Raw genomic sequence first — 56,233 nt, 5'->3', positions numbered from 1 at the left:
CCGCGATCGGCGACGCAGCCGTGGCTGGCCTCGAGCACGACCAGCACGCCGGCGGGATCGAGCCCGTCCTGGAGCACCTGGGCGATCTGTTCGCCGAGCCGCTCCTGCACCTGGGGCCGCGACGCGAGGGTCTCGACGACGCGCGGGAGCGCGCTGAGCCCGACCACTCGTTCGGCGGGCCGGTAGGCGATGTGGGCGCGCCCGCGGAACGGCAGCAGGTGGTGCTCGCAGACCGAGCGCAGTGCGATGTCGCGCAGCAGCACGAGCTCTCCGGGACGGTCTCCCACCGGCACGGCGTCGGCGAGGTGCACCGACGGGTCGACGCCCACGCCGGAGAAGAACTCGGCGTAGGCGTCGGCCACGCGAGAGGGAGTGCTCGCGAGCTCGTGGCGATCGGGATCCTCGCCGATCGCCGTCAGCAGCTCCCGCACGGCGGCGGCGATGCGCGGGCGATCGACGCTCGGGGTCATGATGCGGCGCCCGGCCCTTCGGGAGCCGGCGGCACGGGCGGGGCCGGGGGCGCGGTCGGCTCCTGCGGAGCGGCCGGGGCCTGCGGAGTCGCCTGCGGCGCGTCGGTGGCGACCGAGGCGGGGACCGCGATGGGCGGGCGATCGGAGACCGGGCGCTCCTGGTGCGAGAGCCAGGTCGGCCGTTCGGGGAGCTTCTTCACGTCCCGGAAGATCTCGGCGATCTGGATGTGGTCGAGCGTCTCTTTGACGAGCAGCTCGCGCGCCAGGTCGTCGAGGATGTCGCGGTTGAGCACGAGCACCTCGTAGGCCTCGTTGTGCGCCTGCTCCATGAGCGCGCGCACCTCGGCGTCGATCTCGATCGCGATGCCCTCGGAGTAGTCGCGGCTCTGGCCGTACTCGCCGAGGAAGGCGCCGGCCTGAGCCTGACCGAGCTTGACGGGGCCGACCGAGGCCGACATGCCGTACTCGGTGACCATCTTGCGCGCCGTGCTCGTGGCCTTCTCGATGTCGTTGCCCGCACCGGTGGTGGGGTCATGGAACACGAGCTCCTCCGCGACACGACCGCCCAGGGCGTAGGCGAGCTGGTCCTGCAGCTCGTTGCGCGTGACCGAGTACTTGTCTTCCAGAGGGATGACCATCGTGTAGCCGAGCGCGCGACCGCGGGGCAGGATCGTGATCTTGGTGACCGGATCCGTGTGGTTGAGCGCCGCGGCGACGAGCGCGTGACCGCCCTCGTGGTAGGCCGTGATCAGCTTCTCCTGATCCTTCATCACCCGGGTGCGGCGCTGAGGACCCGCGACCACCCGGTCGATGGCCTCATCGAGCGCCCGGTTGTCGATGAGCTGCGCGTTCGAGCGCGCCGTGAGCAGCGCGGCCTCGTTGAGCACGTTCGCGAGATCGGCGCCCGAGAAACCGGGGGTCTTGCGTGCGACGACGTCGAGGTCGACGTTCTTCGACAGCGGCTTGCCCGCCGAGTGCACCTCGAGGATCTTGCGACGACCGGCCATGTCGGGAGCGTCGACGCCGATCTGGCGATCGAAGCGGCCCGGGCGCAGCAGCGCAGGGTCGAGCATGTCGGGACGGTTGGTCGCCGCGATCATGATCACGTTGGTCTTGGGGTCGAAGCCGTCCATCTCGACGAGCAGCTGGTTGAGCGTCTGCTCGCGCTCGTCGTGGCCGCCGCCCATGCCCTGGCCGCGGCGCTGGCCGACCGCGTCGATCTCGTCGACGAAGATGATGGCCGGGGCGTTGGCCTTGGCCTCCTTGAAGAGGTCGCGCACGCGGCTCGCGCCGACGCCGACGAACATCTCGACGAAGTCGGATCCCGAGATCGAGTAGAACGGCACGCCGGCCTCGCCGGCCACCGCGCGTGCCAGCAGGGTCTTGCCCGTGCCGGGAGGACCGTAGAGCAGCACGCCCTTGGGGATCCGGGCTCCGACCGCCTGGAAGCGCGAGGCGTCCTGCAGGAAGTCCTTGATCTCGTGCAGCTCCTCCACCGCTTCGTCGGCGCCGGCGACGTCGGCGAAGGTGACGGTGGGCGCCTCCTTCGAGACGAGCTTCGCCCGCGACTTGCCGAACTGCATGACCTTGTTGCCGCCGCCCTGCATGGACGACAGCATCCACCAGAAAAACAGGCCGATGAGCAGCACCGGCAGCAGGAACCCGAGCAGCGACCACAGCGGGTTCGGCTGGGGCACCTGATCGGTGTAGCCGTCCTTCGGCGCGGCCTTCGTGACCGCTTCCACCACGGACTCGCCGCGCGGGCCGACGTAGTAGAAGAAGACCTCGTCGGTGCCGGTCTTCTTGTCGACGGAGGTCAGCGTGAGGTTGACCCGCTGGTCGCCGTCGATGATCTCGGCCTGCTTGACCTTGCCCTCGGAGAGCAGTTCGAGGCCGCGCTCGGTCTTCACCTCGCGCGACCCGCCGCCCATGATCAGCATCCACCCGACCAGCACGATGATGGGCGCGAGGATCAAGTAGATCAGGGGGCCGCGGAACAGCTTCTTCCCCTTGGACAGTGTCTCAGCCACGTTGGGCCCTTTCTGGGTCCGGCGGGTGCGCTGAGCTCAGCCCGTCCGCCGCATGTCGATTCGACCGCGATGCCGATGCGGCGCGTGCCGCACCGGACTTCACGAGTGCAAGCGTAGCCGCCCGGTCTGACAACGCCCCCGGCTTCCGCCGAGGGCGAACCGAGGAGCGGCTCCGAATCGCCGGGTTACTCGCTGTAGACGTGCGGTGCGAGGATCGCGACGTCGCGCAGGTTGCGGTAGCGCTCGGCGTAGTCGAGCCCGTAGCCGACGACGAAGTCGACGGGGATGTCGTAGCCGACGTAGTCGACCTCGAGGTCGACCTTCATCGCCTCGGGCTTGCGCAGCATGGTGCAGATGCGCACCGACTTCGCGCCGCGGCTCTCGAGGTTCTCCTTCAGCCACGACAGGGTGAGCCCGGAGTCGATGATGTCCTCGACGATGAGCACGTCGCGGCCGGTGAGGTCTGCGTCGAGGTCCTTCATGATCTTGACGACGCCGCTCGACTTGGTGCCGGCGCCGTACGAGCTGACTGCCATCCAGTCCATCTCGGCGTGGAAGCGGAGTTCGCGCGAGAGATCCGCCATGACCATGACGGCGCCTTTGAGGACGCCGACGAGCAGCGGCGGCTCGTCCCGGTAGTCGGCTTCGATCTCGCGCGCCAGCTCCGCGAGCCGTGCGTGCAGCTCGGCTTCGGTGTGCAGCACGACCGTGAGGTCATCGCCGAGGTGGGACGCGTCCATGTGACTCCTGCTCTCGCTCGAAAGGGGTGGCGGCGGTGAACACGAGGCGCTCACCGGCACGAACTACTGTAGCGCCGGGGACGGTGAGCGGTCCCTGACCGCGCCACTCGGTGATCAGCCGATCGATCTCGATCGTGTGGGTCCGCGAGAGCAGCGCGCCGAACTCGTCGCGCGCCACCCGTCGGATCACCCGGTGCCGGATCGCCGCCGGGTTCGCTGCGAGCGCGGGGATCAGCACCGCGATCCCCGCCTCGGCGAACTCGACCAGCTCCTCGATGCACTCGTCGACCATCTCGTCGAGCGCGTCCGCGTCCTCGCGCGCCTGCTCGGCGCTGCGGGCGAGCGCAGCGGTCACGCCGGGGCCCAGCTCCCGCTCGAGGACGGGGAGCACCGACGTTCGGGCCCGGACACGGGCGAAGACCGGGTCCGCGTTCTGCGGATCGCTCCAGGGATCCAGTCCCTGCGCCGCGCAGGCGGCCTCGGTGCTGGATCGGGGAACGCCGAGCAGCGGGCGCAGGATCCGGCCGCGGCGCGGGGGGATCCCCGCGATGGATCGCGTGCCCGAGCCGCGCGAGAGGCCGAGCAGCACTTGCTCGGCCTGGTCGTCGCGCGTGTGCGCGGTGAGGATCGCCGCTGCTCCCGTCTCGTCGGCCGCGGCCTCGAGCGCGGCGTACCGGGCGCGCCGGGCGGCGGCCTCCGGGCCGTCGAGATCCGCGGCGTCGACGGCGACCGGGCGCACGAGCACCGGATCGAGGCCGAGCGTCCGAGCCTGCTCGGCGGCGCGCTCGGCGACGTCGGCGGAGCCCTCCTGCAGTCCGTGGTCCACGACCACGGCGCCGAAGCGGTGCCCGCCCGCCCGCGCCTCGTGGGCCGCCGCCGCCGCGAGCGCGAGCGAGTCGGCACCGCCGGACAGCGCGACGAGCACGAGCGGAGCGTCGGACCGTCGCGCGACGGCGGAGTCGCCGGATCCCAGCGCGCGCCGCAGCGCGAGCCGGATCTCGGCGACCGCCGGATCGAGCGGTGGGAGTCTGGGAGTCACGATCCCGAGCTCAGAACGTGATCGTCTCGCCCGGTTCGGGGACCACCCGCACCGCGCCCTTGTCGGCCGACTGGGCGAACGCCGCATAGGCGCGCAGCGCCGGCGAGACCTCCCGCACGCGGCTCTTCGGGCGGTATCCGCCGTTCGCCTCGAGCTCGGCGCGTCGGCGATCGAGCTCCTCCTGCGGCACGTCGAGGGCGAGCTTGCGGGTGGGGATGTCGATCGACACGATGTCGCCGTCCTCGACGAGGGCGATGACACCGCCGGCGGCCGCCTCGGGCGAGACGTGCCCGATCGAGAGCCCCGAGGTGCCGCCCGAGAAGCGGCCGTCGGTCACGAGCGCGCAGGCCTTGCCCAGGCCGCGACCCTTGAGGAACGAGGTCGGGTAGAGCATCTCCTGCATGCCGGGGCCGCCCTTCGGCCCCTCGTAGCGGATCACGACGACGTCACCCTCGGTCACCTGCTTGTTCAGGATCTTCTCGACCGCCTCGTCCTGCGATTCGCAGACGACGGCGGGGCCCGAGAAGGTCCAGATCGACTCGTCGACGCCGGCGGTCTTGACGACTGCGCCGTCGACGGCGAGGTTGCCGCGCAGCACGCCGAGGCCGCCGTCCTTCGAGTAGGCGTGCTCGACACTGTGGATGCAGCCGTTCTCGGCGTCGAGGTCGAGGTCGCGCCAGCGCTCCGACTGCGAGAACGCGGTCGAGGATCGCTTGCCGCCGGGGGCCGCGTGCCAGAGCTCGAACGCCTCGTCGCTGGCCTTGCCGCCGCGCACGTCCCACTCGTCGAGCCACTCGCCGAGCGTCGCCGAGTGCACCGTGTGCACCTGGTCGTCGAGCATGCCGCCGCGGCGCAGCTCGCCGAGCAGGGCGGGGATGCCGCCCGCGCGGTGCACGTCCTCCATGTAGTACGTCTTGCCGTTCGCGACGTTCGGTGCCACCTTGGCGAGGCAGGGCACGCGGCGCGAGACCGCATCGATCTCGTCGAGGCCGAAGTCGACGCCGGCCTCGTGCGCCGCGGCGAGCAGGTGCAGGATCGTGTTGGTCGATCCGCCCATGGCGATGTCGAGCGCCATGGCGTTCTCGAAGGCGGCGGGGGTCGCGATGTTGCGCGGCAGCACAGAAGTGTCGTCGCCCTCGTAATAACGCTTCGTGATGTCGACGACCAGCGCGCCCGCCTTCTCGTAGAGCGCGCGGCGCGCGGTGTGCGTGGCCAGGGTCGAGCCGTTGCCGGGCAGCGACAGGCCGATCGCCTCGGTGAGGCAGTTCATCGAGTTCGCGGTGAACATGCCCGAGCACGAGCCGCAGGTCGGGCAGGCCGATTCCTCGATCCTCTGGATGTCCTCGTCCGAGACGTTCTCGTTCACGGCCTCGGAGATCGCGTCGACGAGGTCGAGCGTGCGCACCATGCCGTTCGCGAGCACGGCGCGGCCCGACTCCATCGGTCCGCCCGAGACGAACACGGTCGGGATGTTGAGCCGGAGCGCCGCGAGCAGCATGCCCGGGGTGATCTTGTCGCAGTTCGAGATGCAGATGAGCGCGTCGGCGCAGTGCGCATTGGTCATGTACTCGACCGAGTCGGCGATCAGGTCGCGCGAGGGCAGCGAATAGAGCATGCCGCCGTGGCCCATCGCGATCCCGTCGTCGACCGCGATGGTGTTGAACTCGCGGGGGATGCCGCCCGCGGCGGTGATCGCGTCCGACACGATGCGCCCGACGGGTGCGAGGTGGGTGTGCCCCGGGACGAACTCGGTGAACGAGTTCGCGACCGCGATGATCGGCTTGCGACCGAGATCGGCACCGTTGACGCCGGCGGCGCGGAACAGCGCCCGGGCGCCCGCCATGTTGCGTCCGTGGGTGACCGTGTGGGAACGATAGATGACCATGCTCCGCATTTTGTCGGAGTTCGCGGGGATCGCAAAGTTACGGCGGGTACTGGTACTCGGAGTACTGTTGGTTCGTGATCCGACCGCGCACGCCCCGCCGCGAGCAACTGGGCGAGTTCCTCGCCACCCGCAGGCGCGCACTGCGTCGCGCCGACCTCGGGCTCCCGCAGGGCACCCGCAGGCGCGACACCGGCCTGAGCCGGGAGGAGATCTCAGCGCTCGCCGGCGTCAGCGTGAGCTGGTACACCTGGCTCGAGCAGGGACGCGACATCAACGTCTCGCACCAGGTGCTCGCGGCGGTGGCCCGCGTGCTGCACCTCTCGCCCGACGAGGCGGACTACATCGTCGCCCTCGCGGCCCCCGCGGAGGGGTCCGAGGGACCATCGCCCGAGACGGCCCCGGAGCACCTGCAGCACCTGGTCGACGCGCTCCCCTTCCCCGCGTTCATCGTGGCCGCAGACTGGGCGATCGTCGGGTGGAACGCCGGGTACGCGGAGCTCTACCCGCCGATCGCCGCGCTGCCGCCCGAGGACCGCAACCTGATCTGGCTCGTCTACACGGATCCCCGGCTGCGGAGCATGCTGCCCGACTGGGAGCGCGACAGCCGCAGCTTCCTGGCCGAATTCCGAACCGAATCGGGCGTCCGGCTGAGCTCCGACCGGCACCGATCGCTCGTGGCCCGACTGCGCGACGCCAGCCCCGACTTCCGGACCCAGTGGGCGGAGCACGCGATCGAACGCTTCACCTCGCGCACCCGCGTCTTCGTGCTGCCCGACGGAGTGCGTCGCTTCGAGCACCACCGGCTCGTGCCGTCGGACACCACCGGCCTGCACGTGGTCGCCTACGTCCCGATCGACTGAGCGGCTTCGCCGCCGACGGAGCCTCGCGTTCCGCGCAGACCTCTTCTAGACTGTGCTCTCCCGTGTGCCAGCGCCCCTCCGCGCGTCCGGCGCCTCCCGTCCCGAGCTCAGGAGCCCTCCTTGCTTCGCAGTGCACGCACCGCCATCGCGGCCGTCCTCGTCGGCGCGGCGCTGCTCAGCCCGATCGCCACCGCCGCCGATCCCGCCCTCGCCAACGAACCCTGGCTGCCGCAGATCCCGACCGATTCCGCGCCCGCCGGCACCGAGCCCGGGCCGGGAGCTCCGCAGCCGCAGCGGATCGCTGCCGCTGGCGTCCCGTCCCGCGTCGAGAACGCGCGACTCGCTCGGAAGGCCCTCACGTACGTGGGGAAGCCGGGGAACGTCGCCTGCCGAGAAGCCGGCCTGACGCTGAGCGACTGGGCGGGCGGGCAGTGCAAGCAGTTCGTGAACTGCGTCTCGATCCTGGTGTTCGGCAAGAACCCCGCGCCGGGTTACCAGGCCGGCTTCGCCAAGGAGGGCATCGAGGTCGCCGGCGGCCCGGGCGTCGTCATGGGCGACATCATCCAGGTCGGCGACAGCGACGGGGCGTGGCCGCTGCACACCGCCATCGTGGTGCGGAACCTGGGCGGCGGCCGCTACGACGTGGTCGATTCGAACGCCGCGGGCAGCGACCTGACCGTCAGCCGGCACGAGTGGGTGCCGCCGGCCGGCTCCCGCTTCTGGCGGCTCGGCACCCCGGCGCCGGACCCGCAGGGTCCGCAGGCGTCGCGCCTGGCCGGGCTGGACCGGTACGAGACCTCGGCCGCGGTCTCGCGCGGGACCTTCCCGGCAGGCGCCCCGGTCGCCTACGTCGCGAACGGGCTCGATTTCCCCGACGCGCTCTCGGGCTCGGCGGCCGCCGGAACGGGACAGGGTCCGGTGCTGCTCGTCCGGCCGGGGTCGATCCCGACCGCGATCGCCGGCGAGCTCCAGCGGCTGAAGCCGCAGCGCATCGTCGTCCTCGGCGGCACGGGCGTCGTCTCCTCCACGGTCGAAACGCAACTGAAGTCCTACACCGCGGGCGCGGTGAGCCGCCTGTCGGGCGCCGATCGGTTCGGAACCTCCGCAGCGGTGTCCCGCGCGACCTTCGCCCAGGGCGCCTCGGTCGCCTACATCGCGAACGGCCTGGATTTCCCGGATTCGCTTCCCGCCGGCGGCGTGGCCGGAACGAACGGCGGGCCGCTGCTGATGGTGCGACCCGACTCGGTCCCGGGCGAGATCGCCGCGGAACTCGAGCGGCTCAAGCCGAGCCGGATCGTCGTCGTCGGCGGCACCGCGGTCGTCACCCCTGCGGTCCAGGCCCAGGTCCAGGCCTACACCGCAGGGCCCGTGACCCGCGCGGCCGGATCGGATCGCTTCGCCACGTCCACCGCGCTCTCGCAGACCGAGTACGCTCCGGGCGTTCCCGTCGTCTACCTCGCGAGCGGCCTCGACTTCCCCGACGCGCTCTCGGGGGCAGCGGCCGCAGGGGCCCGGCGCGGCCCCGTGCTCTACGTGCGCCCCGACTCGATCCCCCTCGCGGTGCAGTCGGAGCTGGGCCGGCTCGCCCCGCGCCAGGTCGTCGTGCTCGGCGGCACCGGGGTCTTCAGCCAGGACGTGCAGTCCCAGCTCGGCGCCTACGTCGTCCCATAGGCGCGACGACCACCCGGTTCGCGTCTCCCGCTTCACCTTCACCTCCTGAACGTCACCGCCTGAGCCGCGGATCAGCGGACGGGGTCCGGGTACGCTTGACCCGTGATCCGGTGCGCCCGGATCCCGGCACGCACGCCGTGCCGAGCCACGATCCACCGCAACACATCGCAAGGAGCCGCACATGACCGCAGCATTCGACGCCGTCATCGAGATCCCCAAGGGGAGCCGCAACAAGTACGAGGTCGACCACGAGACCGGCCGGGTGTACCTCGATCGCGTGCTCTACACGGGCTTCGTCTACCCCACCGACTACGGCTTCTTCGAGGAGACCCTCGGCGAGGACGGCGATCCGCTCGACGTGCTCGTGCTGCTCGACTACCCGGTGTTCCCCGGCGTGGGCATCAAGGTGCGCCCGGTCGGCGTGCTCAAGATGAGCGACGAGGCCGGCGGCGACGACAAGGTCATCGCGGTGCAGCACAAGGATCCGCGCTGGGCGCACATCCAGGACGTCGCCGATATCCCGGAGTACACCCGCAAGGAGATCGAGCACTTCTTCGAGCACTACAAGGACCTCGAGCCCGGCAAGTGGGTCAAGGTCGACGCCTGGGGTTCGGCCGCCGACGCCGAGCAGCTCATTGTCGAAGCTCAGGAGCGCCTGCGGGCCGAGGGCCACTGAGCCTGCGGAGCCGCACGGCTCCGGTACGTCGAAGGGGGCGGGGATCGCATGATCCCCGCCCCCTTCGCCTTTCACCGCTGTGCAGCGGCTCCGGTTCAGAAGTTGATGACGAACGCCGGGTTCACGAAGTCGGACCAGTTGTTGTCCTGGACGGGGCGCATCTCGAAGTGGAGGTGCGGGCCGGTGCTGCAGCCGGTGCTGCCGACGTAGCCGACGACCTGGCCGCGCTGGACGTACTGGCCGTTGCCGACGAGCGACCAGCTCGCCATGTGGGCGTAGCGCGTCTGCCAGCCGTTGGGGTGGTTGATGCTGACCATGTTGCCGCCGCAGCCGTCCCAGTATGCGGACGCGACGGTGCCCGACATCGCGGCGCGGATCGGGGTGCCGTACGCGGTCGCGAGGTCGATGCCCGTGTGGTCGGGGCGGCCCGGCGGGCGGAAGCCCTCGGAGACGTAGTATCCGGTAACGGGGATCAGCCAGCCGTTGCTGCTGCCGTTATTGCCGCCGCCGCCGGGGTTCGGATTGACGGGCGGGTTACCGCCGTTGCCGCCGTTGTTGTTCTCCTGTTCGCGGCGCTTGCGCTCTTCCTCCTGGATGCGACGGTTCTCCGCCTCGATCCGCTGCCGCTCGAGCTCTTCCTGGCGCAGGCGCTCCCGGTATCCGGCGACCGTCTTGGTGGTCTTGTCCTGCAGCGCGGCGAGCTGCGTCTCGAGGACCTTGACCTGGTCCTCCTGTTTGCGCACCACTTCGCCCTGGTTCGCCACGGCATCCGCCGCGGCCTTCTCGGCGACCTCGGCCTCCTTGCTGAGGCGGTCGCGCTCGGCCTTGGCAGACTCCGCCTGCTTGCTCAGCGAGTCGGCGTTGTTAGTGCTCTGCTCGGCCTGCTCGGAGATCACGGTGTTGCGCTCGGTGGCCTTCGACATCGAGGCGAGCCGGCCGAGCAGTGCGTCGGCGGTGTCCTTGTTGGAGTCGAGGAACAGCTCGAGGTTGCGGTCGACGCCGCCCGAGCGGTACATCTGCGACACGAGCGCGGCCGCCTGCTCCTTCGCCTGCTCCGCTTCCTTCTTGCTGGCCGCAGCAGCGGCCTCGAGCGTGCTCGCGCGCTTGGCGGCCTCGACGAGCTTCTGCTGAGCGAGGTTCTTGGCCTCGATCTTGTCGCTGTGCAGATTGCGCAGCCGATCGAGCTCCTTCTTCTGGCCCACGATGAGCTGCTCGATCTCCTTGACCTTGGCGTCGGTCGCGGCCTGGTTCGCCTTGGCGCGCTGCACGTCGTCCCAGGTCGGCAGATCGACGGCGTGCGCCGCGGGCGGGGTGGCCGGTGGTACCGTCAGCAGGGTCGCGGCGATGACGAGCGCGCCGAGGATCCCCCAGCGGGTGCGGTTGGCCTTGCGGCGCTCGGTCATGCGGAACCCACCTCTAACTGCTCGTCGTACACGGATCCGCGGACGCCGAAAGCGAACGCAGACACCCGATCACGGTATCAAACGGCCCCGCCGACCACCGAGACCCCTCGCCGCAGTCCTCTCGGCTCACGTTCAGCTTCAAGGTGAGACTTTGAGCCCGACAGCGGGATCGCCACATCTCGGTCACGGTTCGGTCACGGAACGGAAATCTCCGCGACCGATATTGCTCAATATTAGTTTGTACGCTTTACTAACTCGCATGGACCCCGCAACGCAGCGCTCTTCCGCACCCGCTCGGCGTGCCCCCGGCGCGCTCCGCGTCGGAGCGAAGGCGCTCCCCGGCGACGCGCGACGGCACAACCGCACCCTCGTGCTCCAGACGGTCTACCGCAGCGGCCCCGCCAGCCGGGCCGACATCGCCCGGGCGACGCAGCTCACCAAGGTCACCGTCTCCGACCTCGTCTCCGAGCTCACCGCCGAGGGCCTCATGCTCGAGCTCGGCACCCGCGAGGTCACCGGCCCCGGCAAGCCCGCCATGCTCGTGGACCTCGCGCGCACCACGCGCGCGATCGTCAGCCTCGACCTCAGCGACCACCGCCGGTTCCGCGGCGCCGTGCTCGACCTCGACGGCAGGATCCTGCACCGCGCCGACGCACCGCTCGAGGGCGCGGTCGGCGACGCCGCGGTCGAGCGCGCGGTCGCCCTCGCGGGAGAGCTCATCGCACGCACCGAGCTCTCGCTGCTCGGCCTCGGCGTCGGGACCCCGGGCGTCGTCGACGACGCGGGTACCGTGCGCACCGCCCCGAACCTCGGCTGGGCCGACGTGCCGCTCCAGCGGATCCTGCAGGAGCGCACGGGCCTTCCCACCGTCGTCGCCAACGACGGCAACGCCGGTGTGCTGGCCGAGCACAACTTCGGCGGCGCGGGCGACGACCTCATGCTCATCGCCATCGGTCACGGCCTCGGCTCCGGGCTGATCGTCGGCGGCGTGCCGGTCGTGGGCAGCAGCTTCGCCGGCGGCGAGATCGGGCAGGTGATGGTCGGTTCCGACCTCCGGCTCGACGCCCCCTACTCCCGCGAGCAGGTGCTCGAGCACTGGCTGTCGGTCCCCGGACTCACGACCGCGCTCGCGGAAGCCGGCGACGACGGGCGCGAGCGCGTGCTCCGCGAGGCGGGGCAGCGCCTCGGCACGGTGCTCGCGCCCGTCGTCGGCGCTCTGAACCTCTCCGAGATCGTCCTCTCCGGCCCTCAGGAGCTCGTCGGCGACGTGCTCGCCGACGCCACGCTCGAGATCCTCCAGCGGCGCACGCTCCCCGAGTCGCACCGCGGACTCGTCATCCGCACCAGTTCCCAGGGCGCCGATCTGATCCTGCGCGGCGCCACGGCCCTCGTGCTGCAGGCGCAGCTCGGCATCACCTGATCCACCGCCCGGGCCCAGGCCTCGGGCGCAGACCTCACCGACGCAACACCTCGCGGACCGGCACCGCCGGAACCGCACCCCAGAAAGGAATCACCATGAAGAAGAGAACGCTCGTCGGCCTCGCCGCCGCGGCCGTCGCTTCCGCTCTCGTGCTCTCGGGCTGCTCGCAGGGCAGCGCGAACACCGCGGGCAGCGACAACAAGGGCAAGTCGATCACCATGTGGGTGATCGGCGCCGACACCCCCCAGGAACTCCGCGACTACCTCAAGAAGGAGTTCACGAAGAAGACCGGGGCCGAGCTCAAGATCGAGGAGCAGACCTGGGGCGACATCGTCACCAAGCTGACCACCTCGCTGCCCGACAAGAACAACACCCCCGACGTCACCGAGATCGGCAACACCCAGTCGCCGACCTTCACCAACGTCGGCGCGTTCCTCGACGTGAGCGACATGTACGACGAGCTCGGCGGCAAGAACCTGCTGCAGTCGTTCGTCGACGCCGGCAAGGTCGACGGCAAGAACTACACGCTCCCCTACTACTTCGGGTCGCGCCACATGTTCATGCGCAAGGACATCTGGAGCGCCGCGGGCCAGCAGGTGCCCAAGACCCTCGACGAGTTCAACGCGGCGGTCAAGACGATCGCCGAGAAGAACCCGAAGGGGATCAAGAACTTCTCGGGCTTCTACCTGGGCGGCCAGGACTGGCGCGACGGCATCTCGTGGATCTTCGCCAACGGCGGCGACATCGCGCAGCTGAAGGACGGCAAGTGGAAGGCCACCCTCGACTCCCCCGAGTCGCTGAAGGGCCTCCAGCAGCTGCAGGAGCTCTACCGCACCGCTTCGAAGGCCCCGAACGACGCCAAGGATGCGAACCAGTACCAGTTCCTCAACGACTCGGACGAGGTCAAGGACGAGGCCGGCCAGGTCACGCAGAACCTGTCGCTGAGCGCCGCCACGATCATGGCGCCGGGCTGGGCGCACTGGTCGATCGGCGATCTGAAGAAGGACGACAAGGGCGAGCCGACCCGCGTCTGGAACGACGCCGTCTTCGGCACCTTCGTGCTCCCGGGCAACGACGGCAAGCCCGCCCCGGTCTTCGCCGGCGGCTCGAACATCGGCATCTCGGCCGCGACCAAGGAGCCCGCGCTCTCCAAGGACCTGATGCGGATCATCTTCTCCAAGGAGTACCAGGAGATGCTCGGCAAGAACGGTCTCGGCCCGGCGAACCAGGAGTACACCTCCTCGCTCGGCGACGACCAGTTCGCGAAGGCCCTCGTCGAGTCTGCCTCGAACTCGAAGCTGACCCCGGCCGCGCCGGGGTGGGCGTCGATCGAGGCGAAGAACATCATGGAGGAGTTCTTCTCGCAGATCCGCGATTCGAACGATCTCGAGAAGCTGGCGAAGGACACCAACGCCAAGCTCGACGCGCTGCTCAACCAGAAGTGATGCCGAGGGCGTAGACCTCAGCGTCATCCTGCGCGAGGAACGAGTCGCAGGATCTCGAGGGCGTAGCCCTCAGCGTCATCCTGCGCGAGCGCAGCGAGTCGCAGGATCCCGGCCCGGTCCCGGGATCCTGCGACTCCTCCGTCGCGCAGGATGACGACCACGCTCCGTCGCGCAGGATGACGACCTCCTTCCGCACCCCACCAAGAAAGGCCGCTCGATGAGTTCCGAACCCACCGTTCGCAAGCCGCGCCGTCCGTCGACGTTCGTGCCGTACGCGCTGCTGCTCCCGGCGACCCTCATCGTGCTGCTCGCGCTCGGCTACCCCATCGTGTGGCAGCTGATCACCTCGATGCAGCACTTCGGCCTCGCGCAGCAGTTCGGCAAGCCGCCGGAGTTCGTCTGGTTCGCGAACTACGCCGAGCTGTTCACCTCCGCCGAGACGTGGATCGTCGTGATCCGCTCGGTCCTGTTCTGCCTGATCACGGCCGCCGTCACCATGGCCGTCGGCCTCGGTCTCGCGCTGCTCATGCAGGCCGCGGCGACCTGGGTGCGGATCACCCTGCAGATCTCGCTGCTGCTCGCCTGGGCCACCCCCGTCGTCGCCGCCATGACCATCTGGAACTGGATCTTCGACTGGCGCCGCGGCCTCGTGAACTGGGTGCTCACCGGTCTCGGACTCCCCTTCGACGGCCACAACTGGCTGCAGAACCCGCTCTCGTTCTTCCTGGTCGCGCTCATCGTCGTGACCTGGATGAGCGTCCCCTTCGTCGCGTTCTCGATCTACGCCGGCCTCACCCAGGTGCCCGGCGAGGTGCTCGAGGCCGCTCAGATGGACGGAGCCTCCGCCTGGCAGCGTCTGCGCCTCATCATCCTCCCGGTCATCAAGCCGGTGCTCGGTATCGTCATGCTGCTCCAGATCATCTGGGACCTGCGCGTCTTCACGCAGATCAAGATGCTGCAGGATCGCGGCTCGATCGCTAGCCAGACCGACGTGCTCGGCACGTACATCTACCAGCTCGGGATCGGATCCAGCGACTTCGCGATGGCGAGCGCAATGTCGATCTTCGTCCTGCTGCTCACCATCGCCCTCAGCTGGGCTTATGTCCGCAATCTGATCAAGGAGGACGAGGGACGATGAGCATCGCAGCGCCCCGCACCGCCACCGCCATCGGCCGTCGCGGCGCCAGCCGTCGCGGCACCAGCCGCCGCACCGCCCGGACGCTCTTCGCCGTGCTCGGCGTCGTGCTCTCGGCGATCTGGGTGTTCCCCGTCTACTGGATGTTGAACTCGTCGCTGCTGCCGGCGGTGACGCTCGATCAGACCACTCCGACCCTGCTGCCGTTCGGCGGTTCCTTCGCCAACTTCGCGAAGATCCTCGACGGCGGAACGTTCTTCCCCGCGCTCGGCATGAGCGTCCTCATCGCACTGGTCACCGTGATCGTCTGCCTCGCCTTCGCGTTCCTCGCGGCCCTCGCGATCAGCCGTTTCCGGTTCAAGGGCCGCCGCAGCTTCGTGCTCGCCGTGCTCTTCATCCAGATGCTCCCCGCCGAGGGCATGTTCATCGCGCAGTACAAGCTGATGGACTCGCTGAACCTCCTCAACTCGGTGATCGGCGTCAGCATCATCTACATCGCGGCCGTGGTGCCGTTCACGATCTGGATGCTGCGCGGCTTCGTCGCCGGCGTCCCCGCCGACCTCGAGGAGGCGGCGATGGTGGACGGCCTGAGCCGCACGCAGGCCTTCCTGCGCATCACCTTCCCCCTGCTCGCCCCGGGCCTCGTGGCGAGCGGCGTCTACGCGTTCCTGCAGGCCTGGAACGAGTTCACGGTGGCGCTGGTGATCCTGCAGAACTCCGAGTCGCACACGCTGCCGCTCTGGCTGCGCGGTTTCGTGCAGCAGTCGGCCTCGCGCACCATCGACTGGGGTCAGGTGATGGCCGCGTCGACCCTCGTCGCGATCCCCGTCATCATCTTCTTCCTGTTCGTGCAGGGTCGCATGACCAGCGGTCTCGTCAGCGGGGCGGTCAAGGGATGAGCGCGCGGAGCACGGCCCTCCAGCCCGCCGAGGGGCTCCGCGCCGAAGTGCGCGCGACCCTGATGCCGGGATTCCCGGGCCTCGAGGCGCCCGAGTGGATCCGAGATGCGCTGCGCGACGGCCTGCACTCGGTCTGCATCTACGGTGAGAACGTGCGCGATGCCGATCAGCTGCGGGCGCTCGGCCGCTCGCTGCGCGAGGCCCGTCCGGACGCGCTCGTCGCCATCGACGAGGAGGGCGGCGAGGTCACCCGCCTGCACTACGTGGACGGCGCCCCCTATCCGGGCGCCGCGGTCCTCGGCCGCATCGACGACCTCGACTACACGGCCGAGATCGGCGCCCGGGTCGCCCGCGCGGTGCGCAGCGCCGGCGCCTCGCTCGTGCTCGCTCCCGACTCCGATGTGAACGCGAACCCCCGCAACCCCGTGATCGGCACCCGCAGCTTCTCGTCCGACCCCGAGCGCGCGGCCGCGCACGTCGCGGCGTGGGTGCGCGGCGCGCAGGCCGCGGGCGTCGCGACCTGCCCCAAGCACTTCCCCGGGCACGGCGACACCGCGCAGGACAGCCACCTGGCGCTGCCCGTGGTGGACGTCGCGCCCGAGGTGCTCGAGCAGCGCGAGCTCGTCCCCTTCCGCTCGGCCATCGCGGCCGGCGCGCGGACGATCATGTCGTCCCACATCCTGCTCCCCCGCGTCGACCCCGACGCCCCGGCGACGTTCAGCCGCACGATCCTGCAGGGGATCCTGCGCAAGCGCCTCGGCTTCGACGGCGTCGTGGTGTCCGACGCGCTCGACATGCGCGGAGCCAGCGGCGAGATCGGGATCCCGGCTGCGGCCGCACGGGCGCTCGCGGCCGGCTGCGACCTGCTCTGCATCGGACCCGGCACGACCCCCGCCCAGCTCACCGAGATCGAGGATCGGATCCTCGCCGCGGTCGAGGCCGGGGAGCTCTCGGCAGCGCGCGTGCGCGACGCCGCCGCTCGGGTTCGCGCGCTCGCGGAGGCCGTCCCCCCGATCGACGGGGACGCGCTCACCGACCTCGCGGCGGAGTCCGCGGCGAGCGACGCGGTGACCGCGGACGAGCTGCTGCGCGTCGCCGATTCCTTCTCGGGAACCGACCGGGCGCACGGCTGGCTCCGCGCCCATCCGGGCGCCGCCGTGGTGCGCGTCGAGACCGTCGCGAACATGGCCGTCGGCTTCGCCCCGTGGGGCCCCTTCGCCGCCGCCTCGGTGCCGCTCGACGGCACCGGCCCGGCCGCCGAGGCGTTCCGCGCCCGCCCGGAGGTCCCCGTCGACGCCGAGACCCCCGGGATCTGGACTGATGCACCCGCGGTGATCGTCATCGGGCGAGAGCTGCACCGGCACTCCTTCGCCGCCGCCGGGATCGCGGCGCTCCGCGAGCGCGGCGCGGCGGTGCTCACGGTGGAGATGGGATGGCCCGACGCCGAGTCGCCCGCCGACCTCTCGACCTACGGCTCGTCCCGCCTCGTCGGAGCGGCATTGCTCTCCGTGCTCGAAGCTCCGGCCGCATGAGCGTCGGCGTCGCTCCCGCCCGGCCGCGCATCGGTCTCGACATCGGCGGCACCAAGCTCGAGGCGATCTCGCTCGATCCCACGGGCGCGGTGACGGGAAGCCTGCGGCTGCCGACCGAGCCCGGCGAGGCCGCGGTGCTGCGCTCGAGCGAGCTCGCCGTGCGCACGCTGGCCGAACGCGCCGGCGTGCCGCTCGACGGCTTCGCATCGGTGGGCATCGGGATCCCCGGGCGCGTCGACCGCAGCAGCGGGATCGTGCACGACGCTGTGAATCTCGGCGTCCGATCGCTCGCGCTCGGGCCCGACCTCTCGGCCCGGATCGGGCTGCCCGTGACCCTCGACAACGACGTGACCGCCGCCGCGGTCGGCGCCGTGTCGCTGCTGGGCCTGCGCGGTACCGCCGCCTACCTGAACCTCGGCACCGGTCTCGCGGCCGGGGTCGTCGTCGACGGGGTCCCCTGGCGGGGCGGCACCGGCATCGCCGGCGAGATCGGGCACCTGCCCTTCGACTCCGCGGGGCTCCCCTGCGCCTGCGGTCAGCGCGGCTGCCTCGAGACCGCCGCGAGCGGTTCCGCGCTGAAGCGGACCTGGCCGGCCGGTGGCGAGCATCCCGGACGCGTGCTCCTCGCGGCGATCGCCGCGGGTGATCCGGACGCGCAGCGCGCCTTCGACCGGCTCGTCTCGGGAGCGGCGCACTGCGTGCAGCTGCTCGCGCTCTCGGTCGATCCCTCGGCCATCGTCATCGGCGGCGGACTGCGACTGCTCGGCGATCCGCTGATCGAGGGGATCCGGAATGAGCTCGACGCGCGCGCCGCGACGTCCCCGTTCCTCGCCGGTGCCGCCCTGGCCGAGCGCGTACGCCTGCTCGACGGCGACTCCCCCGCCGCGGCCGTCGGCGCGGCGCTCTCCGCCGACCGCTGACGACTCGTCGCCGACCGTTCACCGGAACACGCCCCGCGCACGCACGGGATCGGCATAGGCTGGAATCCCGACCGTGAGGATCCCCATGAGCGAACCGTTGGACGCCGCGAGCTTCGTCGCTGCAGGCCCCGATCAGATCGACGTCACGCCCGAGATCGACGAGCTCGGCGAGCTGCGCCGAGCGGGAGCTCCGCGCCGTCTCGACGTGTCTCCGGAGGCGCCCTGGCGGCAGGGCTACCCCTACGATGTGAAACTCTCGCGGTCCGCCTACGAGCGCGAGAAGCGCAAGCTGCAGATCGAGCTCCTCAAGCTGCAGGCCTGGGTGAAGGAGAGCGGCCAGAAGATCGTGCTCCTGTTCGAGGGCCGCGATGCCGCGGGCAAGGGCGGCGCGATCAAGCGCTTCATGGAGCACCTCAACCCGCGCGGCGCCCGCGTGGTGGCGCTCGAGATCCCGACCGACCGCGAGCGCAGCCAGTGGTATTTCCAGCGCTACGTGCAGCACCTGCCCTCGGGCGGCGAGATCGTCATGTTCGACCGGTCCTGGTACAACCGCGCCGGCGTCGAGCGGGTCATGGGCTACTGCACCCCGCAGGAGTACCTCGAGTTCACGCGGTCCGCGCCCGAGTTCGAGCGGATGCTCGTGCAGTCGGGGGTGCACCTCATCAAGTTCTGGTTCTCGGTGGGTCGCGCCGAGCAGCACGATCGCTTCATGTCGCGCTCGCAGGACGTGGTGAAGCAGTGGAAGCTGTCCCCCACCGACCTCGCGAGCCTCGACAAGTGGGACGACTACACGGCCGCCAAGGAGGCCATGTTCTTCTACACGGACACCCCGCAGGCACCGTGGACGGTCGTCAAGTCGAACGACAAGAAGCGCGCCCGCCTCGAGGCGATGCGCTGGGTGCTGTCGCAGTTCGACTACCCCGACAAGGACCGCAAGGTGGTCGGCACCCCCGATCCGCGGATCATCGGCGCGCCCGCGAGCGTGTACGACGAGGGCGAGACCCCCTCGGGCACGTTCCCCGTGGTGTCGGGCCGGAGCTGATCAGGATCCCGCGATGACCCGCCCCGCCCCGCTGCCGGAACCGATTCCGGTCGAGATCGAGCGCTGGGAGGGCTTCGGCGGGACCTGGCGGGTCGAGTCGGTCGACGAGCGCCGCTGCCGCATCGCGCTCTGCCGCTGCGACGGCGGCGAGATCGTGGAGCACTTCGAATCGGAAGAACCCGCGGTCGTGCGGTGGGCCGCCCGGAGGCTCAGCCCGCACTGAGCCCGATCAGAGCTCGACCACCGAGTCCCAGGACAGGAACCGGCGATCCTGGTAGAGCAGCGGCGCCGCGCCATCGGCCCCCGGCAGCACCTCGAGCACGTCCGCGAGGATCAGGTTCGAGGGCCCGACGGGGTGCACCTCGCGGGCGACGCAACGCAGGGCGACCGCAGCGCTCGGCAGGTACGGCTCCCCGGTCGGCAGCGTCTCCCAGCCCTGCTCGTCGGTGAACCTGGGGGCGCCGGTGCGGGCGAACGCTTCGGCGACCTCGCGCTGGCCGCTCGTCAGGAAGTGTACGACGAAGCTCGGCGCGCTGAGGATCCCACCGGCGCTGCCGGTCGCGCGCGTGACCGAGAACGACAGCACGGGCGGTTCCGCGCTGACCGACGCCACCGATGAGAGCGTGAGGCCGACCGGGCCGTCGGGCGCGACACCCGAGACGAGCGCGACACCCGCGGGGTGCAGGCGGAACGCGTTCTTGAATCGGTCGGTCGTCTCGGTCTGCGCAGCGGTATCGGTCACGGTGCTCCATTCTCGCGTATTCATCTGGATGAACCGCGAGCGGAGCCTGCGTATTCCGGGTCCCGGAGGGCCGGGGCCCGCGAGGGCCCGTGGGGACTACGCCTGCTGAATGCGCAGCATGTTGCCCGCGGGATCCCGGAACGCGCAGTCCCGCGCGCCCCACTGCTGATCCATGGGCTCCTGCACGACCTCGGCTCCCGCTGCCTCGAGGCGCGCGAAGGTCGCGTCGAGGTCGGACGCCGAGAGGTTCGCACCGAAGTAGCTGCCCTTGGCGATCAGCTCCATCAGCGTGCGCCCCTCCTCCTCGGTGAGCCCGGGGTTCGCCAGCGGCGGGTGCAGCACGATCGCGGTGTCGGGCTGGTCGACCGGGCCGACCGTGATCCACCGCATGTTCTCGTGGCCGACGTCGAGGCGCACCTCGAAGCCGAGCGCGTCGCGGTAGAAGGCCAGCGAGGCCTCGGCGTCGACGAGGGGCAGGAAACTGGAACGAATGGTGATGCTCATGGATTCAGACTAGGCACGCCGCCCGGCTCACGCTTCTCGATTCCTGATCGGTCTCGTGATCTGCTTCACGATGCACGGCGGCATGCCCGGCAGAGCCTCCGCGCCGCTCGCCCGGTACTCGCTCGGGGGCACCCCGACGAGCTCGGCGAAGCGGAGGCTGAACGTGCCGAGCGACGAGTAACCGATCTCGAAGCAGATCTCGGTCACACTGAGCCCGCTGTGCCGCAGCAGCACCATGGCCCGCTCGATCCGCCGGGTCATCAGGTACGAGTAGGGCGATTCGCCGTAGGCGCGCTTGAACTGCCGACTCAGGTGCCCGGCCGACATGTGGACCCCCGCGGCGAGCGCCTCGACGTCGAGCGGACTCGCGAACTCGCGGTCGATGCGGTCGCGCACACGGCGGAGCGCGACGAGCGTCGCGAGGTCGGCGGGTTTCGCCCCGGTCCCGCTCTCGGCCCCGCTCATGTACCGATGGACTGGGCGTACTCGGCGGTGAAGTTCACGACCGCGAAGAAGACCACGAAGCCGAGGCCGGGACCGAGAATCGAGAGGACGATGGCGACGACGCCCTGCGCGCGCCCGCGCCCTCCAGCTGCAGCGATGATGCCGATGATGAGCGCGGCGAGCCCGAGCAGCGCCCACAGCACCTGTGCGGCGATCAGCCAGCCGAACCGCACGGCGAACTCGTTCTCGGGCACGGCGGCGGATTCTCCGCCGCTCTCGCGCACGACCTGCCCGAACATGCTGCCGATCGCCCACGAGCACACGGCGGAGCCGACGATGGCGACCAGCACCAGCACGAGGGCGGTGATGCCGAGGCCCGACGGCTTCGGCCCCTGGTAGGCGGGGAGCACGGGCTGCGGAGCGGCGGAGTACGGTCCCGGCGCGCCGGGCGAATAGGGTGCGGTCACGCTTCGAGGCTATCCGTCCAGCTTCGCGTTCGCCACGGCGGGTAGCATCGGGGGTTCCCTCCGCCGCAGACCTCTCCCCGCAGAACCCCGAAGGAGCCCCGGTGCCCGCACCCGCACGACGTCGACGCCCGGTCGGCCTGCTGCTCGCGCTCGCCGCCGGCCTGCTCGGCGCCGCGATCCTCTGGCACGCGCAGGTCCCCGACATGCTCGGGCTGGCGCTGCCCTTCGAAGCGGTCCTCCCCTGGTTGGGCGTCCCGATCGCGCTGCTGCTGCTCGCGGCCCTGTTCCGGCGGGCCTGGTTCGGGATCCTGATGAGCCTCGCCGCAGTGGCGGCGTGGAGCATCGTGTTCACTCCGCGAGTACTGCCCCTCGAACCGGTCTCGGGCAGCGGCGCGGCCGCGATCACCGTGCTCACCCAGAACCTGCACGGCGTCGACGGCTCGCCCGAGAAGAGCGCCCGGGCGGCGATCGGGCAGCAGGCCGACATCGTCGCGTTCGAGGAGGTCGACGCGGCCGCTCGCGGCACCGTGGACGAGGTGCTCGGCAGCGCGTATCCGCACGCGGTCCGTGTGGGTACCGTGTCGCTGTGGAGCCGGTTCCCGCTGTCGAACCTCGAGCCCCTCGATCTGGGGCTCGGGTGGAAGCGGGCGCTACGCGTCACCGCCGAGACACCGAGCGGGCCGGTTCGGGTCTACGCCGTGCACGCGGCTTCCACGCGGATCGGAGCCCACGAGGAGCGCGACCGGATGCTCGACGAGCTGCGGCAGGAGATCCAGCAGGACGGCGCCTCGCGGATCATCGCGATGGGCGACTTCAACGCGGGCACCGACGATCGGGCCTTCGCCCCGCTGCTGGAACTGCTCCGCGAGCCGCGCGACTCCGGCTGGGGCTTCGGTTTCACCTGGCCCGCCGAGTTCCCGGTGGTGCGCATCGACCACGTGCTGGAGCGCGGCTTCGATCCGCGCGCGATGCGCACTGTCAAGCTCGGCGACAGCGACCACCTCGCGGTCGTGGCGACGCTGCGGCCGTCCGTCTAGTGAGCGCGCGGCGCGGGCTCGGGTCTCAGCTCCTCCGGATGCGGAGGATGCAGGCGATGACGGCGAGCACGATCACGAACGCACCGTACCCGGCGACGACCGGCCCGAGCCCGATCATCGGCGCCAGGAGGCCCGCGACGACGGTCGGGATCCCGAACGCCAGGTAGGAGAACAGGAAGATCACCGAGAACACGTCGGCGCGCTGCGTCGCGGGGATGTTCGGGGCGAGCGCGCTCACGACGCCGAAGAACGCGGTGCCGAAGCCGGCGCCGGTGACCGCCGCTGCGGCCAGGTACCCGGGCAGGGAGCCGAGCCCGAGCGCGACGAGCGAAAGCGCGGTCCCGAGAGCGAGGGCCGCGGTGCCGAACACGGTCACGGTGCGCGGACTGCGGCGCCGGATCGCGAGCGCCGCGACGGCGCCGGTGCCCGCGAGCAGCGCGACCGAGAGCCCCTGCGCGAGGTGCGCGGTGCCGCCGAGCTGCGCTCGCACGATGCTGGCGCCGAAGGACAGGAAGAGGCCGCCCGTCGCCCAGCCCGCGACGATGGCGGGCGCGCTGCGCCAGAAGTCGGCGCGGATGCCGAGCGGGAGCGAGAGCCGGAACGCGAGCGAGGCGAGCGCGCCCGGCCTGCGCGGCGCGGTCTCGGGAGCGAACACGAAGAGCAGCGCGAGCAGCACGTAGAGCGCTGCGAGCGGGCCGAACACGTCGGCCATGGCGTCGCGGGTCAGGTCGAGCGCGATCCCCGAGACGAGCGCGCCCAGCGCGAGCCCGACGCCGGGCCCGAGCGCGTTCCAGATCGCGGCGGATCCGGGTCGCGAGGCGGGTTCGAGGTCGGTGATCGAGGCCGAGAGCGAGGAGAGCAGCAGGCCGCTCGCGACCCCTTGGATCACGCGGGCGATGACGAGCAGGGCGACCGAGTCGGCATGCCAGAACACGACGAGTCCCCCGGCCAGCACCAGCAGGCCGACGATCGCGACCGGGCGGCGCCCGATGTGGTCGGAGATCGATCCCGCGGTGAGCAGGGTGAGCAGCAGCGCGAGCGCGTAGACCGCGAAGACCGCCGAGATGGTCGACGGACCGAAGCCGATGGACTCGGCGAGCCCGGGGTAGAACGGCGAGGGCGCACTCGCTCCGGCCATCATCGCGATGAGCGAGACGACGGAGAGCGCACGCGCCGCGCGTTCGCCGCGTATCGCGGAATCGACGTCGCGCGCGGCGACCGCTGGGACGGATCCGGTCGCGGATGCGGTGTCTGCGGTCATGGGATCCCCTCGCTCGATCGACCGATCGGTCTGTTCGAAAATGCTCGAACGATTGGAGCGTAGTCGACGCGAGCGAATGGTTCAAGTATTATCGAACCATGTCGAATCCCAGCGACCTCGCGCACCCCGACCGGGCGCAGATCGCCCTGCCCGAAGTGCTGTTCGCGCTCAGCGACCCCGACCGGCTGGCCATCACGCGCCAGCTCGCGGGCGGGCCGCTCGACATGGCGTCCTGCCACGCCACCGATCCCAACCTGCCGAAGTCGACGAAGTCGCACCTCATGAAGGTGCTGCGCGAGGCCGGCGTGATCCGCAACGAGCCCAACGGGCGCAGGCGCCGACTCACGCTGCGCCGGGAGGACCTCGACGCCCGATTCCCGGGCCTCCTCGACGCCGTGCTGCGCGATCCCGAGCAGGACTGAGCCAAGCACGAAGCGCGAACGGCGCCGATCCACGAGGGATCCGCGCCGTTCGCGAGCAGAGCTCCGCTGGGGTCAGCCGGTGTAGCCCCGCAGCTGCGCGAGCACAGCATCCGACACCACGCCCGAACCGCCCAGCACGACGATCCGGTCGATCTTGCGCTTCGACTTGAGCGTCCGCAGCGCCGTCGCGGTGCTGGACGGGATCGCTCCCGCCTCGACGAGCAGGATCGGAGCGTTCTGCACGGCCGCGACCGGGGCCGCCGCCAGCGCGTCGGGCAGGCCGAGGCCGTTCGCCACGTAGACGGTGGCCGCGCCCGAGCCGAATGCCTGGGTGGTCACGGTCGCAGCGGTCGAGTAGCGATCGCTGCCGGCCCACCGGACGATGCTCGGATTCGACCCGGCGGCAGCGGCGAGCTTCGACTCGAGCGCCTTCGGCACCACGCCGGTTCCGCCGAGCACCACGATCTTCTTCGGCTTCAGCGCGGCCAGGCGGGCTGCGGTGACGCTCGGAACCGAAGCGGTGGCCACCAGGAGGATCGGGGAGTTCCCGATCCCCGCGACGGGCGCCGAGGCGAGCGCGTCCGGCAGGCCCAGACCGTTGGCGATGTACACCGTGTCGACGGTTCCGGGGAAGGCGCGCTTCGCCACGTCCGCCGCGGTCGCGTAGCGGTCGCTGCCGTTCCAGCGCTCGACCGTGCCCGCACCCGATGCAGTCTTGACCTTGGCGATCATGGAGTCCGAGATGACCCCGGACCCTCCGAGCAGGACGATCTTCGCGGGCTTCAGGCGCTTCAGCTCGGCCGCCGTCGCGGCCGGGATGGCGTTCGTCTCGACCAGCAGGATCGGCGACTTGCCGTGGCCCGCGACGGGTGCCGCGGCGAGCGCGTCCGGCAGTCCGAGGCCGTTGGCGAGGTAGACCGTACCGCCGGTCTGCGTGAACGACGCCTTCGAGACGTTCGCCGCGGTGTCGTAGCGCGATGCGCCCGAGATGCGGGTCGCGACGCCGGGAACCGGCGGCGCCTTCGGAGTGACGGCCGCCGAGGCCGCCGAGAGCGGGGACGCACCGAACCCGGTGAACGCCTGCACCTTGAACGTGTATGCGGTGCCGTTCGTGAGTCCGGTCACGGTCGCGGTCTTCGCACCCGTCGTGCTCACCGTTTTCACTGCAGTCGCGCCCGCATAGGCGGTCACGGTGTACTGGTAGATCGAGACGCCGTTGCGATCGGAGGGGGTCTGCCAGGTCACGGTGGCCCGTGCGTCCCCCGCGGTCGCCGAGACACCGGTCGGCTCATTGGGAGCTCCGCGGCGCATCGTGACATTGAAGCCGGTCTTGAGGCCCGCCGTGGTGGCGTTGATCACCGTGGCATTGGCGGAATCGGGCACGACGGTCGCCGAACCGCTCTTCCAGAAGCCGAAGTCGCCGTGACCGCCGTTCTGCAGGTCGAGCTTGTAGTTCCCCGCGGGCAGATCGACCAGCGTCCAGTTGCCCGACGCGTCTGACTTCGTGAACCGATTGCCGTTGCCGCTGGTGTTCGAGGCGTTCACCATGACGCCGGCCGCCGGACGGCCGTCGGGATCGGTCGCCGTGCCCGAGAGCCCGATGCCGCTACCGGCAAAGGTCAGGTTGAGGCCCGCCAGCCCGGAGGCGCCGACGGTGAAGGACTTGTCGGCGTTCGGCCCGGGCACCTTCACGTTACGGCTCTCGATCCATCCCTCGAGCGTGTAGTTGCCGGGAACGACGTAGGTCGACCAGGCGTTCGCGCCGTTCTGCAGGCCGCGCAGCGGGAAGCCGAAGTACTTGCCGGCGGTCGCGCCGGCCCCCGTGAGGGTCGCGCTGCCGTCGGTCTTCGCCACGTACCCGCTCAGCGTCGCGGTGCCCGAGACCTTCACACCGGTCTGCAGCGTGAGGGCTCCGAGCGCGGTGGCGCCGCCCCCGTTGAAGATGCGCATCTTGCTCGAATCGCCGGCGGCGAGCTTGCCGGTGGTGTCGAGCACCGAACTCACGTAGGGTGCGGGACCGTCGACGACCAGCACGAATCCGTCCAGCAGGTCGTTCGTCAACGAGAACGTGCCGTCGGCGCCGGTCTTCGCCGTGCGAGGCGGGGCTGACGCGCTGTCCCCGCGGTTCGGGCTGGCGGTCAGCGTCGCCCCGGCGACCGGCTGCCCGGCCGAGTTCACGATCTTTCCCGTGAGCGTCGTCACGGTCGCGTTCTGCGGGTCGGTGGCCTGCGCCGGTGCGATCCCGACGCCGGTGCCCGTCGCGATACCGCTCACCGCGAGGAGCGCGCCCAACACCCACGCGAATGCGCCGCGTGCGATGCGACGACCCGGCGCGCTTCCCCGCGCGTCGCCCGTACTCTTGATCTGCATATTCTGTCCCCACCCGGTTCGGTCGGCTACGCACGCACCCGAGAGCGCTCGGCGAGCCGAAATGTCAGGAGCAGCATAAGCGACGAAATCGCAGATCACAGAGTCGAATCAGATTCAAGTAATTTGCGCACGGAATGCCTCGTCAGGCACATTCCGCATATGCAATCGCATTCAACCAATATTGCAATCAGCTTCAAGCGAATTGCAATCAATTTCAACTTTCCAGTCCCGCCCGGAGCCCGCGCCGATACGCTGGATCCGTGGCTTTCGATTCGACCGCTCCGCGCGCGGCGGCACCCGTGCGTTACGACCGCCGGTACCGCCGCGACGGCGTCACCATGGCGTACACCGAGACCCTGGGCCCTGCCTCGCAGACGTTCGTCCTGGTGCACGGAATCGGCATGGGACGCGCGGTCTACGCCGGAGTGGGAGACGCGCTCGCCGCGCACGGCCGGGTGCTCGCACTCGACCTGCCGGGCTTCGGAGACTCACCGGAGCCCGGCAGCGCCGCGACGCTCGAGGAGACCGCGGACACCGTCGCGCGCTTCATCGCGCAGGAGACGGACGGGCCGGTCGTCCTCGTCGGGCACTCCATGGGCACCCAGATCGTCGCCGAGGTCGCGCTGCGGTACTCCGAGCTCGTTTCGACGCTCGTGCTCATCGCACCGACCGTCAACCGGCACGAGCGCACCGCGCTCCGTCAGGCCGCGCGCATGGTGCAGGACCTCACCGGCGAACGCCCGAAAGTGCTGCTCATGGGACTCTGGCAGTACGCGAAGACCAACCCGATCTGGTTCGCGAACAAGCTCCGATTCATGCTCGCGCATCACCTGGAGCGCATCAGCCCCGAGATCCACACGCCGACCCTCGTGCTCCGCGGCGAGACCGACCGGGTGTGCCCGCGGGACTGGGTCTCGGAGGTCGCGGCCCTCCTCCCCCGCTCCGAGATGGCCGAGATCCCCGGGCGGGGCCACGAGGCGATCATCCGCAGCGCGGAACCGGCTGCTGCGATGATCCTCGGATTCCTCGCGGAGCAACGGACCGGGACCGCCTGACCCCCGAGGGATCAGGCCGGGACCGCCTGAGCCCCGAGGGATCAGGCCGGATCGCGCCAGTAGGTCTGCGCCTGCCCGCCGTCGTCGAGCCGGACCACGGCGTACGGAGCGTACCCGAGGCGCTCGTAGCGGGCGTCGTTCGCCGGGTTCGAGGACTCGAGGTAGGTGGGCGTGCCCGCCGCATCGTACCGGTCCAGGCCGGCCCGAAGCAGTGCCATGCCGTGGCCGCCGCCCCGCGCGTCGGGTGCCACCGCGAGCAACGTCAGGTACGCATGGGGGTCCGTCGGCCGGGCCGCGCCGAACTGCTCGCCCGAGCGGAACATCGCCGGTGCCGCCTCCGGTCCGAGCAGATCCAAGACCAGCGTCTCGTAGGCGTCGTGCGCGTCCTCGGCGACCTCATCGGCCCCGGGCGGCAGCCAGACGGAGACGGCGCGCAGCCCGCCCGCCTCCCCTTCGAGGACGAGGGAGTCGGGGTGCCGCAGCGCCTCGTCGACCATGAACCGCCAGTAGGCGCGGGTCTGGGCTTCGCGGCGAGCGGGATCCGGGAACAGCGGACCCCAGACCGGATCGGGCAGGAACGCCGCGCTGAGGATCCGCGCCATCTCGTCGGCATCGGCCGGTGCCGCCGGACGCACTCCGGTGGGCAACTGAAGATCGGTCACTGATCGCTCCTGGGGTTCGAATCCCCTCGGTCGCGGGTCGCGGCAGCGGGGGCGGCACCGCCGGCGGTCGCCAGCAGCGCGTCACGAACCACGATAGCGCGACGGATGTCCGCCATGATCGGGTCGAAGAACCGCTCGCGATAGCGCGCCTCGCTCACCGCGGAGAACACGAACGGCAGCGTCGAGATGATCGACAGGACGGCCGCGGACTTGACGAGGTTGACGGTGATCGGCAGCGTCGCGCCGCCGACCACGAGCGGCTCCACGCGCAGCGGGTGAGCGGGGGTCCCCGGCCCCACCCACAGCTCCACCACTCCGACGGGCACCGCGATGCCGCCGATGATCATGAGCAGGGACCAGAGCAGTGCGGCGAAGAGCAGTGCCTGCATGAGCTGGGCGACCGCCATGACGAGCAGCAGATTGATCCGCTGGACCAGGCGCAGCGGCCGGGTCGGTGCCCGCTCCGCGCCGGGACGCCCCTCGACCGGGGTTCCGGCCAGCAGGTGCCCGCGCTCATCGGCGCTCAGCACACGACCCATGTCGTCGATCTCGGAGGCGCACACGCGCAGCACCACGACGAGGGCGAGCGCCCCCACGACGAGGCCGACCAGGGCGATGCTGCCCCAGTGGAGCGCGGAGGACATCTGCCACACCTCGGCCGAGAAGAACGCGAAGACGACCAGCATGAGGATCACGGGGAGCGCGATCGAGGCCATGTGTCCCACCGCCGAGGCATTGCGCACCGCGAGCCGGGTGCCCCACGACAGCAGCGCGCCGCCGCCCATGCCGGTGATGAGCATGCAGAGGAGGACCGTCGCGATCGCGGAGAAGGCCGGGCCGACGGTGGCACCGGGCTTCGCGAGGTATCCGCCGATGACCAGCAGGGCCAGGCAGACGAGGATCAGGGCGACGCCGACCGCATTGCCCACCGCGGGCGAGAGCCGCCGCATCGCCGCGCGCACCAGCCGGTATCCGGCCCAGGCGAGCAGCGCGAGGATCGCGAGCACCACGAGCACGATGGTGACCACGATCCACTGCCCGTCGCCGACCTCGGGCACCAGCCGCACGGCCTCGTCGATCGCGCGGTCGAACTGGTCGTCGCTGAGCGCTGCGAGGATCGTAACGGCGGTGACGAGCGGCGCGACGCGACGCGGCAGGTCGATGAACCAGCGGCGCAGCGGCACGAAGGTGGGGAGGCCGAGCTCGCGGAACCACCGGTCGATCCGGCGGCCCGCGGCCCGGGCGCCGGTCCTCGGCGGCGATGACGATGCGGTGCTCACGGAAGCGACACTACACAGCCCGCCCTGGACCCCGTGACGCGCAGCGTGCAGGATGAGAAGCGGATCCTCGGCCCTCGGGACCGCCGGGATCCGGACAGGAGCCGGGATGACGCTCGGAAAGAACGAGGTGTGGACGGCCGTGCGCGATGAGCGTCTGCGCCTCGCCGACGATCTCGGGCGCATCGCGCCGGCCGACTGGGAACGCGCGTCCCTGTGCCCCGGATGGAGCATCCACGATGTCCTGGCGCACCTGCTCGACACCGCCCGCACCGGACGCGCCGCGTTCGTGCGGAGCATGATCGTGGCGCGGGGCGATTTCGACCGCGCCAACGCCGACGGGATCGCGCGGTGCAAGGATCCCGACCCCGCTCGGACGCTCGAGCGGTTCCGGAACGCGGCGGGGCTCCGACGGACCCCGCCGGCGAACCTCGCGACGCGGCTCGTCGAAGCGATCGTGCACGGCGAGGACGTGCGCAGGCCGCTCGGCCTCTCGGGCGACTATCCGGCCCCGGCCGTGCGGGGCGCGCTCGACTACCAGCTGCGCACACGTGTCTCGTTCGGGGGCGGAGCGGAACGCGCCGCCGGTCTCCGCCTGGTCTCTGCGGACTCCGGCGCCGCCCGGGGAGCAGGCTCCGAGGTGCGGGGGACGGAGCTCGACCTGCTGATGGCGGTATCGGGACGCCCGGTCCCGGTCGCCGCCTTCGACGGCCCGGGAGCCGAACTGCTCGCCGAGCGCTCGGCTCAGAGCTCGATCCAGTAGCGGCGCAGTCGCGGGTGCCCGACGTCGGACGCGTCGATGAGGTCGCCCTGCACGCCTCCGGCGCCCTCGATGGTGCGCGCCGATCCCGGGTTGTCGTCGTCGCACGTGATCATCACCCGGTGGATCCCGCGCTCGCGGGCGTGATCCAGGACCAGGCGGAGCGCCGCACCGGCGTATCCGCGCCTGCGGCTCGACGGCTTCACCGAGTAGCCGATGTGCCCGCCGGCGTGCGCGAGATAGGCGTTCAGCTCCCAGCGGAGTCCGATGAACCCGACGACCTCGTCCCCGTCGACGATCCAGAAGTGATCCGCGTGAACCTTGTCGGCGGGGATCTCGGCGCCCGGATCCGCGAAGCGCTCGGCGAGCTCCACCAGGGCCGCGCAGTTCGCGCGGTCGGGGACCGTGCCGGCGTCCATGCCCATGCCGTGCACGTCCGCGCCGCCGAACTCGGCGAGCGCTTCCGCCCACTCGGCGAAGAGACCCATCGTGGGACGAACGAGCGCGACTGCCATGCGACCAGTCAAGCAGACCCGCGCGCGGCCCGGACCCCGCGCTCCATCGCCCAGATCCCGCCCGCGACCGCGGTGGCCCAGGGACCGAACCCGCTCATGCGGTCTGCGCGCTCGCGATGAAGGTGGTCAGCAGGGACACGACCATGGCGACGACGAGGGCATTGAACGCGAACGCGATGAACGTGTGGGTGCGCACCGCGCTGAGTCCGGCGCGCGTGCGCGGCGTGCCCGCCGACATCGCACCGACGGAGGACACCATGACGGACATCGACAGGAAATCGACGAACACCGGCTCCTCGTCGATGTCGAAGTCGATGCGCTCCCCCGCGGCATGCAGTCGGAAGTAGCGCAGCGCGAACGCGTAGACCACCGTCGCCCAGGAGGTCGCCGCGGTCAGCAGCACGAGCGCGGGCAGCCAGGCGCCGTTGCGGTGCGCGCCGATGAGCAGCGCGGCGATCGCGAAGACGAGCGCGGTCGCGGCGGCCGTCAGCGCCCACCCCTCGGTGCCGCCGAACCAGAGCAGACGCGCGAAACGCCCGGGCCCGGTCCGGTGCTGGATCGCCGCGATCCGCCGCGCCTCGTCGGGCGCGGTGCGGGCGAAGAGGCGATGGGTCCAGGCGAGATACACGAGCGAGAACAGCGACAGCCCGAGGCAGGCGGCGAACAGGACCGAGGAGAACGTGCCGAGCCGGTCCTCGGGGGCGCCGCCGATCAGCAGCGGGAGGATTCCCAGGAGCACTCCGGCGAGCGACGCGACGATCGCGATGCCCCCACGGAAGCTGTCCTCGTAGCGGAGCGGGATCTCTCGGGTGGACGGGGGCGCAGACACCGTTCGACGGTAGCGCACGCTGCGGGTGACCGCGGGCGCCGACGGCTCAGTCGAGCACCGCGCGCAGCCAGCGCTCGGTGCGCGCGGCGGTCGCGCCGTCGGGATCCAGCCGCGGGTTGAGGATCGACACGCTGATTCCGAGGAACCCGGGGTCGAGCGCCAGCGGGCGCACGACCTTCGTCAGCTGGTCCCAGTCGAGCCCGCCGTCGAGCGGGTAGTCGATCGCCGGGAACGCCGTCGTGCTCAGCACGTCGAAGTCGATGTGCACCCAGAACCCGTCGGACTCCGAGTCGCGCAGCCGCGCGAGCGCCCGCGAGGCCGCCTCGTCGACTCCGCCGCCCCGCAGCTCCGGCTCGTCGATCACGAGCACTGCGGGGTGCGCCTCAGCGGGCAGCGGGGAGCCGGTGTCCCGCATCTCCCCGTGGTCGCGGGGACCGATGACGACGAGCCGTTCGTCCTCGACGGAGCGCTCCGCGCCCGAGAGCCCGACGAGCTCTGCCGGGCCCGCTCCGAGCAGGATCCCGACCTCCATGTCGGCGACCTCGCCCGTCTCGCTGCGGTGCGGCTCGTGCATGTCGAAGTGCCCGTCGATGAACACGAGCCCCGCGTCCGGGCGGACCCGCCGCACCGCCGCGAAGGTGCCCAGCAGGATGCTGCAGCAGCCGCCCGTCACGAGCGGACGCTCGCCGGTCCGCAGCACGGGCTCCAACGCGTCGCGCACCACCACCGAGGCGTTCACCAGGTCGGCGAAGCCGATGATCCCGGTGTCGGGGTCGCGGCGCGGATCGGCGAGCACCGCCTGCACATTGCCCCGATCCCGCACCGGCCAGCCCGCCATGCCGGCTTCCCGCAGCGCCGCGGGCATGAGCTCGCACCCCGCGAATCGGCCGGAGGAGTCCATGGGGATGCCGATGACACCGTCGATGATCATGCGTTCACGCAAGCAGTCCGCGACGAACCGGTCAAGACCCGGAACCCGCGAACGCCCGACCGATCAGCTTCGCGTAGAGGGCCTCCAGCGGGCCCATCGCGAACATGATGACCATCGAGTAGTAGCCGATGGCCGGCGACAGCACCGCGATGAGCAGCGAGAGTCCGAAGAGCGTGGCCATCGCCAGGTCGACGGCCGTACCGTCGCGCAGCGTAGCCAGCGGGGTCGTGTGCAGTTCGGGGTTGCGGCGCAGATAGAGCCGGATCACGAGCGAGAGGAGCGCGGTGACGATCATGCTGCCGATGTAGAGGACGCGGGCGATCGAGTCCTCCCCCGACATCTGCCCCGAGATCGAGGTTGCGACCGGTAGCCAGACGATCGAGAGCATCCAGGCGGCGAGCAGCCACAGCAGCCGGTTCGACACGAGGTGCACGTGCGCGAACAGGCGGTGGTGGCTCATCCAGAACATCGCGATGATCACGAAGCTCAGGCCGAAGCTGAGCAGCTGGTCGCGATGGCCGCCGAGCCACTCGAGCGTGTCCTCGCCCGAAGATGAAGCCTCGCCAACGCTCTCCATAAGCGGCAGGATCAGCAGCGTCATGGCGATCGCGACCACGGCGTCCACGAAGGCCTTCGGCCGCTCGGCGGCGTAGTTGCGGGACTCTTCGACGGGACGATCCTCGCTCATGCGACGGATGCTAGCACCGAAGATCCCGCTCGCGCGGCTTGGCTCCGGCCCGGCTTCGGTGCCATGCCGGGCGCGACACCGAGGTCCAGGAGTCGGTGGATCTGCTCATCAGCGCGGGGTCCGAGCGGCTGCACAGCCCCAGCTGCGACGGGCCGACGGCGGGACCTACGACCCCGAGCATATCGAAGACGTCACCCGGCGCAGAGCCCAGCTCGCCCAGGTCTTCTGGGAGATCAGGTACGCCCCCGAGTCGGGCTCGCCCGTACGTCGCAGAACGGGACGATCGGCTGACGGCGCGCGAGGCTCCGCAGTCCGGACGCCCTCAGGAATCGCCCGCATTCGGACCGCGCAGGAACTGCGCGATCAGTTCCTCCGCCTGGGCGGCCGCATCGGGCGCCGCGTTCCGATCGAGCACCCATCGATCGGCCACCTGCACGACGGCGAGCAGCGCGGCCAGCTGCAACCGGAGCGGCAGCACCGCCGAGATCTCGCCCCGGCGGCGCCATACGAGCAGGAGCCTGAGGACCCTGGAGCCCACGGCCGCACGGAAGGATCGGACCGCCGGAACCTCCGGAAGGTCGGGCAGCGCGATCAGATGGCCGAGAGTCACGGCTCGGGGGCGGTCGCGGGCCAGCGCGGCGAGCCGATCGGAGGTGTCGCGAAGAACCGCGTCCATGCCGGGGAACCGGCCTCCGGGCTCCGGGGGCCGGAGCAGCTCGTCGAAACCTTCGCCCGCGGAACGGGCCAGGGTCTCCAACAGCCCGGCCTTGTCGCCGAAGTAGTGGTAGAAGGAACTCTTCGCGACACCGGAGCGTTCGAGGATGCGGTTCAAAGACGCCTGCTCGTACCCGCGAGCGAGGAACTCCTCGGCTGCGACGTCGAGCAGGCGGGACAGACGATCCTCGTCGATCGGTTTCGCCGGGCGACCCATGCGCGCTCCTCACTCTGGACTCCCGGCTATTCTATTTGTGTACCAGGTGGTACAGGAAAGGATGCTCATGTCCACGGAAGACAGCACCGCACTGCTCCTCGGCGCGACCGGTTACGCCGGACGCCACCTCGCCCGCGCACTGCATGCCCGAGGCATGCGCGTGCGAGCGGTCGTGCGGGATCGCGACCGCGCCCGGGCCGCGGGCCCCTGGGGATCGCCGCCGCTCGCCGATCACGTCGACGAGTGGATCGTCGCGCCGGACGCCGAAGCAGCCGACGCGGACGGAAGACTCATGAGCGGCGTCTCCCACGTCGTCTCAGCACTCGGCGTCACCCGGCAGAAAGCGGATCCCTGGCTCGTCGACTACCGCATGAACCTGCGCTATCTCGAGCTCGCGGAGGCGGGCGGCGTCGCGAGCTTCACCTATGTCGGAGTCATGAACGCCGCGCAGGGCACCTCGATCATCGCGCGGGCGAAGTCCGCGTTCATGGCGACGCTTGCGCGCAGCGAGGTCTCCCCGAGGATCGTCAATCCCTCGGGGTACTTCTCCGACCTCACCGAGGTGTTCCAGCTCGCACGGCGCGGCCTGGCATTCGGCCTGGGCGACGGTTCGGTGCGCCTACGCCCCATCCACGGAGAGGACCTCGCCGCGTTCTGCGTCGATCGGCTGTCGGGCCCCGCGGGGTCCTGGGACATCGGCGGACCGGACGATCTCAGCTACCGGGAGATCGTCGAGCTCGCATTCTCGGCCGTCGGACGAACGCCCCGCTACCTCGCCGTCCCCGCGCCCGCGGCATCGGCCGCGACCTGGGTCGCGGATCGGATCGGCCCCCGGCAAGCGGCCCTCACCAGGTTCTTCCTGGAGGGGATGCGGGTCGACGGGGTCGGACAGCCCACCGGACGCCATCGGCTCGCCGACTACTTCCGGGAGCTCGCCGACCGTTGACCTGAGGGGCGGCCGGCTTGTCTGAGCGGGCACGACCCGCGCGCCGGCCTCGACGCACCGCGCGCCCGGATGCCAGCCTCGAAGGGAGTGCGCGGCAAGGGTGCCGCGACGGAGAGGAGTTCTCATGTCGGAGCAGCTCGGCGAGGGCGCGCAGCCCCGCACCGCGATCGTGGTCGGAGCCGGATCCTCGGGGTCGGTGGTCGCGCGCCGGCTCGCGGATGCCGGGGTCTCGGTCACCGTGCTCGAGGCGGGCGGCGAGGACGGCAATCCCGCGATCCACGATCCGAGCCGCATGGGCGAGCTCTGGCACGGACCCGACGACTGGGACTACTTCACCGAACCGCAGCCCGGTGCGAACGGGCATCGCCTGCACTGGCCGCGCGGCAAGGTGCTCGGCGGGTCCCACTCGCTGAACGCCATGATCTGGGTGCGCTGCACCCCGCAGGACTTCGACCACTGGGAGTCGCTCGGCAACCCCGGCTGGGGGTGGGACGACGTACTGCCCGTCTACCGCAGCATCGAGAACTTCCACGGTTCGGGCGACCCGGCGCTGCACGGCACCGACGGCCTGCTCGACGTCACCGACGAGTACCCGCTCTCGCCGATCCAGCAGTCGATCATCGACGCCGCGGTCGAGGAGGGGCTGCCGCTCAATCCCGACTACAACGGCGCCGAGATCGAGGGCGTCTCGCAGCAGCAGGTGACGATCCGCGACGGCCGCCGCTTCAACACCTACATGGCCTACCTGAAGCCGGTGCGGGATCGCATCGCGGTCGAGACAGGCTGCCACGTGCACGAGCTGATCTTCGCCGAGGATGCGGACACGGACCCCGCGGCGCGCCCGCGCGTGATCGGCGTGCGATTCGCCCAGGCCGGCGAACTGCGCGAGCTGTTCGCGGACGAGGTGATCCTCTCGGCCGGTGCGATCGACTCCCCGCGGGTGCTGCTGCGCTCGGGCATCGGCCCGGCCGACGAACTGCGCGCGGTCGGGATCGAACCGCGGGTCGATCTGCCCGGCGTCGGCAAGAACCTGCACGACCACTACCTCGCGCCCGTCATCTTCGCCGCCGAGCGCCCCATCGACCCGCCGCGGGAGGGCGTCTCGGTGACGCAGTCGCACCTGTTCTGGAAGAGCCGCCCCGAGCTCGACCGCCCCGATACGCAGCCGATCCTGTTCTCCGTGCCGATGTACGGCGACTTCCTCGAGCCCGCGGGCGACAACGGGTTCTCGCTCATGGCGGGCCTCGTGACGCCGACCTCGCGCGGCTCGATCACCCTGTCGGGCCCGGCCGCCACGGATCCGCTGCGCCTCGATCCGCAGGCGCTCAGCCACGAGGACGACGTCGCGTCGCTCGTCGCGTCCGTGCGGCAGTGCCGCCGGATCGGCACGCAGTCGGCGCTGGCCGCGGCTCCCGAGGATGGCGGCTGGGGCGCGACCGAGATCTACCCGGGCCCGGGGATCGGCGACGGCGAGGACCTCGTCGACTACGTGCGCAGCACCCTCGCGACCTACCACCACCAGGTCGGTACCTGCAAGATGGGCGTCGACGAATTGGCCGTCGTCTCGCCCCGCCTCACGGTGCACGGCGTCGACGGGCTGCGCGTGATCGACGCGTCGATCATGCCCCGGGTGACCACGGGCAATACGAACGCTCCGGCCGTGCTGATCGGCGAACTCGGCGCGGGCTTCGTGCTCGCCGGCGAGCGGTAGGCGCGCGATGGACGGCGGTGCGAAGGCGTTCGCGCCCGGACTGTTCGCGGGGCGGACGGTGCTGGTCACCGGCGGGACCTCCGGTATCGGGCTCGCGGCGGCCGAACTCTTCGCCGGGCTCGGCGCCCGGGTGATCGCGATCGGCCTCGGCGCCGATCGCACCCCGGTGCCGCCCGGCGGCGCGATCGAGCCGCACGAGGTGGACGTCACCGACGAGGCCGCGGTGCGCGCCGTGATCGACGGGCTCGACCGGCTCGACGTGCTGGTGCCCGCCGCGGGGATCAGCCTGGGCGAGCGCGAGCTGGAGTGGGAAGCGTTCGAACGGGTGCTGTCGATCCAGCTCGGCGCCGTGTACCGGGTGGCCGAGCTGACCCGTCCGCTGCTGCGCGCCTCGGGCGGATCGCTCATCACGATCGCGTCGATGTTCGCCTTCTTCGGCGGAGGATCGCGCGCGGCCTACTCGGCGGCGAAGGGCGGCGTGGTGCAGCTCACGAAATCGCTCGCCGAAGCGTGGGCCGCCGATGGGATCCGGGTGAACTCGGTGGCTCCCGGGTGGATCGAGACACCGCTCGCTGCCGGCCTCGACGAACCCACGAAGGAGCGGATCCTGTCGCGCACCCCGCTGGGCCGCTTCGGCGCGGCCGAGGAGGTGGCCGCAGCGATCGCGTTCCTCGCGTCCGATGCGGCGTCCTTCATCACCGGAGCGGTGCTGCCGGTGGACGGCGGGTACCTCACCGTCGCGATCTGAGCGCGTTCAGCGCGCCACGGTCCGGAAGCCCGCGTTGCCCATCGACGAATCGGGGCTGTTCCGCGAGCGCGCGGAGTTGCGGTACCGATTGCAGTACGAGGGATGGCAGAGGTGGCTGCCGCCGCGCAGCACGCGTTCGGGGCCCGTCTCGGGGCCCCGTGGGTCCCGCACCGGCGCAGCCCCGGTCGCGCGCGCCTCGTACGCGGTGGCGCCGAAGCGGTCGGCGCACCACTCCCAGACGTTGCCCACGGCCTGCCAGAGGCCGTAGCCGTTGGGCGCGTAGCTGCGCACGGGAGCGGTGCCGATCCAGCCGTCGTCCGCCGTGTTGTGCGCCGGGAAGGATCCCTGCCAGACGTTCGCCCGCCAGGTCCCGTCGCTGCCGTCGATGGGCGCGTCGCCCCAGGGGTGCCGGGCGCCCTCGAGGCCGCCGCGGGCGGCGCGCTCCCACTCCGCTTCGGTGGGCAGGCGCCGGCCGGCCCAGGCGCAGTAGGCGTTCGCGTCGTTCCAGGTGACGTGCACGACCGGATGGTCCTCGAACCCGGAGAGCGACGAGGCCCGACCGCCGGGGTGCCGCCAGTTCGCTCCGCGGACGCCGATCCACCACGGGGTTCCCGGGATCGGTCCGGTGATATCGAGGGTCGGCGCATCGACCAGCAGGTGGAACACCGCGGACACCCCGAGGCGCTCGGCCTCGGTGACGTAGCCCGTGGCCGCGACGAACCGGGCGAACTGCAGGTTCGTGACCGCGGTCGCATCGATCTCGAACGCGGCGAGCTCGACCGGATGCACCGGCCGTTCGCCGTCGGCGGCGATGCCGTCTCCCGAGGAATCCCCCATCGCGAAGACCCCGGCGGGGATCCCGCACTGCTCGGAATCGTGAGCCGCGGCACCGGCACCGGGCGGGGCGGGCATCGGGAGCGATGCCGCCGATGCTCCGCGTCCGGCAGGATGCGCGGTCGCACCCGCGGACTTCGGCGAGCAGCAGGATCCATGCGGATCAGGCTGCGGCATTCCGGGCCCCCGCCCCCGGACGCTCCCCGCGCAGCTCGGCGACCATCGCGTCGATGCTCGCGTGCATGGCGGGATCGGTCGCGGCTTCGGGAGTCAGCACCGCCATCATCTGCCAGCCGGCGTTGTGCGCCGAGACACGGTTGACCTCGTTCTCGATGTCGTGGTCGGGGGCGAGCTCGCCGTCCTCCCGAGCCTCGACGAGGAACCGGCGGATCAGATCCCGCCGCTTGAGGATGTTGTCGTGGTGGATCTCCCAGAGCTCCGGGTCCTGCGCTGCGCGATCCCAGAAGGAGAGCACGACGCGGGACTTCTGCGGGCCGGCCTCCTCGAACGGCAGCAGCTCCTCCGACATCCGCCGCAGGGCCTCGAGCCCGCGGACTCCGGCGCAGCGCTCGATCGTGCGCTCGTGGGACCCGTTGAACACGTGCAGGAAGGCAGCGGTCAGCAGGCTCTGCTTGTTCGGGAAGTAGCGGGTGATCGCGCCGTGGGCGTATCCGGCCTCGGCGGCGATCTCGCGCATCGTCACGCGCTCGAAGCCGTGGTTGATGATGATCTGGGTCACCGCATCGACGATGTGGGTACGGCGTTCGTCGTGATCGACAATCTTCGGCATGCGTTCCTCCCGATGCATCGATCATAGGGAACCCGGCCCCTCGTACGACCGAGTCTCGACCCGCGAGCGCCGGTTCGTCACCACTTGGTGACGAACCGTTACCCGACCGATATCTTTCGCGGCCAGTTGGAGATTATTCTTTGAGTCACCACTTGGTGATTAACCGGTGCGAGCCCGCCGCTCACCCGTCGACGAAGGAGTCGCTCATGAAGAAGTCCAACCGCCTGCGAGCCGCGCTCGCCCTGATCCCCGCGGTCGCGCTCGCGCTCACCGCCTGCGCCTCGGGCAGCGGCGATGCGGGGGCCGGGGGCTCCGGCGGGGCCGGAGGAACGACGAAGCTCAAGGTCGCCACGATCGGCCTCACCTCCGACGGGAGCCTCCTCACCGGCATCGAGCAGGGCTTCTTCGCGGACGAGGGCCTCGAGATCGAGACCTCGATCGTCGCGAACCCGCCCGCCGGCCTCGCCGCGGTGCAGGGCGGCCAGGTCGACATCGCCTACTCGCCCAGCATCCCGCTGCTGAACGCACTGAGCCAGGGCGTCCCGATCAAGGTGATCGGCGCGGCGGACGGCTACCCGGCCGACGCGTCCGAGGTGAAGGATCCCTCGGCGTTCGACGACACCGGCCTCTTCGCGAGCCCCGCGAGCGGCATCACGTCGGTCGAGGGGCTCAAGGGAAAGACCATCGCGATCCCCGCACGCAAGGCGCAGCTCGAAGTCGTGATCGCCGGTGAGCTCGAGAAGGCCGGGATCGATCCGGCCACCGGAGTCAACTGGGTGGTGCTCGACTTCACCTCCGCCGTCGCCGCGTTGAAGAGCGGCAAGGTCGACGCAGCGGGGCTCGTCAGCCCGTTCACCACCGAGGCCGATTCGCTCGGCGCGAAGCAGCTGTCCGCACCGTCCATCGGGTTCTTCGAGACCGGCGCGACCGGCCTCTGGACCGCCGGCGGTTCCACCGTCGAGCAGAAGAAGCAGGCCATCGAAGCGTTCCAGCGCGCCATCGTCAAGTCCAACGCGTACGCCACCGCGCACCCGAAGGAGGCCATCGAGGCGGGGCTGAAGTACACCGGGTCGAAGCTGACGGTCGACCAGGTCAAGGTGCCCGTCTGGCCCACCGAGGTGAAGCTCGAGGACCTGCAGCGCCCGAACGACAAGATGGTCGCACTCGGCTTCCTCCCGAAGCCCGTGCAGCTCGACGGCGTGATCTTCGGGGGCTGATCCGGCACCATGCGCGCATCCAGACTTCTCCAGATCGGCATCGGCGCCCTCGGAGTCGTGGCGGCACTCGGCCTCTGGCAGCTCGCCGCCACGACGGGACCGCTGGCGGATTCGCCGCTGCCGGCCGCGACCGACGCGATCGCCGCACTGTTCGGCCTCCTCGGCAGCCCGGACATGTGGGCCGCCACGTGGGACACCGTCGCCATGGCCTTCGCCGGGCTCGTCATCGCGGCCGTCGCGGGGATCCTGCTCGGCATCGGGATCGGCGTCTCACCGCTCGCGATGCACGCGACCCGCATCCCGCTCGAGTTCCTGAAGCCGATCCCGCCGATCGTGATCCTGCCCATCGTCGTGCTCGTGCTCGGGCCGACCGCGGGGATGGGGATCTTCCTCGTCTTCATCGGCTGCTTCGTCTCGATCGTCGTCCAGGCCTCCGCCGGGGTCTTCGACACCGACCCGGTCGCCACCGCGACCGGTCGCTCGTACGGCCTCGGGAAGGCCGAGATCCTCGGCCGCATCGTGCTGCCCAGCGCGCTCCCCTACATCGGCACTGCGATCCGGGTCGCAGCCCCCACCGCGCTCATCGTGGCCGTCGTCGCCGGACTGCTCGGCGGCGGCCCCGGCCTCGGCCAGAGCCTGCTGCTCACCCAGATCGCCGGCGACCAGAGCAAGCTCTTCGCCTACGTGCTCGTGCTCGGGATCCTCGGGCTCGTCGTGCAGGGGCTCAGCCAGTGGGGCGAACGCAGGCTGCTGCATTGGCACCCCCAGTACCGGAAGCAGGTGGCCTGATGACCCTTACCTCGACCGTCATGGTCCGAACCCGGGAGGCCCGCAGGCAGCGGCGATCCGGCATCCCGAGATGGGCGCTGATCGGCGCCGAGATCGCGGTCCCGATCCTGCTGCTCGCCGCCTGGTGGTTCGCCTCCGCGAACTCCACCAACACCTTCTTCCCGCCGCTCCGCACGATCCTGACCCGGCTCGCGGAGCTCTCCGCGACCCCGGCGTTCTGGACGAACGTCGGCTCCTCGGTCGGCAACCTCGCGCTCTCGTTCCTGCTCGCCTGCGCGATCGGAGTCGCCCTCGGGATCGTGCTCGGCACCGTGCGCTGGCTGTCGTGGTTCATCGAACCGACGATCCACTTCTTCCGCGCGATCCCCCCGGTCGCTCTCGTCCCGATCTTCGTCTCGCTGCTCGGCTTCGGTAACGAGACGCGGATCCTGGCGATCACCCTCTCGGCGGTGTTCCCGGTGCTGATATCGACGATCGACGGGATCCGCGCGATCGACCCCGAGCGCGTGAGCGTCGGGCGGATCTACCGGATCGGCCGCTGGGATCGGATCGTCACGATCGCCCTGCCCGAGGCCGGCCCCCGGATCCTCTCCGGGGTGCAGGTGAGCCTCATCACCGCCTTCGTCGTCATGATCGCGAGCGAGATGCTCGGGTCCTCGACCGGCCTCGGCGCCATGACGCTGCTCGCGCAGCAGTCCTTCATGATCGCCGACATGTGGGTCGGCATCCTCGTCCTCGGGCTCCTCGGCTACGCCGCGACCGCCCTGCTCGTACTCCTCCGGCGCCGCGTGCTGCGCTGGTACATCGCCATCCGACAGCAGGAGAAGAACCTATGAATGCCACCGCACTCGACGCGCCCCCGCGGCTCAGCGTCTCGGGCCTCGCCAAGACCTACGAGACGGGGAAGGGGCCCGTCCCCGTCATCGCCGATCTCACCTTCGACGTGCAGGCCGCCGAGATCGTCTGCATCGTCGGCCCGTCGGGGATCGGCAAGACCACCCTGCTGAAGTGCCTGACCGGCCTGCAGTCGATCTCTTCCGGTTCCGCCCGCATCGACGGCAAGCAGATCGACGGCCCTCCGGAGGAGATGGCGCTCGTGTTCCAGGAGTACACGCGCTCGCTCATGCCCTGGCTCACGGTCGAGAAGAACGTCCGACTGCCGCTGAAGCACCTCCGTCTGCCGAAGGCCGAGCAGGCGGAGCGCATCGCATCGGCACTGGCCGCCGTGGGGCTCTCGGGAGCCGAGGCGAAGTTCCCCTGGCAGCTCTCGGGCGGCATGCAGCAGCGCGTCGCGATCGCGCGCGCCATCGCCTACCGTCCCGAGGTGCTCGTGATGGACGAGCCGTTCGCGTCGGTGGACGCCCAGACCCGCTTCGAGCTCGAGGATCTCTGCCTGCGCGTCCGCGAGCAATTCGGAATGACGATCGTGGTCGTCACGCACGACATCGACGAGGCCGTGTACCTCTCCGACCGCGTCGTGGTGCTCGGCGAGCGCCCGGCCCGGGTCACGAGCATCATCGACATCGGCTTCACGGGCGCGCGGGATCAGATCGCGACCCGCGCGCGGCCCGAGTTCGCCGAGCTCCGCACCGAGATCTTCGAACTCATCCGGAAGGCGGGTTAGCCGTTGGCGGAGCAGGAACGACGGGGGTACGAGGGCTTCGGCGGCCGGGTCGGCGAGTTCGCGTCCGGGTCCGAGCCCTGGTGGCGGCCGCGCCCCGAGGCCCGGGCCGACGCCCCCAACGTCGTGATCGTACTCGTCGACGACCTCGGGTTCAGCGACCTCGGGCCGTTCGGCAGCGAGATCCCGACGCCGCACATCGACCGGATCGCGGGCGACGGCTGGGTGTTCACGAACTATCGGACCGCTCCGATGTGCTCACCGGCGCGGGCCGCGCTGATGACGGGACTGAACCCGCACCGCGCGGGCTTCGGGTACGTCGCGCACACCGACCCCGGGTATCCCGGTTTCACGTGCGAGCTCCCCGAGGACGCCCCGACCCTCGCCGAGTCGCTGCGCGCGGGCGGCTACGCCACCTTCATGGTGGGCAAATGGCACCTGACGCCGGAATCGCGACTGCACGACGCGGCCGACCGCGCCTCGTGGCCGCTGCAGCGCGGCTTCGACCGCTACTTCGGCAGCATGGACGGCTTCACCTCGCTGCACCACCCGCACCGGCTGGTGCGCGACAACTCCGTGGTCGACGTGCCGGAGTTCCCCGAGGGGTACTTCCTCACCGACGAGCTCACCGACTCGGCGCTCGCGATGATCGACGAGCTGCGGGTGAACGACGCGACGAAGCCCTTCTTCCTCTACTTCGCGCACACCTCGGTGCACGGTCCGATCCAGGCGAAGGCCGACGACATCGCCCGGCACCGCGGCCGGTACGCGGCCGGCTGGAACGCGCTGCGCGAGGCCCGCTTCGCCCGGCAGCGCGAACTCGGGATCATGCCCGATCGCGCCGAGCTGCCGAGCGGGGCGCAGGCCGACGACGACCGGATCCCCAGCTGGGAGTCGCTGAGCTCCGACGAACGCGAGCTGTTCGCCCGCCATATGGAGGTCTACGCGGCCGCGGTGGACGAGGTCGACCAGAGCCTCGGCCGTCTCGTCGCGCGGCTCGAGGAGCTCGGCGAACTCGAGAACACGGTGATCGTGCTGGCGAGCGACAACGGTGGCACCGCTGAAGGCGGTCCGAGCGGCACCCGCAGCTACTTCGCCCAGTTCGGGCACGCCGCCGCGCTCCCCGCCGACTGGGTGCGGGACGTCCCGCGCGACCCCGCCGAGATCGGCGGGCCGAAGCTCTTCAGCCAGTACCCCGCAGGATGGGCGCGCGTCTCGAACACCCCGTTCCGGTCGTTCAAGTCGTCGACCTACGAGGGCGGCGTGCACGCCCCGCTCATCATCTCGTGGCCGGCCTCCCGTATCGGCGAGCCCGGCCTGCGCGACCAATTCGTCTTCGTCTCGGATCTTGCTCCGACGATTCTCGATCTCGTGGGCGTGCCGTCTCTCGGGTCCCGGCACGGCCGCCCGGCGATGCAGCCCGACGGCCGCAGCCTCGCCGACGTGCTGGGCGCTCCAGGGGCCGAAGGCCGGGACACGCAGTACTTCGAGTGCGTGGGCCGCCGTGCGGTGGTCGACGGCGACTGGAAGGCGCTGTCGAACGTGCCGCCGACGCCGACCGAGGGCGCTGCGGGTGGATCCTGGGAGCTCTATCGGATCTCGGAGGATCCGACCGAGACCCGCGACCTGGCCGCGGCCGAGCCCGAGCGCGTCGCCGAGCTCGCCGAGCTCTGGCGCGAGGAGGCCTGGCGCAACACCGTGTTCCCGCTCGACGACGACGGATCCCTCCACACCAACCGCCCGGCCTCGGAGGCCCCGCTCTCGGATCCCGTCGCGCTCGCCCCCTTCCGGCCGCCGCTCGAGCGCTTTCGCGCGGCGAAGCTGACGGTACTGCGGTCGTTCACCGTGGACGCCTCGCTCGATCTCGGCCCCGACGGGAGGGCCGCCGGTGTCGTCGTCGCGCACGGCGATCAGGGCGGCGGCTACCTCCTCGCGATCGAGGACGGCGCTCCCCTGCTCGCATACAACGCGTACGGCGACATGCATCGCGCGCGCGGTCCCGTGCTCGGCCCGGGCGCGCACGAGCTCCTGCTGCGCGTCGACGAGCTCGACGGCATGCGCTGGCGCCTGCGTCTCGAGGTCGACGGAACGACCGCGGCCGAGATCCCGGGAGTCCCGATGCTGCTCGGCATGGCGCCGTTCACCGGTATCAGCGTCGGCTACGACTACGGCGGCCCGGTCGACTGGGAGCTGCACGAACGGCACGGCGGCTTCCGTTTCGCCGGGGGCGAGATCCGCCGGCTCCGCTACGTGCCCGGCGCGCGCTCGCAGCACGACCGGACCGTGCTGCGCGAGATCGGCGCCGCGGTCGCGGCGATCGCCGACTGAGCGATCGCCGCGGGCGCGGCCGACCCGCCTACGCCTCGCGCACGAACACCCGCCGGCCGGCGAACCAGGTCTCGTCGACCCGGGTACGCACGAGCTCGTTCGCCGGGTGCGCGAAGGGGTCGCGGTCGAGCAGCACGAAGTCGGCCGATTTGCCGACCTCCAGCGACCCCGTCTCGGCGGCGAGCCCCATGGCTTCGGCCGCGTTGATCGTGAACACCGCGATCGCCTCGTCGAGCGTGATCGCCTCCTCGGGCCACAGCGTGCCGGGGTACTCCCCGCTCGGGTCCTCCCGAGTCACGAGACCGTGGATCCCCTCCCAGGCGTTCGGCGACGCCGACACCGGCCAGTCCGAGCCGCCGGCGACGATCGCGCCGGCGTCGATGAGCGAGCGGTTCGGCTGCATGCGGTCGGCACGGTCCCGGGGCAGCACCTCGCGGATCGCCTCCACGATGGGGCCGGGCACCCAGATGAACGGCGAGATGTCGGCCGAGACGCCGAGTGCCGCGAATCGCGGGATGTCGTCGGGGTGCACGAACTGGCCGTGCGCCACCTGGTACCGCGTCTCGGTGAACCCCTCGCCGCGCAGCGTCTCGACCGCGTTCAGCACCGCGTGCACCGAGGCGTCGCCCGTGCAGTGGATCTTGGCCGAGATGCCGACCTCGGCGACGCGGCGCAGCCAGTCGGTCAGCTCCGCCGGATCGAGCAGCGTGTCGCCGTGGAAGTGGTCGCCGTGCAGTTCATCGGGCAGGTAGGGCTCGAGGAACGCGCCCGTGCGGGTCGGCGGCACCCCATCGAGGAAGATCTTCACGAAGTCGGGCCGGTGGTGATCGGTGCGGAACCGCTCGCCGCCGAAGACCAGTGCCTCGCCGATCACGTCGTGCCCGAAGATCTCGTCGTTCACGAGCATCGAGGTGACGACCCACGCGTCGAGCTCGCCGTCGGCGTCGAGCGCGCGCAGCGCTTCGAGGGTCTGCGTCGAGACACCCGCGTCCTGGAACGCCGTGATCCCGTACTCGCTGAGCATCGCCACCCCGCGGCGCGAGGCGGCCCGATCCTGCTCGGCGGTCAGCGCACCCACGGCGCGGTGCGCCTGCGCGACCGGGATCCCCGCCGCCTCGATGAGCACGCCGGTCGGCCGCCCCTCGGCGTCGAGCGAGACGCCGTCGTCGCCCGCGGCGATCCCGGCGAGCTCCATCGCGCGCGAACTCGCCCACCGGTTGTGGTGCGAATCGTCGGAGAGCATCACCGGGCGTCCGCCCGCGGCCGCGTCGAGCAGGGCCAGCGCCTCCGCGGAGTCGATCTCGCCGAGCCGGTCGCTGGCCCACGGCCCGCCGACGATCCAGGCATCGGCCGGCAGCCCCTCGGCGTACGCGCGCACCGCGTCGGCGATCCCGTCGAGGTGCGCGCCGAGCGGCAGGCGCAGCTCGAACAGGTCCTCCTGGCCGGCGATCGCGTGGTGGTTGTGCACGTCGACCAGGCCGGGCATCAGGAACGCGCCGTCGAGCGCGCGGCGCTCGGTACGGGGCCCGGCCAGCTCCGCGACCTCGGCGTCCGTGCCGACGGCCGTGATCCGCCCGCCGGTCACCGCGATCGCCTCGGCCCGCGGACGGGTCGGATCCGCGGTGTAGACGCGGGCGCCGGTGAGGATCAGATCGGGGTGGGTCATCGTCGACTCCTGTCTGTGTGCGGAAGCTCGTGGGTGCGCGCGAACGGCACCCCGATCCAGTATTCCGACGATGGATCCGGCGACGTTGACCGTGAGGACAGCGCTGTTGCGCATGCGGGACCGATCCGCGCGCGGGCTCCCGACCGGCGGCAGGATGAGGGCACGGCAGAGTCGCCGACGAACGAGAGGAAGAGCCGGATGACCGGAAGCACGGACGTACAGGGGCGCGTGGTCGCCATCACCGGAGGCGGGACCGGCATCGGCGCCGCGGTCGCCGAGCGGTTCGCGGCAGAGGGCGCCACCGTCGTGGTGCTGGGTCGACGCCGCGAGCCGATCGAGGTCGTCGCGCAGCGCATCGGCGGGACCGCGATCGTCGCCGACGCGGCCGACGGCGCGTCCGCCCGGGCCGCCGTCGCCGAGATCGTACGCCGCTTCGGACGCCTCGACGTGCTCGTCGCGAACGCGGGCGGCCACGGCTTCTCGTCGGTCGGCGAGACGAGCGACGCCGACTGGGACGCCGCGATCAGCGTCAACCTGTCGACGGCCTTCGTGATGGCCCGCGAATCGCTGCCCGCGCTGATCGACGCGGCCGCGGAGCACGGCGGCGCCCAGATCGTCATCGTGTCATCGCTCGCCGGGCTCTTCGCCGGTCCCTCCGTCGCGGGCTACACGGTCGGCAAGCACGCCCTCATCGGCCTGACGCGCAGCCTCGCCCGCGATTACGGCGCGAAGGGCGTGCGCGTCAACGCGATCTGCCCGGGGTGGGTGCGCACGCCCATGGCCGATGCCGAGATGGACGAGTTCGCACAGGCCGCTCCCGAGATCGCGGACCGCGCGGCCGGGTACGCCGCGGTGACCCGGGACGTCCCCCTCGGCCGACCGGCGGAGCCCGCCGAGATCGCGTCCATCGCGCGTTTCCTCGGATCCGCGCAGTCGTCGTACGTGACCGGATCGGTGCTCGTCGCCGACGGAGGCGCCCACGTCGTCGACCTGCCGACCATCGCGTTCGAGCACGCGGGCATGTAGTCGCACCCGAACGCCGAAGGGCGGGCCCGGCGAGAAGCCGGGCCCGCCCTTCGGCGTTCGCGGAGTCACCCGCCCAGGTACGCCCGCCGCAGCAGCTCAGGATCCTGCTCGAGCGCCTTCGCCGGCCCCTGCGCATGGCTGACGCGGCCGCTCGCGAGCACCATCGCCTCGTCGGCGATGCCGAGCGCGAGGTGGGTGAACTGCTCGACGAGCAGCACCCCGACCCCGGTCGCCGCGATCTGCTGGATCAGCGGCAGCAGCCGCATGAACACCACCGGTGCGAGGCCGAGCGACATCTCGTCGATCAGCAGGAACCGCGGCTTCGACGCGAACGCGCGCGCCAGCACCACCATCTGCTGCTCGCCGCCCGAGAGCAGCGCCGACTGCGCGTCGATGCGCTTCTCGAGCTCGGGGAACGACGCCAGCACCTCTTGCACACCCGCGTCGTTCTTCGCGGTGAGCAGCAGGTTCTCGCGCACGGTGAGCGACGGGAAGATCGCGCGGCCCTGCTCGATGTGCGCGATGCCTGCGCGAGCGCGCTGCACGCGGCCCCACTTCGCCATCGACCGGCCGTCGACCGAGATGTCGCCCGACGAGTGCGGGATCACGCCCGACACCGATTCGAGCAGGCTCGTCTTGCCCGCCCCGTTCGGTCCGACGAGCGCGAGGATCTCGCCCTCGCGGAGCACGAGGTCGACCCCCGAGACCACGGGTCCGGCTCCCCGGCTGACGGTCGTTCCGCTCAACTGCAGTTCGCTCACTGCGTCACCTCCGCGTCTCCCATGTATGCGGCCACGACGGCCGGATCCTCCAGCACCGATCCGGCCTCGCCCTGGGCGAGCACCCGACCGAAGTCGAGCACGGTGAGCTCGGTGCAGACGGTGCGCACCAGATCGAGGTCGTGCTCGATGATCACGATCGCCGTGTCGAAGCGCGACGGGATCCGGGTGAGGCGCTGCCCGAACTGCAGGTGCTCCTCGTGCGAGAGCCCGGCGGCCGGCTCGTCGAGGATCAGCACGCGCGGCCCCGAGAGCACCGCCGCGGCGACCTCGATCAGTCGGCGGGTGCCGACGTCGACGTTCGCGAGCTGCTCCTCGGGTGGCGGGCAGCCGAGGAACGCGAGCGCATCGGCCAGCTCGTCGCGGTCGAGCGCCCGGCGGGCGACGAAGCGCACGTAGGCCTCGACCGTGAGCTGGGGCGGCACCCGATCCTGCTGGAAGGTGCGGCGCAGGCCCTTCCGGGCCCGCGACACCGGCGACAGCCGGCTGATGTCGGTGCCGTCGAGCTCGACCGCGCCCGTGTGCTGCGGCAGGAAGCCGCTCACCGCGTCGACGAAGGTCGACTTGCCGGCGCCGTTCGGGCCGATGAGCCCCATGATCGAGCGTGGACGCACCCGCAGCGAGACGTCGTCGAGCGCCTTCAGCGCACCGAACTGCACGCCGAGCCCGCGTACCTCGAGCACGGGCGGCGCGTCCGCGGGCACGGGCTCCTCGGCCTCGGGCACGGCGAACACGTCGAGCACGCTCGTCGTCACCGACCCCGGGTCGACCGCCGCCGCCTTTCGGCGTTTGGCCCGCTTGCGGATGCCTGAGCGGATCGCCTCGCCGAGGTTCGATCCGCTCGTGAGCGCCTGGATGCCCAGCACGCCGAAGACGACGAAGCCCCAGTCCTGGGGCACGCCCCAGCGCTTCAGCAGCTCGGGCACGAGCACCCACAGGATCCCGCCGAAGATCGCCATGTCGATCAGGTAGGCGCCGCTCATGATCGCGAGGATGTAGAGGGCGAGCGACTGGATCGGGGTGAAGCTCGAGGCGTACGGGATTCCGACCTGGCCGGCCAGCAGCCCGCCCGAGACGCCGCCGAGCGCGGCGCTGACCGCGAAGGCCGACAGCTTGGCCGCGCTGACGCTCTGGCCGACGGCCGCGGTGCCGCGCTCCGAGAAGGCGACGGCCTTCCAGCTGCTGCCGATGCGGCTGCGCTGCAACAGGAACACGCCGAGCGCGCAGATCACGAGCACGATGATCGCGAAGAAGAAGAACTGCCGGTCGCTCGAGAACATGGCGGGCCGCTCGATCTGCGCGCCGTCGGCCTGGCCGGGGAACTGCGTCTGCACGAGCAGCACGTCGAACGCCGCGGCGAAGCCGAGGGTGACGACCGCCAGGTTCACACCGCGCAGGCGGAGCGCCGGCAAGCCGATGATCACGCCCGCGACGCCTGCGCCGATGCCGCCCGCGATGAGCCAGACGATGAAGCCGCCGGGTGCGTGCGACACGTTGAGCCACGAGACGATCCAGGCGCCGATCGCGCCGAAGGTGAGCTGGCAGAGCGCGATGATGCCCGCCGAGCCCGTGACGATGCCGAGACCGAGGATCGCGATCGTCGCGGTCACCATGCTGATCGCGAGATAGACGACGTAGCCCGAGAGTCCGACGCTCAGGGCCCAGCCGACGCCGAGGGCGAGCACCGCCACCACGAACGGCAGCGCGACGCGGAGGGAGCGGTTAGCGAGCAGCATCCCACACCGCCTTTCTCTGGGACCACAGGAGGAGGACGACGATGAACACGAGCGGGACGAAGCTGCGCACGAGCGTCAGCTCGGACACCTGCGCCACCATGCCGCCGACGAGACCGAGCAGCAGACCGCCGACGACCGCGAGGTCGAGCCGTTTGAACCCGCCGAGCAGCGCCGCGGCGGCGGCGGGGATGATGAGCATCGACAGGCTCACCGCGTCGTTCGACTGCGTGGGAGCGATGATCAGCACCGTGACCGCGCTGACCGCGCCGGTGACGGCCCAGACCCCGATCGACAGCGGCTTCGACGCGATGCCGATCAGCTCCGCCGTGGTGGGGCGGTCCGACAGCGCGCGCAGTTTCGTGCCGATGGTGGTCTTGCGCAGCACGACCGCGGCGGCGAGCGCCACGAGGATCGCGAGCGAGACGGTGACGACGGTGACCCAGCTCACGACCACGCCGGCGACGCTGAACGCGGCGCCGTCGAAGATCGGGGCGAAGGGCTGGGGCTTGTTGCCGAACATGATGTAGGAGAGCGACATGAGCAGCAGGAACGGGGCGACGGTCATGGCCGAGCGGGTCGATAGATCGGCCTCGGCGAGCCAGGTCGCCGCGATCCAGCCGATGAGCGCGCTGAGCAGGGCGCCGACGATGACGCCGGCGATCGTCGCGAGCCAGACGGGGATCCCGAGCTTGCTCGCGAACCAGACGGAGATGAACGCGGCGAACATGCCGGTGGCCGCCTGCGCGAAGTTGACGACGCGCACGAGGCGGGACATGAGGGTGAGCGTGACGGCGAAGACGGCGTAGACGCCGCCCGCGGCGAGTCCGGAGAGCGCGCCCTGGAGGAGCGCGCCGCCGTTCACGCGTGCCCCCGGGTGCGGGGGCCGCGCGATGCGGGTGTGTGGTGCATGGGAACCTCTGCGGTGGGATCGATGGGACCGGAGCGCCCGGTGGGGCAGAACCCGAGGTTCTGCCCCACCGGGCGCGGGAGCGGAGCGGTTACTTCGACGGCAGCTTCAGCCAGTCGTCCGCGGCCTTGGCCCAGGCGTTCGTGCCGGACTTCAGCACGACCGGCCAGCCGCCGGGCTCGTAGTCCTGCGCGGCGACCTGCTTGAACTGGTACGGGTACGCGATCATCTGGTTCTCGATCGGCTTCATCTCGTCGAGCGCCTTGGCGACGCTCTCGCGGGTGATGTCGCCCTTGATGCTCTTGAGCACCTCGACCATGAACGTGGCCGAGAGGTAGCCGCCCTGGCTGAACGAGGTCAGGGTGATGTCGTTCTTCTTCATCAGCGCCTTCCAGTCGGCGTTGATGTCGCTGTCCTCGGTGAAGGGGTAGAACTCGGCGGGGACGTAGACGCCCGCCGCGCTGTTCGACACGGCCTTCGCGAAGCTCTCGCTGTAGGTGGAGGTGAGGAACAGGAAGGTGACGTCGTCCCAGCCCTGCTGGTTCGCGGCCTTGATCTGGCCGATCGCGTCGGGCTCGACGGCGTTGCTGACGATGGCCTTGCAGCCGGCCTTCTTCGCCTTCACGATGTAGGGCGTGTAATCGGCGCCGCCGTAGGGCACGGTGTCGTCGATGAGCACGGGCTTCTTGCCGGTGATCGAGCTCCAGCGGTCGACGGCGGCCTTGTAGGAGGGGCCGGTCGAGCCGATGACGCTGGTGAACACGCACAGGTCGCTGAGGCCGAGCTTCTCGGACCCGTAGAGCATGGTGAGCGTGGTGTCGTTGAACGGGCCGATGTTGACCGGCGCGATGTTCTTCGACTTGAAGCAGCCGGGGTCGACGCCGATGCCCTGGATCGAGCGCACCTTCTCCTGCTCGTAATACTTCGCGTTGATCTCGCAGTCGAGCAGCGACGCCGAACCGACCAGCGCGACGACCTCGTCGCTGCCGATCAGCTGACGGGCGGACGCGGTCGCTGTTGCGGGGTCGGCCTTGTCGTCGGTGATCTTGTATTCGATCTTGCGGCCGTTGATGCCGCCCTTGGCATTGACCTCGTCGAACACGGCCTTCGCAGCCTGCGAGGCCTCGGGGAAGGTGGCCGGGCCGCTGATGGTGTTGACGGAGCCGAGCTTGATCGGCCCGCCGCCACCGCCGTCGCTTCCGGCGCAGCCGCTGAGCGCGAGCGCCGCGGCCGCGGTCAGGGCCGCAGCCGCCAGGAGTCGTTTCTTCATGTCGGTTCCTCTCGGGACAGGTGAGGGTGAGGTACTGCGGGGGCGCGGAGCCTTCGGGCTCCGGAGTCAGACGGGCTGGACGTCGGGGTAGGCGACGGATCCGAGGGGGTAGACGTGGCCGCCGGCCCGGGAGTGCTCGGCCCGGCCGTCGCCCGTGATCCCGAGGAAGATGCCCGTCGTCATGAGCTGGGTGCCGAGGTCGTGCAGCCAGACGCTCGCGACGGCGATGCGGAACTCGCGGAAGCAGAACAGGTAGAGGCCGTCCTCGAACTTCCACACGGTCGACAGGTCCATGTCGCCGTGGCCGCGCTGCACGCCCTGGACGCACTGCCAGGCGTAGCGCTCGCTCGAGATGTAGACGTGCTCGTAGAGGTGCTCGGGGCTGTATCGGTACAGGTTGCGGCGGCCGATGAGGTCGCGCGACGGGCCGGGGACCTCGCCGGTGGCGGTACCGCGGTCGGTCGTCGCCGCCCAGAACGTCTGCCCGACGCGGGGCTCCCCCTCGGTCTCGGACTCGGCGATCTCGGACCGGGTCACGAGCGCCCGGTGGGTGCGCTCGGAGTAGACGATCGTGATCGCCTCGCGCTCGCGGGTCTCGACGGGCAGGTTGAGGAACACGACGTCCTCGCGCACCCGTACCGCGTCGTAGGGATCCCGCAGCTCGCCCGCGGTCGTGATGGAGCCGCTCGCCGACCAGGCGACCTCGCCGTTCTCGAAGGCGAGGCGCAGCTCGGTGCCGTCGTCGAGCAGCAGTGCGAGCGTCTGTCCGTCGAGGTCGATGCTCGGCAGGCGGTAGGTATCGATCCCGGCCGCGAACTCGTCGTAGCTCCGCCACTCGTTCGGATCCGCGGCGGTCAGCTCGGCTGCGGTGGGTGCTGCTGCGGGGGTCGTCATCGTCCCGGGGTCCTTTCAGCGCGTCGGTCAGAGAGGACGTCGCACCGCGCGCCCAGCCGTCGACTGGAGAGCTTCGATGCTCGTCTTGCGCTCACTGTAGGGAGCGGTGAGCCGACCCGGACCGCACCGCTCGCGCAGCGACAAGGGGCGTGGCGATCCGGTCAATCCGGGTCACGAAGCGGTTGCGGGACGCTCCCCGAGACGCAGCTCGCTCGGCGAGACACCGAACGTCGCCTTGAACGTGCGGCTGAAGTACGCGGCCTCGGTGAAGCCCCAGCGGGCCGCGATGCTCGCGACGGTGCGATCGGCGAGCACGGGGTCCAGCAGGTCGGCCCGGCAGCGGTCGAGCCGTCGCGACCGGATCCAGGCCGACACGGTGGTGCCGGTGCGGCGGAAGACCGCGCTCAGGTGGCTCGTCGAGACGTAGTGCGCCGCCGCGATGCGCCCGGGCGAGAGATCCGGCGACGCGAGATGGTCGTCGATGTAGGCGTAGATGCGCTGCAGCAGCTGGTGGTGCGGGTCCCGCTGCACCGGATCCGTGTCGGCGATCCCCGAGACGAGTGTGGTGACGAGGTCGAGCGCGGTGCGGGCGAGCTTGCCGCGCAGCGGATCGTTCATCGCGGTCAGCTGGGCGGGGAACTGCCCGAGGAACGCCGTCGCGACCGAGGCGAGGGCGGGATGCTGCTCGCCGAGCACGACCGCGGTGAGCTGCTCGGCGTACGGCACGGGAAGCAGGTGCTTCGGGAACATCATGACGAGGTTGCGGAAGCTCTCGCCGAGCAGCAGCGAGTACGGCTGCGACGTATCCGTGATGGTCAGGGATCCCGGCCCGAGCGCCGCCTCGCGGCCGTCCTGCACCAGGATCCCGCTGCCCTGCTGCAGCAGCCCGATCTTGTAGTACCCGCTGCCGCCGTTCGCGATCGTCTCGGGCGTGCGCTCGACGAGGTGGGGGCACGCCGTCACCTCGGTGAACACGATGTCGCCGGCCGAGACGGAGTGCATGCGCGCCGCGAACGGCGCTTCCCGCTCCGTGCTGATCCGCAGCGGGACGAACGAGGCGGAGACCATGCTGCGGAACGCGGCGAGGCTGTCGGTCTGGGCGACGCCCGACCCGCCTCGCGCGCCGTGCGGTGCGATCGTGCGCTGCATCTGCTCCACCCGCCTTCGGGCCGCCGCCCGAGGGCGGGCGCGGGATCGCCGACGCGCGTCCTCGCGGCGCCGGAGCCGCTGTGCACGCGAGCGTACACGCGCGCGACCGCGGTGTCAGCAGCTGCGGCCGGACCGGGGTCGCTGGGTCAAGGGCTCGGCGTGGAGAGGCAAGGTGAGGCCGGATCTCCTTCCGACGGGCGTCACGCTCGCGCGCCGTCGAGCGATCGGAGACCGCGGCGGAGGATCCGCCGGGTTTCGGGTCCGGGGCTCTCTCGCGCCCACCGGATCGCGAGATCGCGCGCCCACCCGGGGTTCGACTTCGCGGCGTCGTTGATCCAGTTCGCGACCGAGTCCTGCACGTAGGTCGACGGGTCGGCGCGCAGCGGTTCCAGGATCGGCAGGCCCCGATCCGGTTCCGACCCGAGCACCGCGATGCGCTTCGCCCACACCCCGCGCGGACGCAAGGCCTCGCTCGCGAAGCGGCGGACCCGCTCCGACGGATCGGTCGTCAGCTCGGCGAGCGCGGCGACGCTCTCATCGAGTTCGGCGGCGAGCCGGTCCCGCACGGCCATCCAGGCCCATTCGCGCACCCCGAAGTGCGGGTCGTCGGCGGCCGGCAGGATCAGCGCGACGATCTCTGGCGGGGATCCCGGCTCCGTGGCGAGCGCGAACCAGGCCCATCCGCGTACCGTGTCCGAGGGGTGTCGGGTGAGCTCGGTGCATGCCGCCGCCCCGAGGTGGGCGTGGAGTGCTGCGCCGATGGCGCGCATCCGGGCCAGGATGCCGAGCTCCCCTGCTGCCCGCACCTCGGCCGCGAGTTCGCCGGACGCCTCCGGGATCGCGTGCGCGAGCAGCACCGCGTGGTCCAGTGCGGTGATCTCGCCGAGCGTGCGCGACTCGACGAGGCCGCGCTGCACCTCGTCGCGCGGCGCAGACGGGCGGCGCCGGGAACCGTTCGTCGGGTTCACGCCGATGCCGTCGCGTTGCGCTGCATCGTGGCGAGGGCGTCGGCGCAGGCGGCCGCGGCGTCCGCACCGATGTCGCCCGTGAGCCGCTGGAGCCAGGTCTCGTACCGCGGGGCGAGCTCGGCGAGCAACGCTTCCCCCGCCGGGGTGGCGTGCAGGACGAGCGCGCGGCGGTCGCTCGGATCGGGTTCGCGGACCGCCCATCCCGCGCGGACGAGCCCGTCGACGAGTCCCGTGACCGTGGCTCGGGTCACGCCCGACCGCTCGGCGATCCTCGCGGGTGCCGCCCCCGGCTCGGACGAGATCGCGAGCAGCGCAGCGAAGCGCCCCTCGGAGAGCCCGTGCGGTTCGAGGAGCGCCGCGCACTCGGCGTCGATGCGGCGCGCCGTGGTGAGCAGTCCCATCACCAGTGCCGCCGCGGGCGCATCGCCCACGCGTTCGAGGAGCAACGCGTGCTTGGCATCGATCAGATTATTCATTAGCCACCAAACTATCAGGTGACTAATCTATGTGACTACGGATCTCCGTCCGAAGCCGACTGCCCCCGCCCCGGGGGCAGCGGGGATCAACCGTACGGGTTGGCGGTCTTCTTGTCGGCGTCGATGTCCCGGATCAGCGCGGGATCGGTCAGGCCCTTGCGCGGATCGACGTTCTCGTCCTCGGGATCGTGCTCGGTCGCGCCGTCCAGCACGGGCTCGTCCACGGTCTCCGGGTGCTCCGGGTCGCGGTCTGCGGGCTGCTTCGCGGATTCGCTCGTATCGTTCATGGCACCCACGGTACGGACGCCCCGGGTCG

Annotated in this window: 55 protein-coding genes (1 of these 55 cut by a window edge); 24 read left to right on the top strand and 31 right to left on the bottom strand. The window is 71.0% G+C overall.

The window, feature by feature from the left end; genetic code table 11:
• The 5 genes from folE to ilvD form a co-directional block, all read right to left on the bottom strand.
• A protein-coding gene (gene folE / locus BMH31_RS02310; RefSeq protein WP_099722935.1) for a GTP cyclohydrolase I FolE crosses the window boundary here: on the bottom strand, positions 1-470 show its 5' portion. Its footprint begins 112 nt before the window's first position; only the first 470 of its 582 coding nucleotides appear in the window; its start codon is at positions 468-470; its stop codon lies off the left edge, out of view.
• A complete protein-coding gene (gene ftsH, locus BMH31_RS02305) occupies positions 467-2,500 on the bottom strand; it encodes an ATP-dependent zinc metalloprotease FtsH (protein WP_199068220.1) in 2,034 nt (677 codons plus the stop codon). Before ftsH ends, folE begins: the two co-directional genes overlap by 4 nt.
• Before the next feature lie 185 nt (positions 2,501-2,685).
• Positions 2,686-3,240, bottom strand: coding sequence for a hypoxanthine phosphoribosyltransferase (gene hpt, locus BMH31_RS02300; RefSeq protein WP_099722936.1), 555 nt, complete (start codon positions 3,238-3,240; stop codon positions 2,686-2,688).
• A complete protein-coding gene (gene tilS, locus BMH31_RS02295; protein WP_241898095.1) occupies positions 3,215-4,279 on the bottom strand; it encodes a tRNA lysidine(34) synthetase TilS in 1,065 nt (354 codons plus the stop codon). Before tilS ends, hpt begins: the two co-directional genes overlap by 26 nt.
• 10 nt (positions 4,280-4,289) lie before the next feature.
• Positions 4,290-6,164 carry a dihydroxy-acid dehydratase gene (ilvD, locus tag BMH31_RS02290; RefSeq protein ID WP_099722938.1) on the bottom strand — a complete coding sequence of 625 codons (1,875 nt, stop codon included), beginning with the start codon at positions 6,162-6,164 and terminating at the stop codon, positions 4,290-4,292.
• Between the two features lie 74 nt (positions 6,165-6,238).
• Here ilvD and BMH31_RS02285 point away from each other — a divergent pair, with 74 nt between their 5' ends.
• The 3 genes from BMH31_RS02285 to ppa all read left to right on the top strand — a co-directional run bounded on the left by BMH31_RS02285 (position 6,239) and on the right by ppa (position 9,371).
• On the top strand, positions 6,239-7,024 hold the full coding sequence (locus tag BMH31_RS02285; protein ID WP_199068223.1) for a helix-turn-helix transcriptional regulator: 786 nt from the start codon (positions 6,239-6,241) through the stop codon (positions 7,022-7,024).
• A gap of 120 nt (positions 7,025-7,144) precedes the next feature.
• The gene (locus BMH31_RS02280) at positions 7,145-8,695 is read left to right on the top strand and encodes a cell wall-binding repeat-containing protein (RefSeq protein ID WP_099722939.1); all 1,551 of its coding nucleotides are present in this window, start codon (positions 7,145-7,147) and stop codon (positions 8,693-8,695) included.
• 181 nt (positions 8,696-8,876) lie between these two features.
• Positions 8,877-9,371 (top strand): inorganic diphosphatase, encoded by a 495-nt coding sequence (ppa, locus tag BMH31_RS02275; protein ID WP_099722940.1) that lies wholly within the window; start codon positions 8,877-8,879, stop codon positions 9,369-9,371.
• 95 nt (positions 9,372-9,466) lie between these two features.
• Here ppa and BMH31_RS02270 read toward each other — a convergent pair whose 3' ends face one another.
• The gene (locus tag BMH31_RS02270) at positions 9,467-10,774 is read right to left on the bottom strand and encodes a M23 family metallopeptidase (protein ID WP_099722941.1); all 1,308 of its coding nucleotides are present in this window, start codon (positions 10,772-10,774) and stop codon (positions 9,467-9,469) included.
• Positions 10,775-11,033: 259 nt separating this feature from the next.
• Here BMH31_RS02270 and BMH31_RS02265 point away from each other — a divergent pair, with 259 nt between their 5' ends.
• The 8 genes from BMH31_RS02265 to BMH31_RS02230 all read left to right on the top strand — a co-directional run bounded on the left by BMH31_RS02265 (position 11,034) and on the right by BMH31_RS02230 (position 19,390).
• Positions 11,034-12,194 (top strand): ROK family transcriptional regulator, encoded by a 1,161-nt coding sequence (locus BMH31_RS02265; protein ID WP_099722942.1) that lies wholly within the window; start codon positions 11,034-11,036, stop codon positions 12,192-12,194.
• 95 nt (positions 12,195-12,289) lie between these two features.
• Entirely contained in the window at positions 12,290-13,639 is a 1,350-nt protein-coding gene (locus BMH31_RS02260; RefSeq protein ID WP_099722943.1) for an extracellular solute-binding protein, read from the top strand.
• A 217-nt stretch (positions 13,640-13,856) separates the two neighbouring features.
• Positions 13,857-14,777 (top strand): sugar ABC transporter permease, encoded by a 921-nt coding sequence (locus tag BMH31_RS02255; protein ID WP_099722944.1) that lies wholly within the window; start codon positions 13,857-13,859, stop codon positions 14,775-14,777.
• Positions 14,774-15,673 (top strand): carbohydrate ABC transporter permease, encoded by a 900-nt coding sequence (locus BMH31_RS02250; protein WP_099722945.1) that lies wholly within the window; start codon positions 14,774-14,776, stop codon positions 15,671-15,673. Before BMH31_RS02255 ends, BMH31_RS02250 begins: the two co-directional genes overlap by 4 nt.
• Positions 15,670-17,205 carry a glycoside hydrolase family 3 N-terminal domain-containing protein gene (locus tag BMH31_RS02245; protein ID WP_099722946.1) on the top strand — a complete coding sequence of 512 codons (1,536 nt, stop codon included), beginning with the start codon at positions 15,670-15,672 and terminating at the stop codon, positions 17,203-17,205. The genes BMH31_RS02250 and BMH31_RS02245 overlap by 4 nt, the downstream gene beginning before the upstream one ends.
• A complete protein-coding gene (locus BMH31_RS02240) occupies positions 17,202-18,125 on the top strand; it encodes an ROK family protein (RefSeq protein ID WP_099722947.1) in 924 nt (307 codons plus the stop codon). Before BMH31_RS02245 ends, BMH31_RS02240 begins: the two co-directional genes overlap by 4 nt.
• Before the next feature lie 85 nt (positions 18,126-18,210).
• Complete coding sequence (gene ppk2 / locus BMH31_RS02235) at positions 18,211-19,167, top strand: polyphosphate kinase 2 (protein WP_046455404.1); 957 nt, start codon at positions 18,211-18,213, stop codon at positions 19,165-19,167.
• 13 nt (positions 19,168-19,180) lie between these two features.
• Positions 19,181-19,390 (top strand): hypothetical protein, encoded by a 210-nt coding sequence (locus tag BMH31_RS02230; RefSeq protein WP_099722949.1) that lies wholly within the window; start codon positions 19,181-19,183, stop codon positions 19,388-19,390.
• 6 nt (positions 19,391-19,396) lie between these two features.
• On the opposite strand, the gene BMH31_RS02225 is transcribed toward BMH31_RS02230, so the two are convergent.
• From BMH31_RS02225 to BMH31_RS02210, 4 genes are all read right to left on the bottom strand, one after another.
• Positions 19,397-19,909 carry a flavin reductase family protein gene (locus tag BMH31_RS02225; protein WP_241898094.1) on the bottom strand — a complete coding sequence of 171 codons (513 nt, stop codon included), beginning with the start codon at positions 19,907-19,909 and terminating at the stop codon, positions 19,397-19,399.
• A 96-nt stretch (positions 19,910-20,005) separates the two neighbouring features.
• Positions 20,006-20,413, bottom strand: coding sequence for a VOC family protein (locus BMH31_RS02220; protein WP_046455407.1), 408 nt, complete (start codon positions 20,411-20,413; stop codon positions 20,006-20,008).
• A 27-nt stretch (positions 20,414-20,440) separates the two neighbouring features.
• On the bottom strand, positions 20,441-20,878 hold the full coding sequence (locus BMH31_RS02215; RefSeq protein WP_099722951.1) for a helix-turn-helix transcriptional regulator: 438 nt from the start codon (positions 20,876-20,878) through the stop codon (positions 20,441-20,443).
• Positions 20,875-21,324 carry a hypothetical protein gene (locus BMH31_RS02210; RefSeq protein WP_099722952.1) on the bottom strand — a complete coding sequence of 150 codons (450 nt, stop codon included), beginning with the start codon at positions 21,322-21,324 and terminating at the stop codon, positions 20,875-20,877. The genes BMH31_RS02215 and BMH31_RS02210 overlap by 4 nt, the downstream gene beginning before the upstream one ends.
• A 101-nt stretch (positions 21,325-21,425) precedes the next feature.
• Between BMH31_RS02210 and BMH31_RS02205 the strand changes: the two genes are divergently transcribed.
• Positions 21,426-22,361, top strand: a complete 936-nt coding sequence (locus tag BMH31_RS02205; RefSeq protein ID WP_099747365.1) for an endonuclease/exonuclease/phosphatase family protein — start codon at positions 21,426-21,428, stop codon at positions 22,359-22,361.
• Positions 22,362-22,386: 25 nt separating this feature from the next.
• Here the strand turns inward: BMH31_RS02205 and BMH31_RS02200 are convergent, their stop codons facing one another.
• Entirely contained in the window at positions 22,387-23,622 is a 1,236-nt protein-coding gene (locus BMH31_RS02200; protein ID WP_099722955.1) for an MFS transporter, read from the bottom strand.
• Positions 23,623-23,720: 98 nt separating this feature from the next.
• Here BMH31_RS02200 and BMH31_RS02195 point away from each other — a divergent pair, with 98 nt between their 5' ends.
• The gene (locus tag BMH31_RS02195; protein WP_099722956.1) at positions 23,721-24,044 is read left to right on the top strand and encodes a helix-turn-helix transcriptional regulator; all 324 of its coding nucleotides are present in this window, start codon (positions 23,721-23,723) and stop codon (positions 24,042-24,044) included.
• Between the two features lie 72 nt (positions 24,045-24,116).
• Here the strand turns inward: BMH31_RS02195 and BMH31_RS02190 are convergent, their stop codons facing one another.
• Entirely contained in the window at positions 24,117-26,414 is a 2,298-nt protein-coding gene (locus BMH31_RS02190; RefSeq protein WP_099722958.1) for a cell wall-binding repeat-containing protein, read from the bottom strand.
• Between the two features lie 260 nt (positions 26,415-26,674).
• Between BMH31_RS02190 and BMH31_RS02185 the strand changes: the two genes are divergently transcribed.
• A complete protein-coding gene (locus BMH31_RS02185; protein WP_241898093.1) occupies positions 26,675-27,469 on the top strand; it encodes an alpha/beta hydrolase in 795 nt (264 codons plus the stop codon).
• A gap of 41 nt (positions 27,470-27,510) precedes the next feature.
• On the opposite strand, the gene BMH31_RS02180 is transcribed toward BMH31_RS02185, so the two are convergent.
• Positions 27,511-28,131, bottom strand: coding sequence for a GNAT family N-acetyltransferase (locus BMH31_RS02180; protein ID WP_099722961.1), 621 nt, complete (start codon positions 28,129-28,131; stop codon positions 27,511-27,513).
• A complete protein-coding gene (locus BMH31_RS02175; RefSeq protein ID WP_099722962.1) occupies positions 28,128-29,411 on the bottom strand; it encodes a hypothetical protein in 1,284 nt (427 codons plus the stop codon). Before BMH31_RS02175 ends, BMH31_RS02180 begins: the two co-directional genes overlap by 4 nt.
• A 106-nt stretch (positions 29,412-29,517) precedes the next feature.
• On the opposite strand from BMH31_RS02175, the gene BMH31_RS02170 reads away from it, so the two are divergent.
• Positions 29,518-30,171, top strand: coding sequence for a maleylpyruvate isomerase family mycothiol-dependent enzyme (locus BMH31_RS02170; RefSeq protein WP_099722964.1), 654 nt, complete (start codon positions 29,518-29,520; stop codon positions 30,169-30,171).
• Here BMH31_RS02170 and BMH31_RS02165 read toward each other — a convergent pair.
• From BMH31_RS02165 to BMH31_RS02145, 5 genes are all read right to left on the bottom strand, one after another.
• Positions 30,153-30,683, bottom strand: a complete 531-nt coding sequence (locus BMH31_RS02165; RefSeq protein WP_099722965.1) for a GNAT family N-acetyltransferase — start codon at positions 30,681-30,683, stop codon at positions 30,153-30,155. The two genes, BMH31_RS02170 and BMH31_RS02165, sit on opposite strands and share 19 nt — an antisense overlap.
• 94 nt (positions 30,684-30,777) lie before the next feature.
• Entirely contained in the window at positions 30,778-31,512 is a 735-nt protein-coding gene (locus tag BMH31_RS02160) for a DUF1345 domain-containing protein (protein ID WP_158234964.1), read from the bottom strand.
• 46 nt (positions 31,513-31,558) lie between these two features.
• Positions 31,559-32,443, bottom strand: coding sequence for an arginase family protein (locus tag BMH31_RS02155; RefSeq protein WP_099722968.1), 885 nt, complete (start codon positions 32,441-32,443; stop codon positions 31,559-31,561).
• A 31-nt stretch (positions 32,444-32,474) separates the two neighbouring features.
• Positions 32,475-33,131 carry a TMEM175 family protein gene (locus BMH31_RS02150; protein WP_099722970.1) on the bottom strand — a complete coding sequence of 219 codons (657 nt, stop codon included), beginning with the start codon at positions 33,129-33,131 and terminating at the stop codon, positions 32,475-32,477.
• Positions 33,132-33,453: 322 nt separating this feature from the next.
• Positions 33,454-34,062, bottom strand: coding sequence for a helix-turn-helix domain-containing protein (locus tag BMH31_RS02145; protein ID WP_099722972.1), 609 nt, complete (start codon positions 34,060-34,062; stop codon positions 33,454-33,456).
• 67 nt (positions 34,063-34,129) lie between these two features.
• On the opposite strand from BMH31_RS02145, the gene BMH31_RS02140 reads away from it, so the two are divergent.
• From BMH31_RS02140 to BMH31_RS02130, 3 genes are all read left to right on the top strand, one after another.
• Positions 34,130-35,008 (top strand): NAD(P)H-binding protein, encoded by an 879-nt coding sequence (locus BMH31_RS02140; protein ID WP_158234963.1) that lies wholly within the window; start codon positions 34,130-34,132, stop codon positions 35,006-35,008.
• A 124-nt stretch (positions 35,009-35,132) separates the two neighbouring features.
• Complete coding sequence (locus tag BMH31_RS02135; protein WP_099722975.1) at positions 35,133-36,719, top strand: GMC family oxidoreductase N-terminal domain-containing protein; 1,587 nt, start codon at positions 35,133-35,135, stop codon at positions 36,717-36,719.
• Positions 36,720-36,726: 7 nt separating this feature from the next.
• Positions 36,727-37,467, top strand: a complete 741-nt coding sequence (locus BMH31_RS02130) for an SDR family NAD(P)-dependent oxidoreductase (protein ID WP_099722977.1) — start codon at positions 36,727-36,729, stop codon at positions 37,465-37,467.
• A 6-nt stretch (positions 37,468-37,473) separates the two neighbouring features.
• On the opposite strand, the gene BMH31_RS02125 is transcribed toward BMH31_RS02130, so the two are convergent.
• Both BMH31_RS02125 and BMH31_RS02120 read right to left on the bottom strand, forming a co-directional pair.
• Complete coding sequence (locus tag BMH31_RS02125) at positions 37,474-38,379, bottom strand: formylglycine-generating enzyme family protein (protein ID WP_199068225.1); 906 nt, start codon at positions 38,377-38,379, stop codon at positions 37,474-37,476.
• Between the two features lie 85 nt (positions 38,380-38,464).
• Positions 38,465-39,091, bottom strand: coding sequence for a TetR/AcrR family transcriptional regulator (locus BMH31_RS02120; protein WP_099722979.1), 627 nt, complete (start codon positions 39,089-39,091; stop codon positions 38,465-38,467).
• 206 nt (positions 39,092-39,297) lie between these two features.
• On the opposite strand from BMH31_RS02120, the gene BMH31_RS02115 reads away from it, so the two are divergent.
• From BMH31_RS02115 to BMH31_RS02095, 5 genes are read left to right on the top strand one after another with little or no spacing between them, the layout of a single operon-like run.
• Positions 39,298-40,308, top strand: coding sequence for an ABC transporter substrate-binding protein (locus tag BMH31_RS02115; protein WP_099722981.1), 1,011 nt, complete (start codon positions 39,298-39,300; stop codon positions 40,306-40,308).
• A 9-nt stretch (positions 40,309-40,317) separates the two neighbouring features.
• Positions 40,318-41,097 (top strand): ABC transporter permease subunit, encoded by a 780-nt coding sequence (locus tag BMH31_RS02110; protein ID WP_099722983.1) that lies wholly within the window; start codon positions 40,318-40,320, stop codon positions 41,095-41,097.
• On the top strand, positions 41,097-41,933 hold the full coding sequence (locus tag BMH31_RS02105) for an ABC transporter permease (protein WP_099722985.1): 837 nt from the start codon (positions 41,097-41,099) through the stop codon (positions 41,931-41,933). The genes BMH31_RS02110 and BMH31_RS02105 overlap by 1 nt, the downstream gene beginning before the upstream one ends.
• Complete coding sequence (locus BMH31_RS02100; protein ID WP_099722987.1) at positions 41,930-42,721, top strand: ABC transporter ATP-binding protein; 792 nt, start codon at positions 41,930-41,932, stop codon at positions 42,719-42,721. The genes BMH31_RS02105 and BMH31_RS02100 overlap by 4 nt, the downstream gene beginning before the upstream one ends.
• 3 nt (positions 42,722-42,724) lie before the next feature.
• Positions 42,725-45,046 carry an arylsulfatase gene (locus BMH31_RS02095; RefSeq protein ID WP_099722989.1) on the top strand — a complete coding sequence of 774 codons (2,322 nt, stop codon included), beginning with the start codon at positions 42,725-42,727 and terminating at the stop codon, positions 45,044-45,046.
• 28 nt (positions 45,047-45,074) lie between these two features.
• On the opposite strand, the gene BMH31_RS02090 is transcribed toward BMH31_RS02095, so the two are convergent.
• Complete coding sequence (locus BMH31_RS02090; RefSeq protein ID WP_099722991.1) at positions 45,075-46,712, bottom strand: amidohydrolase; 1,638 nt, start codon at positions 46,710-46,712, stop codon at positions 45,075-45,077.
• Between the two features lie 198 nt (positions 46,713-46,910).
• Here BMH31_RS02090 and BMH31_RS02085 point away from each other — a divergent pair, with 198 nt between their 5' ends.
• On the top strand, positions 46,911-47,738 hold the full coding sequence (locus BMH31_RS02085) for an SDR family oxidoreductase (protein ID WP_099722993.1): 828 nt from the start codon (positions 46,911-46,913) through the stop codon (positions 47,736-47,738).
• A 65-nt stretch (positions 47,739-47,803) separates the two neighbouring features.
• Here the strand turns inward: BMH31_RS02085 and BMH31_RS02080 are convergent, their stop codons facing one another.
• The 9 genes from BMH31_RS02080 to BMH31_RS02040 form a co-directional block, all read right to left on the bottom strand.
• Positions 47,804-48,499, bottom strand: coding sequence for an ATP-binding cassette domain-containing protein (locus BMH31_RS02080; RefSeq protein ID WP_099722995.1), 696 nt, complete (start codon positions 48,497-48,499; stop codon positions 47,804-47,806).
• Positions 48,496-50,253 (bottom strand): ATP-binding cassette domain-containing protein, encoded by a 1,758-nt coding sequence (locus BMH31_RS02075; RefSeq protein WP_099722996.1) that lies wholly within the window; start codon positions 50,251-50,253, stop codon positions 48,496-48,498. Before BMH31_RS02075 ends, BMH31_RS02080 begins: the two co-directional genes overlap by 4 nt.
• Positions 50,240-51,115, bottom strand: a complete 876-nt coding sequence (locus tag BMH31_RS02070; protein ID WP_099722998.1) for a branched-chain amino acid ABC transporter permease — start codon at positions 51,113-51,115, stop codon at positions 50,240-50,242. The genes BMH31_RS02075 and BMH31_RS02070 overlap by 14 nt, the downstream gene beginning before the upstream one ends.
• Positions 51,116-51,251: 136 nt before the next feature.
• Complete coding sequence (locus BMH31_RS02065; protein ID WP_099723000.1) at positions 51,252-52,430, bottom strand: ABC transporter substrate-binding protein; 1,179 nt, start codon at positions 52,428-52,430, stop codon at positions 51,252-51,254.
• Positions 52,431-52,496: 66 nt separating this feature from the next.
• Positions 52,497-53,324 carry a MoaF C-terminal domain-containing protein gene (locus BMH31_RS02060; RefSeq protein ID WP_099723002.1) on the bottom strand — a complete coding sequence of 276 codons (828 nt, stop codon included), beginning with the start codon at positions 53,322-53,324 and terminating at the stop codon, positions 52,497-52,499.
• Between the two features lie 171 nt (positions 53,325-53,495).
• A complete protein-coding gene (locus BMH31_RS02055; RefSeq protein ID WP_099723099.1) occupies positions 53,496-54,473 on the bottom strand; it encodes a helix-turn-helix domain-containing protein in 978 nt (325 codons plus the stop codon).
• Between the two features lie 200 nt (positions 54,474-54,673).
• Positions 54,674-55,441 (bottom strand): HEAT repeat domain-containing protein, encoded by a 768-nt coding sequence (locus BMH31_RS02050; RefSeq protein ID WP_168187881.1) that lies wholly within the window; start codon positions 55,439-55,441, stop codon positions 54,674-54,676.
• Complete coding sequence (locus BMH31_RS02045) at positions 55,438-55,917, bottom strand: MarR family transcriptional regulator (RefSeq protein WP_099723005.1); 480 nt, start codon at positions 55,915-55,917, stop codon at positions 55,438-55,440. Before BMH31_RS02045 ends, BMH31_RS02050 begins: the two co-directional genes overlap by 4 nt.
• Before the next feature lie 86 nt (positions 55,918-56,003).
• A complete protein-coding gene (locus BMH31_RS02040; protein WP_143469780.1) occupies positions 56,004-56,204 on the bottom strand; it encodes a hypothetical protein in 201 nt (66 codons plus the stop codon).
• Positions 56,205-56,233: the final 29 nt, after the last annotated feature.

It is taken from the genome of Leucobacter sp. OLIS6 (assembly GCF_002752355.1).
Classification (GTDB): domain Bacteria; phylum Actinomycetota; class Actinomycetes; order Actinomycetales; family Microbacteriaceae; genus Leucobacter.
Note: the sequence above shows the minus strand (reverse complement) of the source record. Positions and strands in the feature narration are given on the sequence as shown.

Coding starts and splice junctions, on each gene's coding strand:
- ppa (WP_099722940.1), top strand. CDS start 8,877: ATGACCGCAGCATTCGACGCCGTCATCGAGATCCCCAAGGGGAGCCGC.
- BMH31_RS02265 (WP_099722942.1), top strand. CDS start 11,034: ATGGACCCCGCAACGCAGCGCTCTTCCGCACCCGCTCGGCGTGCCCCC.
- ppk2 (WP_046455404.1), top strand. CDS start 18,211: ATGAGCGAACCGTTGGACGCCGCGAGCTTCGTCGCTGCAGGCCCCGAT.
- BMH31_RS02135 (WP_099722975.1), top strand. CDS start 35,133: ATGTCGGAGCAGCTCGGCGAGGGCGCGCAGCCCCGCACCGCGATCGTG.
- BMH31_RS02165 (WP_099722965.1), bottom strand. CDS start 30,683: ATGGCAGTCGCGCTCGTTCGTCCCACGATGGGTCTCTTCGCCGAGTGG.
- BMH31_RS02085 (WP_099722993.1), top strand. CDS start 46,911: ATGACCGGAAGCACGGACGTACAGGGGCGCGTGGTCGCCATCACCGGA.
- BMH31_RS02040 (WP_143469780.1), bottom strand. CDS start 56,204: ATGAACGATACGAGCGAATCCGCGAAGCAGCCCGCAGACCGCGACCCG.
- BMH31_RS02200 (WP_099722955.1), bottom strand. CDS start 23,622: ATGACCGCAGACACCGCATCCGCGACCGGATCCGTCCCAGCGGTCGCC.
- BMH31_RS02045 (WP_099723005.1), bottom strand. CDS start 55,917: ATGAATAATCTGATCGATGCCAAGCACGCGTTGCTCCTCGAACGCGTG.
- BMH31_RS02140 (WP_158234963.1), top strand. CDS start 34,130: ATGTCCACGGAAGACAGCACCGCACTGCTCCTCGGCGCGACCGGTTAC.
- ilvD (WP_099722938.1), bottom strand. CDS start 6,164: ATGGTCATCTATCGTTCCCACACGGTCACCCACGGACGCAACATGGCG.
- BMH31_RS02090 (WP_099722991.1), bottom strand. CDS start 46,712: ATGACCCACCCCGATCTGATCCTCACCGGCGCCCGCGTCTACACCGCG.
- BMH31_RS02215 (WP_099722951.1), bottom strand. CDS start 20,878: ATGAGCGGGGCCGAGAGCGGGACCGGGGCGAAACCCGCCGACCTCGCG.
- BMH31_RS02240 (WP_099722947.1), top strand. CDS start 17,202: ATGAGCGTCGGCGTCGCTCCCGCCCGGCCGCGCATCGGTCTCGACATC.
- BMH31_RS02195 (WP_099722956.1), top strand. CDS start 23,721: ATGTCGAATCCCAGCGACCTCGCGCACCCCGACCGGGCGCAGATCGCC.
- BMH31_RS02100 (WP_099722987.1), top strand. CDS start 41,930: ATGAATGCCACCGCACTCGACGCGCCCCCGCGGCTCAGCGTCTCGGGC.
- BMH31_RS02250 (WP_099722945.1), top strand. CDS start 14,774: ATGAGCATCGCAGCGCCCCGCACCGCCACCGCCATCGGCCGTCGCGGC.
- BMH31_RS02245 (WP_099722946.1), top strand. CDS start 15,670: ATGAGCGCGCGGAGCACGGCCCTCCAGCCCGCCGAGGGGCTCCGCGCC.
- BMH31_RS02055 (WP_099723099.1), bottom strand. CDS start 54,473: ATGCAGCGCACGATCGCACCGCACGGCGCGCGAGGCGGGTCGGGCGTC.
- hpt (WP_099722936.1), bottom strand. CDS start 3,240: ATGGACGCGTCCCACCTCGGCGATGACCTCACGGTCGTGCTGCACACC.
- BMH31_RS02220 (WP_046455407.1), bottom strand. CDS start 20,413: ATGAGCATCACCATTCGTTCCAGTTTCCTGCCCCTCGTCGACGCCGAG.
- BMH31_RS02105 (WP_099722985.1), top strand. CDS start 41,097: ATGACCCTTACCTCGACCGTCATGGTCCGAACCCGGGAGGCCCGCAGG.
- BMH31_RS02065 (WP_099723000.1), bottom strand. CDS start 52,430: ATGAAGAAACGACTCCTGGCGGCTGCGGCCCTGACCGCGGCCGCGGCG.
- BMH31_RS02150 (WP_099722970.1), bottom strand. CDS start 33,131: ATGAGCGAGGATCGTCCCGTCGAAGAGTCCCGCAACTACGCCGCCGAG.
- BMH31_RS02125 (WP_199068225.1), bottom strand. CDS start 38,379: ATGCCCGCCCCGCCCGGTGCCGGTGCCGCGGCTCACGATTCCGAGCAG.
- BMH31_RS02120 (WP_099722979.1), bottom strand. CDS start 39,091: ATGCCGAAGATTGTCGATCACGACGAACGCCGTACCCACATCGTCGAT.
- BMH31_RS02260 (WP_099722943.1), top strand. CDS start 12,290: ATGAAGAAGAGAACGCTCGTCGGCCTCGCCGCCGCGGCCGTCGCTTCC.
- BMH31_RS02075 (WP_099722996.1), bottom strand. CDS start 50,253: ATGCTGCTCGCTAACCGCTCCCTCCGCGTCGCGCTGCCGTTCGTGGTG.
- BMH31_RS02115 (WP_099722981.1), top strand. CDS start 39,298: ATGAAGAAGTCCAACCGCCTGCGAGCCGCGCTCGCCCTGATCCCCGCG.
- BMH31_RS02230 (WP_099722949.1), top strand. CDS start 19,181: ATGACCCGCCCCGCCCCGCTGCCGGAACCGATTCCGGTCGAGATCGAG.
- BMH31_RS02170 (WP_099722964.1), top strand. CDS start 29,518: ATGACGCTCGGAAAGAACGAGGTGTGGACGGCCGTGCGCGATGAGCGT.
- BMH31_RS02130 (WP_099722977.1), top strand. CDS start 36,727: ATGGACGGCGGTGCGAAGGCGTTCGCGCCCGGACTGTTCGCGGGGCGG.
- BMH31_RS02270 (WP_099722941.1), bottom strand. CDS start 10,774: ATGACCGAGCGCCGCAAGGCCAACCGCACCCGCTGGGGGATCCTCGGC.
- BMH31_RS02255 (WP_099722944.1), top strand. CDS start 13,857: ATGAGTTCCGAACCCACCGTTCGCAAGCCGCGCCGTCCGTCGACGTTC.
- BMH31_RS02155 (WP_099722968.1), bottom strand. CDS start 32,443: ATGATCATCGACGGTGTCATCGGCATCCCCATGGACTCCTCCGGCCGA.
- BMH31_RS02060 (WP_099723002.1), bottom strand. CDS start 53,324: ATGACGACCCCCGCAGCAGCACCCACCGCAGCCGAGCTGACCGCCGCG.
- BMH31_RS02145 (WP_099722972.1), bottom strand. CDS start 34,062: ATGGGTCGCCCGGCGAAACCGATCGACGAGGATCGTCTGTCCCGCCTG.
- BMH31_RS02110 (WP_099722983.1), top strand. CDS start 40,318: ATGCGCGCATCCAGACTTCTCCAGATCGGCATCGGCGCCCTCGGAGTC.
- BMH31_RS02190 (WP_099722958.1), bottom strand. CDS start 26,414: ATGCAGATCAAGAGTACGGGCGACGCGCGGGGAAGCGCGCCGGGTCGT.